We start from the raw sequence: 57,671 nt of genomic DNA on the forward strand, positions 1-57,671 counted from the left end.
GCCCGCCAGGTACTTGAACACCAATACGGACTATGCAGAGCATTGCGCGATCGCGAAGTGAACTATTTTGACTTCTGGCTTCAGGCGCAACGCCGGGAGGTTAAAGTCAAAATGCTCAGGGAGCTTTCGGAAATTGCTTTCAATAACTGTATTAAACCGCAGTCCGACGCCTATACCCTTATGGTTGTGCGCCTTGCGGCCATTAGCAAAGATAAAAGCAGGCTGGAGGAGTGGCTTGATCTCTATCCTGAAGAGAATCGTGATGATTTTACGCAAACCGCGATACCGGAATATGTTTTCGAGCAGCAGCTTCAGCGGCTTAGTCAGTCACCCACCTTTCATTTTCCCTTTAATGCGGTGGACGCATCTAACGCCATTATTTATGACAACGAAAAAAAATTAATGGAAGCCCTCAGTGAAACTGTCATAAGAGAGCCTTATATCCAGGGACTTATCCCGCCCCCGTAGTGGCTGCTGCCCTCACAGCCATAACCCCCCATGTAAAATTCCTGTTAACCCGTTATCATAGCGTTTTTGCCCGGCCGGGTTTGTCAGGAGTTTTTATGAAATACATTGGAGCGCACGTCAGCGCGGCGGGCGGTGTCGCAAATGCCGCGATGCGCGCGGCGGAAATCGGGGCCACGGCCTTTGCTCTGTTCACCAAAAATCAGCGTCAGTGGCGCGCCGCACCACTGACCAGCGACACTATTGATGACTTTAAAGCCGCCTGCGAAAAATACGGCTACACCTCAGCGCAGATCCTGCCGCACGACAGCTACCTGATCAATCTGGGGCATCCGGTGAGTGAAGCGCTGGAAAAATCCCGCGAGGCGTTTCTTGATGAAGTGACCCGCTGCCAGCAGCTCGGCCTGAGCCTGCTGAACTTTCACCCCGGCAGTCATCTGATGCAGATCCCGGAAGAGGAATGCCTGGCGCGCATCGCCGAGTCGATCAATATCGTGCTGGATAAAACCGAAGGCGTCACCGCGGTGATCGAAAACACCGCCGGTCAGGGCAGTAATCTGGGCTTTAAGTTTGAACATCTGGCGGCGATCATCGACGGCGTGGAAGATAAATCCCGCGTCGGCGTCTGTATTGATACCTGCCATGCCTTTGCCGCCGGTTACGATCTGCGAAGCTTTGCAGAGTGTGAAAAAACCTTCGCAGAATTTGAACGCATTGTCGGCTTTAAGTATCTGCGCGGCATGCATCTGAACGATGCGAAAAGCGCGTTTGCCAGCCGCGTTGACCGCCACCACAGCCTTGGCGAAGGCAATATCGGTCATGATGCGTTTCGCTGGATCATGCAGGATGCGCGCTTCGACGGCATCCCGATGGTGCTGGAAACCGTCAACCCTGATATCTGGGCAGAGGAGATCGCCTGGCTGAAAGCGCAGCAGTATAGCGAAGTGACCGCATAAAAAAAGGACAGCCTGGGCTGTCCTTTTTGCATACCTCATCAGGGCGATGCAGGCCGGGTAAGCTTTGCGCCACCCGGCAACTCGTCCTCAGGCGACTTTCTCAGCCACCACCGTTTCCGGACGTTTCAGGAAGGCGTAAGCCAGACCAGCCAGCAGGGTACCGGCAATAATCGCCAGCAGATAACCCACTACCGGTGTGATTGCGCCCGGGATCAGCAGTACGAACAGACCGCCGTGCGGCGCCATCAGCTTCGCGCCAACCGCCATCGAGATAGCGCCGGTCACCGCGCCGCCCACGATACAGCATGGGATCACACGCATCGGATCACGGGCCGCGAACGGGATCGCGCCTTCAGAGATAAAGCACAGACCGAGCACCAGCGCGGCTTTGCCCCCTTCCTGCTGACCTTTGTCGAACTTTTTACGGGCAATCAGGGTGGCCACACCCATCGCCAGCGGCGGCACCATACCGGCGGCCATAATGGCAGCCATAGGCGCGTAAGTCTGGGTACTCAGCAGGCCCACGCCAAAGGCGTATGCCGCTTTGTTCACCGGACCGCCCATATCGGTACACATCATACCGCCGAGGATAGCGCCCAGCAGAACCGCGTTAGCGGTGCCCATGGTTTGCAGCCAGTGGGTCAGACCCGTCAGGATGCCCGCGACCGGTTTGCCGATCAGGTAGATCATCGCCAGGCCAACCACCAGGCTTGAGAACAGCGGAATGATCAGGATCGGTTTCAGCGCTTCCATGCTCGGCGGCAGCTTCAGTTTCTGGCTGATGGCTTTCGCCACGTAACCGGCAATAAAGCCTGCGATGATACCGCCAATAAAGCCGGAGCCGGTGCTTACCGCCAGCATACCGCCAATCAGACCCGGCGTCAGGCCCGGACGGTCAGCGATGGAGAACGCAATATAACCTGCCAGTACCGGCACCATCAGCGCGAAGGCTGAACCACCACCGATTTGCATCAGCGCAGCGGCAAGGGTATCCGGCGTTTTGAAGGCTTCTATACCAAACGCAAAGGAGAGCGCGATACACAGACCGCCCGCCACTACCATCGGCAGCATGTAGGACACACCGGTCAGCAGGTGACGATAAGCACCGCCGCCCTCTTTCTTCCCTTCGCTTGCCGCCTGCGGTTTACCCGACGGTTGATACGGCTTCGCTTCCGCCTGAGCTTTATCCAGCTCCTGCGCGGTTTTCTTCAGCGCCAGACCGGTCGAGGTGCGGTACATCGGCTTACCAGCGAATTTCGCCAGATCCACTTCGATGTCGGCCGCCACGATCACCAGATCCGCTTCCGCCACTTCTTCCGGGGTGATGGCATTGCCCGCGCCCACAGAGCCGCGGGTTTCCACTTTCACCCACCAGCCGCGTTTTTTGGCTTCGGTTTCTATGGCTTCCGCCGCCATAAAGGTGTGCGCCACGCCCGTCGGACAGGCGGTAACCGCCACTACGCGCTTCACGCCGCCGGTTGCAGCGGGTGCAGCCTCGGCCACTGGCGCGCTGTACGGCGCGGCGTGGTTTTTGGCTTCACTTAAAAACAGCTCCGGGTGGGCCACGGCGCGATTGATATCGCCCAGCCACACTTTTTTGCCGTTCAGCGCGCTGTCGTCCGGCACGCGGGTTCCTAATACAATCGCCAGTTCTGCATCATGCGGATTATCGATGATTTCGACATTGGCTTTTTGCGCCGCCACTCCCAACAAGGTTTTCGCCATGTAAGCGCGGGCCTGGCCGAGACTGGAGTCAATTATCAGCAGCGTTTTCATTATGCTCTCCTGCTGTTAGTTAAAGGGTTTTAAGTCAACGCGCGCCATCATCGCGGCCAACTGGGTACGGTCGGTAATGCCGACGTTGCTCTGGCTGACAGCCAGGGCGGCGACGGCGGTAGCAAGACGTAATGTATGCTCACTGGATTCACGCATCAGCAGGCCATAAATCAGGCCGCCAACCATTGAATCCCCTGCGCCAACGGTGCTGACCACTTCCATTGACGGCGGTTTGGCGATCCATTCGCCAGAGGCGTTAACCCACAACGCCCCTTCAGCGCCCAGAGAAATCACCACATGGGCGATGCCCTGCTCACGAAGTGCATGCGCCGCTTCGATAACATCTTTCAGTTCCGGTAATTTACGACCGGCCCAGATTTCCAGCTCGCGGCGGTTTGGTTTAACCAGCCATGGCGCGGCTTTAAGACCGGCCACCAGCGCTTCGCGGCTGCTGTCAAAAATGATGCACGGACACTGGCTGCGCAGGCGCGTCATCCAGTCGGTGAAGGCTTCCGGGCTGACGCCAGCGGGCAGGCTGCCGCTCACGCAAACCATGTCGAACTGGCCCAGCCAGCTCAGGGAATCCGCAACGAAACGCTCCCAGTCTGCCGGGGTAACATCAAAGCCGGAGAAATTAAAGTCGGTCACTTCGCCGTCTTTTTCGGTCAGCTTGACGTTGATACGCGTACGGCCCTGCACCACCTGAAAACGGTTGGCGATACCTAATTCGCTGAACAACTGCTGAAAGCCGTCCTGGTTATCTTTACCGAGGAAGCCGCCAACGGTGACATCGATGCCGAGGTCTTTCAGCACTTTAGCCACGTTGATGCCTTTACCTGCCGCATGCAGACCGGTAGTCCGCACCAGGTTGACTTCGCCGCGCTCCACTTCCGGGGTGTAGCCCACCAGATCGTAAGCCGGGTTAAGGGTGATAGTCGCAACACGTCTGCTCATTATGCGCCCTCCCCAAGACCAGCCGCGATGGCGTCGCCAATCGCTTTCAGCGCCTGTTCAGCATCTTCGCCCTGTGCGGTAAAGCGCAGGCGATGGCCTTTTTTCACGCCCAGCGCCACCACTTTCATCAGGCTGCGGCCGTTGGCAGGTTTGCCGCTGCCGTCGAGGTTGGTGACGGTCACATCGCAGTTAAACTGCTTGATGGTGTTGACCAGCATGGTGCCCGGACGGGCATGCAGGCCGTGTTCGTTACGCACCACGAACTCCGCGCTCAGCACGTCTTCCGCCATCGCGTCGTCGCTGGTCAGCAGTGCCAGCAGCGTGGCGGCATCCGCCGTCAGCAGACGGTCAGCTTTATTGTTCAGCAGCAGATCCGTCAGACGGTTGAGCACGGCGACCGGCTGGTCGTCGGTCATCGCCACGCTGATCAACAACTGGGCGTTTTCACCGTCAACGGTAAAGGCGCTGGCGGCGCGGCTTACGGCAATAGCGCTGCCGAGGTTGCCTTCGGCGCTGTCGTTCAGCCACACGCCCTGGCCCAGGTTCAGCGGTTTTTCATTAATGGCGCGGGTCACGAAAGCGGTGTCAACGGCACCCGCTTCTTTCAGACGTCCGGCGTTTACGGCCTGGAGCGTCACAATATCGCTGGCAGTAATGTCGAGCGTCAGCAAATCGTTATCCAGCTTCAGCGCTTCACTCTGTTTTTCACCCATCAGCAGGGCGCGCAGCTCTTCCGCCGTGGTGGCAGACTGCAACTGCGCCGCTACCGCATCGTCGCTTAACACGTGCGTCAGCTGACGCAGCAGGCCGAGGTGTTCGTCAGAACTGGCGGCGATGCCAATAGCGACGTAAGCCACCTGCCCTTCGCCCCACAGCACGCCCTGCGGGAACTGATAAACCTGAACGCCTGTTTTCAGCACCTGATCGCGGGTATCGGTCGTGCCGTGCGGAATGGCGATGCCATTGCCGAGGAAGGTGGAGGTTTGCTGCTCGCGGGCGAGCATACCGTTAACATAGCCATCAGCCACGTTGCCAGCCTGCACCAGGGCAGCGGCGATCTGACGGATAGCGTCTTCTTTACTGGTGGCCTGCTGGCCGGGATGAATATCCTGAACGGATAACTGGAACATAGATTTCCACTCCTGCTGAAGTTGAATCGTTTCAGCCTTCTGGTGAATTAACGCGCCATCCGGTAACGGGGAAGTTAAAGGATAGCGCTGAAACGTTTCAAGAAGTCTTGCTCTTTATCCGTCAGCACGCAAGAAATCTCGTCTTTCCGCTTAAAGAATTTAGATGTACAGCACATTTTTGCTGCGGCGCTGGTTTTTTTGCTGATGCTGCTGACGCCGCCGCTGCGTCTGTTTCAGCAACTTCAGCCGTAATGAGAATTATTTTGAAATGCTATTTTGATTTTTTGTGGCACTTTTTCGTTAGCGTCTGTCTATTTTCTGAGTAGCGGCGTAAACTCCGCGTCTTCTTCAGAACGCAGAACCGAAAAGATGCACATTACCCCCGCAGCCGCCTCTCCCAAACCGTTTGACGTCACCTCCACGGCGTTTTTGATTGTGGCCTTTCTCACCGGCATTGCCGGTGCCCTGCAGACGCCGACGCTGAGCTTATTTCTGACTAACGAAGTGCATGCCCGCCCGGCGATGGTCGGCTTTTTCTTCACCGGCAGCGCGGTGATCGGCATTCTGGTCAGCCAGTTTCTTGCCGGGCGTTCGGATCGCAAAGGCGACCGTAAAAACCTCATCGTCTTCTGCTGTCTGTTCGGCGTGCTGGCCTGTACGCTCTTTGCCTTTAACCGTAACTATTTCATTCTGTTGTTTATCGGCGTCTTCCTGAGCAGCTTTGGCTCAACCGCAAACCCGCAGATGTTCGCCCTTGCCCGTGAACATGCGGATCGCACCGGCCGCGAAGCGGTGATGTTCAGCTCGATCCTGCGCGCGCAGGTGTCGCTGGCCTGGGTGATCGGACCGCCGCTGGCCTATGCGCTGGCAATGGGATTCGGCTTTACGATGATGTATCTGAGCGCGGCTATTGCCTTTGTGGTGTGCGGGATCATGGTGTGGTTTTTTCTGCCAACCATGCGCAAAGAGCCGGTGCTGGCGACCGGCGTGCTGGAAGCGCCGCGCACCAACAGACGCGATGCGCTGCTGCTGTTTGTCATCTGTACCCTGATGTGGGGCACCAACAGCCTGTATATCATCAATATGCCGCTGTTTATCATTAATGAGCTGCATCTGCCGGAAAAGCTGGCGGGTGTGATGATGGGTACCGCCGCCGGGCTTGAGATCCCGACCATGCTGATTGCGGGTTACTACGCTAAACGCTTCGGCAAGCGCTTTCTGATGCGCATCGCGGTGGTCGCCGGGCTGATTTTTTACGCCGGGATGCTGACCGTGCACACGCCGGTATTACTGCTTGCTTTACAGCTGCTGAACGCCGTATACATCGGTATTCTTGCCGGTATCGGCATGCTCTATTTTCAGGATCTGATGCCAGGCCAGGCGGGGGCTGCCACCACGCTTTATACTAATACCACCCGCGTCGGCTGGATCATCGCCGGGTCGCTGGCGGGCGTGGTGGCGGAGTTCTGGAGCTATCACGCGGTATTCTGGTTTGCGCTGGTGATGATCGTCGTCACCATGGCATGCCTGGCGCGCATAAAAGATGTTTAAGGCGCGGTCTGTCTTTCCAGATCGATAAGGTAAACCATCGCCTGGGCGCGCATGCTGCCGCACATCTCGCGGGAGGGTTGCAGTCCGGCGCAGACTTTCGGGCGCAGCGGCGAGCGGAACAGCTTACAGCGCTGCTGCTCGTCAAGCTGAACGCAGGGGGTATTGGCGGGTTTGCCGTCCGGCATACCGGGGATCGGGCTGCTGATGGATGGCGCGGTACAACAGGCTCCGCAATCGCTGCGACACTCCATAAACGGCTCTCTTTTGGCGGGGGTGATCGGGGTTGTCATCCCACGTTTGCGCACGCTATCACTTTTTGTGGTGAACATGCAAAACATGCTGATTCCCCTTGCCTGAAACGCCCCTCGCGAGTAATTTGTCGCGATATTTTTACCCTTTTCCCAAACAGGATTAATAATGCCAAGAGCGAATGAAATTAAAAAAGGTATGGTGCTGAATTACAACGGCAAACTGCTGATTGTGAAAAATATCGATATTCAGTCACCGAGCGCCCGTGGCGCAGCGACGCTGTATAAAATGCGTTTTTCTGACGTCCGTACCGGGATGAAAGTTGAAGAGCGTTTTAAAGGCGACGACATCGTGGATACCGTGACGCTGACCCGTCGTTTCGTTGACTTCTCTTATGTCGACGGCAACGAATACGTGTTTATGGATAAAGAAGATTACACGCCGTATATCTTCACCAAAGAGCAGATCGAAGACGAACTGCAATTTATTCCTGAAGGCGGTATGCCGGACATGCAGGTGTTAACCTGGGATGGTCAGCTGCTGGCGCTGGAGCTGCCGCAGACGGTGGATCTGGAAATTGTGGAAACGGCACCGGGCATTAAAGGCGCTTCAGCCAGCTCCCGTACCAAGCCTGCCACCCTGAGCACCGGTCTGGTGATCCAGGTACCGGAATACCTGACCACGGGCGAGAAGATCCGCATTCATATCGAAGAAAGCCGTTATATGGGCCGAGCGGATTAAGGCACATTTTCGCCCGGCGGCGCAAGCTTGCCGGGCCTACATGTAGGCCGGGTTAGCGCAGCGCCACCCGGCAATTGTTTTACCATTTTACCGTTCTAAAGCAGTTCCGGGAACAGCGTATGTTTCAGCGCCAGTTCCACGCCGCGTACTTCCGCCATCCCTTTCAGACGACCAATTGCCGAATAGCCAGGGTTGGTTTTCTTACGCAGATCGTCCAGCATCTGGTGCCCGTGATCGGGACGGAACGGGATCGGTCGTAAATCTCCGGCCTTCTTACGACGCAGTTCTTCAGTGAGGATCGCTTTCACCACCGCCACCATATCAACGTCGCCCTGTAGATGCGCGGCTTCGTGGAAGGTTTTCGGGTTCGCCTCGCGGCAGGTGGAACGCAGATGCGTAAAGTGAATACGGTCGCCAAAGGTTTCCACCATCTTCACCAGATCGTTATCTGCCCGCACGCCGTAAGAGCCGGTGCACATGGTGAAGCCGTTGTGAATGCTGTCGACGCACATTTTCAGCCACTGCATATCTTCAATGGTGGAAACAATACGCGGCAGGCCAAGGATCGGGCGCGGCGGATCGTCCGGGTGAACGGCCAGACGCACGCCCACTTCTTCCGCCACCGGCACAATGGCTTTCAGGAACACGGCCATGTTTTCACGCAGCTGTTCTTTATTAATGCCATCGTACTCCGCCAGGCGCGCGCGGAACTGATCCAGCGTATAGCCCTCTTCCGCCCCCGGCAGACCGGCAATGATATTACGCGTCAGCTTTTCAATTTCCGCGTCGCTGGCGGCGTTAAAGAATTCCAGCGCCTGACGCTGCTCTTCTTCGGTGTAGTCTGCCTGCGCCCCTTCGCGTTTCAGGATATGCAGCTCGAAAGCGGCAAAGGCAATCTGATCAAAACGCAGGGCTTTGGAGCCGTCCGGCAGCGTGTATTCCAGGTCGGTACGCGTCCAGTCGAGGATCGGCATAAAGTTGTAGCAGACGGTATCGATGCCGCAGGCCGCCAGATTACGGATACTCTGCTGATAATTGGCAATCCAGGTTTTGTATTCGCCGCTGTGGGTTTTGATGTCTTCGTGTACCGGAATACTTTCCACTACCGACCAGGTAAGGCCTTTTTCAGCCAGCTGCGCCTGGCGCTGTTTGATTTCTTCCACCGGCCATACCTGACCGTTAGGAATATGATGCAGTGCGGTGACCACGCCGGTTGCGCCCGCCTGACGGACGTCATCAAGAGATACCGGATCGTTCGGTCCATACCAACGCCAGGTTTGTTCCATCGCCTAACCCTCTAAAAGTTGTTATACCAATACAGTCAAAGCCAATGACGACTACCATACATGTTTATTTCCGGCGATCAAACCCCACCGTATCCCAGATTGATCCAGCTCACATTCCCCGTAAAATTAAGGCATACCAATTCAATTTGCTGTCATATAACTTTACACTGCATCTTGTTAATTATTAGTTAATCAGGTGTTTATTAATGAAGACAATCGCCTCGCAAACGCTGCCGGAAAACGTCCGCTTACCGCAGTATGATCGCTCCCTGCTGCGCTCGCGCATCGTGCATTTCGGTTTTGGCGCTTTTCATCGCGCGCATCAGGCGCTGTTAACGGACCGGGTGCTGAACGCCCGGGGCGGCGATTGGGGGATCTGCGAAATCAGCCTGTTCAGCGGCGACCGGTTAATGACGCAATTGCGTGAGCAGGAGCACCTGTTCACCGTGCTGGAAAAAGGCGCGACGGGCAACGAGGCGATTATCGTCGGCGCGGTTCACGAATGCCTGAACGCCAAACTGGACTCCCTGCCCGCCATCATCGAAAAATTCTGCGAGCCGCAGGTGGCGATTGTGTCGCTGACCATCACGGAAAAAGGTTACTGCATCGATCCGGCGACCGGCAAACTGGATCTTAACCAGCCGCGTATCGTGCACGATCTGCAAAACCCCACCGAGCCGCACTCTGCGCCGGGGATTCTGGTGGAAGCGCTCGCCCGCCGTCGCGATCGCGGCCTTGCGCCTTTTACCGTGCTCTCCTGCGACAATATTCCCGATAACGGCCATGTGGTGAAAAACGCCGTGCTCGGTATGGCGCAGCAGCGCTCCGCTGAGCTGGCGCAGTGGATCAACGACAAAGTGAGCTTCCCCGGCACCATGGTCGATCGCATCGTACCGGCGGCAACGGATGAATCGCTGGCGGAAATTACCCGCACGCTGGGGGTGGAAGATCCCTGCGCCATCAGCTGTGAGCCTTTTATTCAATGGGTAGTCGAAGATAACTTTGTTGCCGGACGCCCGGCATGGGAAGTGGCTGGCGTGCAACTGGTGCAGGATGTGCTGCCGTGGGAGCAAATGAAGCTGCGTATGCTGAACGGCAGCCACTCTTTCCTTGCCTATCTGGGCTATCTGGCGGGTTTTGCCCATATCAGCGACTGCATGCAGGATACGCATTTTCGCCGCGCCGCCCGCCGTCTGATGCTGGAAGAGCAGGCACCGACGCTGCGCATCACCGATGTGGATCTCACCGCTTACGCCGACAGCCTGATCGACCGTTTTGCCAACCCGGCGCTGCAACACCGGACCTGGCAGATCGCCATGGACGGCAGCCAGAAATTGCCGCAGCGTATGCTGGACGGGATCCGCGTGCATCTGCAACGCGGTACGCCCTGGCCGCTGCTGGCGCTGGGCGTCGCTGGCTGGATGCGCTATGTCAGCGGCGTTGACGATGCCGGGCAGGCGATTGATATTCGCGATCCGCTGGTGGAAAAATTCCGCGCCATCGTCGAAACCAGCGAGCCGGACGATCGCGTACCCGCCCTGCTGACGCTGACGGAAATCTTCGGCAGCGACCTGCCGGCCGATCCGGCGTTCGTCAATGCGATCCAGGCGGCCTGGCAACAGATTGCTGATAAAGGCGCGCATCAGGCGGTGATTGACACGCTCGCTCATTAACAATTCCAGCCATTAAAGCGGACAGAGAAGCCATCTGTCCGCCCTTTCACTTCTCTTTTCCTTCTTTTTTCGCCAGGATTAGCATTATTGTTACTTAATAACAGTTAACAGATCTAATCATGGAGCTTATATGACCAGGACCAACCTGATCACCGGTTTTCTGGGTAGCGGTAAAACCACCTCTATTTTGCATCTGCTGGCGCAGAAGGATCCCACCGAAAAATGGGCCGTGCTGGTGAATGAATTTGGTGAGGTCGGCATTGACGGCGCATTGCTGGCGGACAGCGGCGCGCTGTTAAAAGAGATCCCCGGCGGCTGTATGTGCTGCGTGAATGGTTTGCCAATGCAGGTGGGGCTGAATACCCTGCTGCGCCAGGGCAAGCCGGACCGTTTACTGATTGAGCCTACCGGCCTGGGCCATCCGAAGCAGATCCTCGATATGCTCACCGCCCCGGTTTATGAGCCGTGGATCGAATTACAGGCCACCCTCTGCCTGCTCGATCCACGTCAGCTACTGGATGAAAAGGCTGTAAACAATGAGAACTTCCGCGACCAGCTGGCGGCGGCAGATATTATCATCGCCAACAAAGCGGATCGCCGCACGCCGGAAAGCGAGCAGGCGCTGGCGCAGTGGTGGCAGCAGTACGGCGGCGATCGGGAGTTATTCACCGCCACCCAGGGAAATATCGACCCCGCCCTGCTGGATCGCCCGCGCCGCAATCAGCGTGAGCTGCCCGAAAGCGCCGCGCATCAGCACAGCCATGGCGATAAAAAAGGCCTTGCCGCGCTGAGTCTGCCGTCCCACCAGCGCTGGCGTCGCAGCCTCAACAGTGGGCAGGGCCATCAGGCCTGCGGCTGGATCTTTGATGCTGAAACCCGTTTCGACACCATTGGCCTGCTGGAGTGGGCGCGGCTGGCGCCGGTGGATCGCGTTAAAGGCGTGATGCGCATTCCCGAAGGGCTGGTGCGTATTAATCGTCAGGGACAGGATTTGCGTATCGAAACGCAAAATGTATCGCCGCCGGACAGCCGTATTGAGCTGATCACCGCTGATGAAGCGGACTGGAATGCACTTCAGTCAACTTTGTTGAAGCTTCGTTTAGCCGACGAGAATTAACGTTAGGGTTGATACCTTAGTTTCTGATGAATACATGAAAACGCGACTTCCCCTGATTTTACTGTTAAATGCCGCCGGTCTGGCGCTGTTTTTATCCTGGTTCCTGCCGGTAAACCATGGCATGTGGTTTACCCTCGACTCGGCTATTTTTCATTTCTTTAATGAAAAGCTGACAGAAAGCCGTGCCTTTCTGTGGCTGGTCGCTTTCACCAACAACCGCGCCTTTGATGCCTGCTCCCTGCTGGCGATGGGCGCGCTGATGGTGAGCTTCTGGCGTAACGCCGATGCGGCGGGCCGTCGCCGCGTGGTGATGATAGGCCTGATGATGCTGTTCACCGCCGTGGTGATCAACCAGCTGGCGCAGGCGCTGTACCCGATAAAACGCGCCAGCCCGTCGTTATTCTTTGAGCATGTCAACCGCGTCAGCGATTTGCTGAGCGTTATTCCTACTAAAGATGCCTCGAAAGACAGCTTCCCCGGGGATCACGGCATGATGCTGCTTATTTTTTCAGCAGTCATGTGGCGTTATTTTGGTAAAGGCGCCTTTGCCATTGCCCTGCTTATTGTGGTGGTTTTCGCGTTCCCGCGGGTAATGATAGGCGCGCACTGGTTTACTGATATTGTCGTCGGCTCCCTTTCTGCCGTGCTCATTGGCTTACCCTGGTTTTTGTTGACACCCCTTAGCGATAAAATCGTTTCACTGTTTGACTATTATTTGCCTTATAAAAATAAACAACTTTTAAACAAATAAATAACTTCTTTTTACCGCCATTGCAGGGATCGACAAGGATCCCTGCAAAATAAAGTTGGCCCTTCCTCCTTTCCGTCATACGCCTGTCACAAAATTTCTCCAGCTAAATGAGCGGCATGCATGGTTTTTAAGCTAAATTGCTTGCTTTTTGTACAAAGATTTATTTTCACTTTCGGTATCATAATTTCTTATAAAAAAACACATAAAAAGTCTCGCATTGCCTGGGGTGATAAGGTAATCTCGACTGCGTTTCGCCTCACAGACATAAAATATTCCCGCTGTGAATAAATTTGTGCGTTAAACCACAGATTTGACCTGGAGGAATTGTGTCGTAGTGCGCAGGTAATTAATCTCGTCACGTTTGGCATTTATATAGCGATATTTATCGTTAAGGACTTCAAGGGAAAATAAACAACATGGTCAAATCTCAACCGTTTTTGAGATATCTCGGGCGGGCGATCCCCGCGTTAGCAGTAGCGGTACTGCTTTCAGCTTGTTCAACTAATACCGCAAAGAATATGCACCCTGAGACGCATGTTGTGGGCACCGAAGATGCCTCGTCACTGCAAGCCTCTCAGGATGAATTTGAGACGATGGTTCGTAATCTGGATGTTAAATCCCGCCTTATGGATCAATACGCAAGCTGGAAAGGCGTTCGTTACCGTCTTGGCGGCGATACCAAAAAAGGTATTGATTGCTCCGGTTTCGTACAGCGTACTTTCCGCGAACAGTTTGGTTTAGAACTGCCGCGTTCAACCTATGAACAGCAGGAAATGGGCAAATCCGTTTCACGCACCAGCTTACGCACCGGCGATCTGGTCCTGTTCAGAGCCGGTTCTACCGGACGTCACGTTGGTATTTATATTGGCAACAACCAGTTTGTCCATGCCTCTACCAGCAGCGGTGTCGTGATTTCAAGTATGGATGAGCCATACTGGAAAAAACGTTATAACGAAGCGCGTCGCGTTTTAGTCCGCAGTTAACGTATCGCCTGTTGGTTTCCCTTGACTGACATGACGACATAAAAAAGAAGCGCTGCTCCGGCAGTGCTTTTTTTTTGCCTGCTGACGGCTGAAGTCTTTCCAGGCTATAGTCTGACAATTCAAAGCGATCCTCTGTCTTATCTGGATACCGTACCCCTATGCCGATCCGCTTAACGCATGCCAGCCGCAAAATTCTGATCATCAGTATTCTGACAGGCATTCTGACGGGCATCGTGGCAGGAGGCCTGCAATTTAGTATTGCGCAACACCATCGTGAAATTCAGTTAGATCGTTTATTCAGCGATATTAAAGCTAACGTTGAACATTATTTTAGCGATCTGCATACCACCAGCGATTTACTGCAACCGTTAGCCTTAAGCCCCTGTGAAAAAGTCAGCAGCGAATTAACATCGCGGGCGGCATTCAGCGTGAACGTGCGGGCGTTTTTACTGGTACGTAACCATAATGCGTTTTGCTCCTCCGCCACCGGCGCGATGGATGTGCCGCTGACCGATCTGATACCGGGTATTGATGTCAGCAAAAAGCTCGATATGGTGATCCTGCCCGGCACGCCGATGATGCCCGATACTCCCGCAATCGGCATCTGGTATCAAAGCCCGCTGCGGGATGAACACGGGGTTTTCGTCTCCGTTAACGTTAATCTCGCCCCTTCGTTGATCAACGCTTCCCTGCGGGATAATTATCAGGGCGTTGCGCTGGCGACAGGCGATAACGCTATCTCCACCTTTTCCGCCCGGCTGATTTCCCCGGGGGATGTCTCTGCGCAGTCGGTACGTCATGCGGCCATCGACAGCCTGCCGCTCACCCTCTGGCTGTATGCCGAACGCTGGACGCCGCAGGACATTCAGCTGGCGCTGCTGCCCGCGCTGATGGCGGGTCTGCTGGCGGGTTTACTCTGCGCCCTGTTGCTGCACCGGCGTCTGCGGCCTGGCAGAGAGATTTTGCAGGCCATTAAAAACGATCAATTTTATGTGGTGTATCAACCGGTGGTGGATGCGGGCACGCTGCGCGTCAGCGGCGCGGAAGTGCTGCTGCGCTGGAAGCATCCGACGAAGGGTGAGATCTCCCCGAATACCTTTATTCCCCTCGCTGAAGCGCAAAAACTGATGGTACCGCTGACGCAGCACCTGTTTCGGCTGATCGCCCGTGACGCCGCTGCTTTACAAAGCGTGCTCCCCGTGGGCGGCAAGCTCGGCATCAATATCGCCACCGGCCATCTGCATGCCGCCAGCTTTATTGAAGATCTTGATCGTCTGAATGCCGCCCTGCCCGTGCAGCATTTCAGCATCGTACTGGAAATTACCGAGCGTCATATGCTTAAGCATGGCGAAGCGGCGGCGCTGTTTAAGGCCCTGCATCAGAAAGGCTATGAAATTGCCATTGATGATTTCGGCACCGGCCACAGCGCGCTGATTTATCTGGAGCGTTTTACCCTGGATTACCTGAAAATCGATCGCGCCTTTGTGAGCGTCATTGATATGGAAACCGCCGCCTCGCCGGTGCTGGACACCGTGCTGCTGCTGGCGAAACGGCTGAACATGCAGACCGTTGCGGAAGGCGTGGAAACCGCTGACCAGGCCAGATGGCTGCGCGCCCGTGGGGTGAACTTTTTGCAGGGCTACTGGTTTTGCCGCCCGATGACGCTGTCCCAGCTGCAAAACTGGCAGCCACCGCCTTTTTCTGTTCAGCTTCAGGGGTGAAGCATTTACCATCCACCAGCCTGTACCTTATTATTCACCGGTCTTAGCGCTGGTAAAAGGAAGCCGCCCGATGATGTCTCTGCGCGTAATAATGATGCTGTTCGCCCTGGTGAGCCTGACCGCTCAGGCACAGACCATAAAAGAGAGCTACGCCTTTTCGGTGATTGGCGAGCCGAAATACGCCGCGGATTTCAGCCATTTTGATTACGTCAATCCGGCAGCGCCGAAGGGCGGCAACATTACGCTTGCGGTGATCGGCACCTTTGATAACTTCAACCGCTACGCCCTGCGCGGTAATGCCGCGGTGCGCACCGAGGCGCTGTATGACACCTTATTCACCACTTCGGACGATGAGCCGGGCAGTTACTATCCGCTGATCGCGGAAATGGCGCGCTATGCGGATGACTTTTCCTGGGCGGAGATCGCCATTAATCCAAAGGCCACCTTTCAGGACGGCACGCCCGTCAAAGCCAGCGACGTGGCCTTTTCCTTTCATAAATTCATGACCGAAGGCGTGCCGCAGTTCCGGCTGATTTACAAGGGCACCACGGTCAAAGCCATCGCGCCGCTCACCGTACGCATTGCGCTGGCCAAACCCGGTAAAGAAGATCTGCTGAGCCTGTTCAGCCTGCCGGTGATGCCGGAGAAATTCTGGAAAAACCATAAGCTCAGCGATCCGCTGTCCGTGCCGCCATTAGGCGGCGGGCCGTACCGCATCAGCCAGTGGCGTATGGGGCAGTATATCGCCTACACCCGCGTGCGGGATTACTGGGCGGCGGATCTGCCGGTCAATCGCGGACGCTGGAATTTCGATAATATTCGCTACGACTACTATCTGGACGATAACGTGGCTTTCGAAGCCTTCAAGGCCGGGGCGTTTGATTTCCGTCAGGAAGGGGATGCCAAAAACTGGGCGACGCGCTATACCGGCAAAAATTTCGCCAACCACTTTATTATTAAAGACGAGCAGAAAAACGAATCGGCGCAGGATACGCGCTGGCTGGCGTTTAATAACCAGCGTCCGCTGTTTCAGGATCGCCGGGTTCGGCAAGCGCTCACCCTTGCCTTCGATTTTGAATGGATGAACAAAGCGCTGTTCTATAGCGCCTATTCACGAACCAACAGCTATTTCCAGAATACGGAATACGCCGCCCGTGGCTACCCGGATGCCGCCGAACTGACGCTGCTGGCGCCGATGAAAGCAGGGCTGCCGCCGGAGGTGTTTACCTCCATCTACCAGCCGCCCGTCTCGCAGGGCAACGGCTTTGACCGTAATAATCTGCTGAAAGCCGGTCAACTGCTGGATGCGGCGGGCTGGGTGCTGAAGGGCAAACAGCGTGTGAATGCGAAAACCGGAAAACCCTTCAGCTTTGAGCTGCTGCTGCCCGCCGGGAGCAACAATCTCTGGGTGATGCCCTTCCAGCATAATCTGGCGCGGCTTGGCGTAACGCTCAACGTACGCCAGGTGGATAACTCCCAGCTCACCAACCGCCTGCGCAGCCGTGATTTTGACATGATGCCGCGCACCTTACAGGCACGGCCATGGCCGGATACCGATCTGCAAATTTCCTGGGGCTCGGCCTACCTGAATTCCACCTATAACACGCCGGGCGTCACCAGCCCGATCATCGATGCGCTGCTTGAAAAAATCATTGCCGCGCAGGGCGATAAAGAAAAGTTGCTGCCGCTGGGCCGGGCGCTGGATCGGGTGCTGACGTGGAATTATTACATGCTGCCGATGTGGTTTATGGCGTCCGATCGCCTCGCTTACTGGGATAAATTTTCCATGCCCGCGCAGCGCCCGGTCTATTCCATCGGGTTTGATACCTGGTGGTACGACGTCAACAAAGCGGCGAAACTGCCCGCTGCCAGACGTTAAGGAGAGGCAATGGGCGCTTATTTACTTCGTCGTTTACTGCTGCTGATCCCCACCCTGTGGGCGATCATCACCATTAACTTTTTCATCGTGCAGATCGCCCCCGGCGGCCCGGTGGATCAGGCGATTGCCGCTATTGAGTTTGGTCAGAAAGGGGCGATGCCCGGCGGCGGCGATGGCGGTATGGGCGCGTCCCATGCGCGCACCGGCGTGGGCAATATCGGCGAGGGCAACTATCGCGGCGGCCGTGGCCTGGATCCCGAAGTGATCGAAGAGATCACCAAACGCTACGGCTTCGACAAACCGCTGCATGAGCGCTATTTCACTATGCTGTGGAATTACCTGCGCTTTGATTTTGGCGACAGCCTGTTCCGCAGCGCCTCCGTGCTACAGCTCATCAAAGAGAGTATGCCGGTGTCGGTGACGCTCGGGCTGTGGGGCACGCTGATTATCTATCTGGTGTCCATCCCGCTCGGCATCCGCAAAGCGGTGCACAACGGCAGCCGCTTCGATACCTGGAGCAGCGCCTTTATTATCATCGGCTATGCGATCCCGGCCTTCCTGTTTGCCGTGCTGCTGATCGTGCTGTTTGCCGGCGGCAGCTATTACGATCTTTTCCCGCTGCGCGGGCTGGTGAGCGCCAATTTTGACACCCTGCCCTGGTATCAGAAAATCACCGATTACCTGTGGCACATCACGCTGCCGGTACTGGCGACGGTGATCGGCGGCTTTGCCGCCTTAACCATGCTGACCAAAAATTCCTTTCTTGATGAGATCCGTAAGCAGTATGTCGTCACCGCCCGCGCCAAAGGGGTGAGCGAGCGCAATATTCTGCATAAACACGTCTTTCGTAATGCGATGCTGCTGGTGATCGCCGGTTTCCCGGCCACCTTTATCAGCATGTTTTTTACCGGCTCGCTGCTGATTGAAGTGATGTTTTCGCTGAACGGTCTGGGGCTGCTCGGCTACGAAGCCACCGTCTCGCGGGATTATCCGGTGATGTTCGGCACGCTCTATATTTTCACCCTGATTGGCCTGCTGCTGAATATCCTCAGCGATATCAGCTATACGCTGGTGGATCCACGTATCGATTTTGAGGGTCGCTGATGCGTCAATTAAGCCTCGTTAACCAGGCCCGCTGGGCACGCTTTCGCCATAATCGTCGCGGCTACTGGTCCTTGTGGATTTTCCTTGTGCTGTTTTCCCTCAGCCTGTGCGCGGAGCTTATTGCCAACGATAAGCCGCTGTTGGTGCGCTACGAAGGCCAGTGGTACGCCCCGGTGCTGAAGGATTACAGCGAAACGGTATTTGGCGGACAGTTCGCCACCCCGGCGGATTACCAGGATCCGTGGTTGCAAAAGCAGCTGGACGACCACGCCTGGGTATTATGGGCACCGGTACGCTTCGGCGCGCGCAGCATTAATTTCGCCACCGACACGCCTTTCCCGTCGCCGCCGTCCGCACAGAACTGGCTGGGTACGGACGCCAACGGCAGCGACGTACTGGCGCGCATTCTCTACGGCACGCGCATTTCCGTGCTCTTTGGCCTGATGCTGACGCTCTGCTCCAGCGTGATCGGCGTGATGGTCGGGGCGATCCAGGGCTATTACGGCGGCCGTATCGATCTCTTTGGCCAGCGCGTGATCGAGGTGTGGGCAGGAATGCCGACGCTGTTCTTGATCATTCTGCTCTCCAGCGTCATTCAGCCGGGCTTCTGGTGGCTGCTGGCGGTGACGGTGCTGTTCGGCTGGATGAGTCTGGTGGGCGTGGTGCGGGCAGAGTTTTTACGCACCCGTAATTTTGATTATATCCGCGCGGCGCAGGCGCTGGGGGTCAACGATCGCAGCATTATCCTGCGCCATATGCTGCCCAACGCCATGGTCGCCGTGCTGACCTTTATCCCCTTTATTCTGTGCAGCTCCATCACCACCCTCACCTCGCTGGATTTTCTCGGCTTCGGCCTGCCGCTCGGCTCGCCGTCGCTGGGAGAGTTGCTGTTACAGGGCAAAAATAATCTTCAGGCCCCCTGGCTGGGCATCGCGGGCTTTTTATCGGTGGCGGTGCTGCTGTCGCTGTTGATTTTCATCGGCGAAGCGGTGCGCGACGCCTTCGATCCGAACAAGGCGGTGTAAGATGAGCGCTCCCCTGCTGGCGATAAATTCCCTGTCGGTGGCCTTCCGCCATCAGCAACAGCTGCGCACCGTAGTCAGCGATCTGTCGCTGACTATCCATGCCGGTGAAACCCTGGCGCTGGTGGGCGAATCCGGCTCCGGCAAAAGCGTCACCGCGCTGTCGGTATTGCGGCTGCTGCCCGCGCCGCCGGTGGAATATCCTGCGGGCGATATTCTGTTTAAAGGCGAATCGCTGCTGCATGCCAGTGAAAAAACTCTGCGCTCCGTGCGCGGCAATAAAATCGCGATGATTTTCCAGGAGCCGATGGTCTCCCTTAACCCGCTGCATACGCTGGAAAAACAGCTGTATGAAGTGCTGTCCCTGCATCGCGGGATGCGGCGTGAGGCGGCGCGCAGCGAAATGCTCGACTGTCTGGATCGTGTCGGCATCCGCAATGCCCGTACCCGGCTGAATGATTTCCCCCATCAGCTTTCCGGCGGCGAGCGGCAGCGGGTGATGATCGCCATGGCGCTGCTGACGCGCCCGGAACTGCTGATCGCCGATGAGCCGACCACCGCGCTGGACGTTTCCGTGCAGGCGCAGATCCTGCAACTGCTGCGTGAACTGCGTGATGAGCTGAACATGGGGCTGCTGTTCATCACCCATAACCTGAGCATTGTGAAAAAGCTGGCGGACAGCGTGGCGGTGATGCAAAACGGCCGCTGCGTGGAGCAGAACCGCGCAGCAGAACTGTTCGCCCGCCCGCAGCATCCTTATACGCAGCGGCTTCTGGACAGCGAACCGGCTGGCGATCCGGTGCCGCTCACCCCTGCCCTGCCGCCGCTGTTGCAGGTCAAAAATCTGAACGTCGCCTTTCCGGTACGCAGCGGCCTTTTCCGCCGCGTGACCGGGAAAAAACCGGTGGTCAACAACTTAAGCTTCAGCCTGCGGCCCGGCGAAACGCTTGGGCTGGTGGGCGAGTCCGGATCGGGAAAAAGCACCACCGGGCTGGCGCTGCTGCGGCTGATTGCCAGCGAAGGGCAAATTGAATTCGATCATCATCCGTTGCACCGCTGGGATCGCCGTCAAATGTTGCCGGTGCGTCACCGGATGCAGGTGGTGTTCCAGGATCCGAACTCCTCGCTGAACCCGCGGCTGGATGTGCAGCAGATCATCGAAGAAGGGTTACGGGTACATCAGCCTGCCCTGTCGCGGGCGGAGCGGGAAGAACAGGTGAAAGCGGTGATGGTGGAAGTGGGTCTTGATCCCGATACCCGCCATCGCTATCCGGCGGAGTTTTCCGGCGGCCAGCGCCAGCGTATCGCCATTGCCCGGGCGCTGATCTTAAAGCCTGAGCTTATCGTGCTGGATGAGCCGACGTCATCGCTGGATCGCACCGTGCAGGCGCAGATCCTCGCGCTGTTAAAATCCTTACAGGAAAAACACCGCCTGGCGTACATCTTTATCAGTCACGATCTGCGCGTGGTGCGCGCGCTCTGCCATCAGGTGGTGGTATTACGGCAGGGCGAGGTGGTGGAACAGGGAGAGTGCGCACAGGTGTTCAGCCAGCCGCAGCAGGCTTACACGCGCCAGCTGCTGTCGCTGAGCTAACTCAGAAAGGATTGTTGTTCGAGAACGGTTCGGCGATGGCGACGCCAAAGTTTTTCAGGCGGCAGGTGGCCGCAAACTCGTCCTGACGATTAACAAACAGGCAGGGCTCGCCTTCGCATTCCAGCACCGAGCAGTCCACTTCGATATCGTTTAACGCCTGGCTGAGCTTATGCATCACCGGCCACGCGCTATCGCCATCCGGGCTTAACAGTTTCAACGCGACCAGACAATTTTCGCCGCTCTGTCCATTGTGCGGAATCGGTTCAACCTGCGAACCTGCGCTTCCCGCCAGCCAGCGATAATTCTGCGGCAACCGGTGCACGATAGAGAGGTTTAATGTATTCACGTTATTTCCCTGAAAGCAAAATCTTCACAATTAATTTACATCTGTAACTACACAGGCTATATGTACCCGTTTATGAGATCTAACTCAACCTTTTTAACTACAACGGTGTGACTTTTTACACAAATACATTTTACATAAAAGAAACAAATCGGGGAAATACGATCGCGGGATCCGTTGATATGCATCAACGAAGGGGGCAGTTTTTGCCCCCTGGAAAGGATTAGACGGCGCGCTTTTTCGAGCGACTGGCGTAGAAATAGAAGAGTACAGAGCTGGCCGCGCAGAAGGCGATAGACCAGATCATCGGCCAGGCGCTGTTAAAGGTCGCCAGCGACAGTAATGCGCCGACAATAGCGCCGATGCCGAAACGGAAAGTGCCCGCCAGCGACGAGGCCGTGCCCGCCATATGCGGAAATTCATCCAGGATCACCGCCATAGCGTTTGAGGCCACCAGCGACACGCAGCCGATAAAGGCCGCCACGCCCACCACCAGCGCCCAGAATCCTACGTCCAGCGCCGCGCACACCACCATCCATATCGCCATCGCCAGTTGAATGTACAGCCCGGCGCGGAACATATTGATCGCCCCGACCCGGCGCACAAAACGTCCGTTAATGATGGTCATAATGAACAGGAAGACGATGTTCAGCGCGAAGTAATAGCCGAAATCCTGCGGCGAAACATGGTTGATCTCGATGTAGACAAAAGGCCCGGCGCTGAGGAAGGAGAACATGCCGGCGAAGCTGAAGCCGCTCGCCAGCATATAGCTCAGCACCCGCTTGTGGCGGAACAGCGTAGCGAAATTCCCGAGCGTGGTGCGAACGCGGAATTTTTGTCGCCGCTCCACCGGCAGCGTCTCTTTAATGAAAAAGAAGATCATCAGCGAGGCCAGCAGCGCGGCAATGGCGAGGATCCAGAAAATCGCATGCCAGCTCATCCACACCAGCACCGCCCCGCCGATCATCGGCGCCAGCAGCGGCGCGATGGTGGTCACCAGCATCACAAAGGACATCATCCGCGAGAACTCCTCTTTCGGATAAATATCCCGCATCAGGGCGTTGATCACCACGCTGGCAGCGGCCGCCGCCAGCCCGTGGAAGAAGCGCATGGTGATCAGCTGCTCAATGCTCTGCGCCAGCGCGCAGGCGACGGCGGCGGCAGCAAAAATCAGTGTCCCGCCGAGGATCACCGGCTTGCGCCCGATGCTGTCGGCCATCGGGCCATACAGCAACTGCCCCAGCGCAAAACCCAGAATATAGGTGCTGAGCGTCATCTGCGCGCTGCCTGCCGGCACGGCGAACTGCTCGGCGATCACCGGCAGCGCGGGCAGATACATGTCGATGGAGAGCGGCATCAGCATGGCCAGCAGGCCAAGGATAAAGACGATACTCAGAGATGAGTTTTGCCTGGCGGTCACTCAGGACTCCTGGGAAAGTTCAGAAGGCATGCCAATGCTGGCAATCTCTTCGTCTGTTAACGGGCGGTATTCACCGGGGGCTAAATCATCGTCAAGGGCGATGGCGCCAATACGTTCCCGGTGCAGACCGACAACATGGTTACCCACGGCGGCAAACATGCGTTTCACCTGATGGTAGCGCCCTTCGCTGATGGTCAGGCGCACCTCGGTCGGAGTAATCACTTCCAGCACCGCCGGTTTGGTGAGATCCTTTTCGTTATGCAACTGGACACCCTTCGCAAACTGTTCGGCAGTGTCATCGCTGACCGGGGATTCGAGGGTCACCAGATAGGTTTTTTCGCAGTGGTGGCGCGGTGAAGTGATGCGGTGCGACCACTGACCGTCGTCGGTCATCAGCACCAGACCGGTGGTATCAATATCCAGACGCCCGGCGGCATGGAGTTTGTGCGCCACCGGCTCGTCGAGGAAATAGAGCACCGTCGGATGATCGGGATCTTCGGTAGAACAGACGTAACCCTGCGGTTTATTAAGCATAAAATAGCGCGGGCCATTCTGCTGCGCCAGCGGGTTGCCGTCGAACGCCACTTCATGTTCGGGCAGCAGTTTAAACGCCGCTTGTCGTACAATTTCGCCGTCAATAGTAATACGGTTGGCGCGGATCTCACGCCCGGCAATAGCACGGCTTACGCCAAGCTGCTGAGCGATAAACTTATCAAGTCGCATGAAATTTAATTTGCCTGTAAAGGGTGCCGGAGTCGGGCTAACTGCCCGAAAAAAAGAAGCAATGTTGCATGGCTAAGTATAACGGGCTGCGCGTATCGCTCAAGGGAAAAAAACCGTGGCATACTATTAGTCTGCTGATGAAAATTAAAGAGACCATGACTTTTACACTCCGCCCCTACCAACGTGAAGCTGTCGACGCCACCCTCGCCCACTTTCGCCATCATCGTCACCCGGCGGTGATCGTCCTGCCCACCGGGGCCGGTAAAAGCCTGGTGATCGCCGAACTTGCCAGGGTGGCGCGCGGACGTGTGCTGGTACTGGCTCACGTCAAGGAGCTGGTGGCGCAGAACCACGCGAAATATCTGGCGTTAGGCCTTGAGGCAGACATTTACGCCGCCGGGCTGAAACGCAAAGAGAGCCACGGCAAAGTGGTGTTCGGCAGCGTGCAGTCGGTAGCGCGTAATCTCGACCATTTTCAGGGGGAGTTTTCGCTGCTGATTGTTGATGAATGCCACCGCATCAGTGATGACGACGACAGCCAGTACCAGCAGATCCTCACGCATCTTACGAAAGTGAATCCGCAACTGCGCCTGCTGGGGCTGACCGCCACGCCCTTTCGGCTGGGTAAAGGCTGGATCTATCAGTTTCATTATCACGGCATGGTGCGCGGCGATGAAAAAGCGCTATTCCGCGACTGCATTTATGAGCTACCGCTGCGCTATATGATCAAGCATGGCTACCTGACGCCGCCGGAGCGGCTGGATATGCCGGTAGTACAGTATGATTTCAGCCGCTTACAGGTGCAGCGCAATGGCCTGTTCAGCGAGGCGGATCTCAATGGCGAGCTGAAAAAGCAGCAGCGCATTACGCCGCACATCATCAGCCAGATTGAGGAGTTCGCCGCCACCCGTAAAGGGGTGATGATTTTTGCCGCCACCGTTGAGCACGCCCGGGAGATCACCGGCCTGCTGCCGGCGAATGAGGCGGCGCTGATCACCGGTGAAACGCCGGGCAGCGAGCGCGATGCCCTGATTGAGGCGTTCAAAGCGCAGCAGTTTCGTTATCTGGTGAACGTTTCGGTACTGACCACCGGCTTTGACGCGCCGCATGTCGATTTGATCGCCATTCTGCGCCCGACCGAATCCGTCAGCCTGTATCAGCAGATCGTGGGCCGCGGCCTGCGGCTCGCCCCCGGTAAAACCGACTGCCTGATCCTGGATTACGCCGGTAACCCGCACGATCTCTTCGCGCCCGAAGTGGGCGCGCCAAAAGGTAAAAGTGATAACGTGCCGGTGCAGGTCTTCTGCCCGGACTGCGGTTTTGCCAATACTTTCTGGGGAAAAACCACCGCCGACGGCACCTTGATCGAGCATTTTGGCCGCCGTTGCCAGGGCTGGTTTGAAGACGATGAGGGTCATCGCGCCCAGTGCGACTACCGCTTCCGCTTTAAAAACTGCCCGCAGTGCAACGCAGAAAATGATATTGCCGCCCGCCGCTGCCGCGAGTGCGACACGGTGCTGGTGGATCCTGACGATATGCTGAAAGCCGCGCTGAAGCTGAAAGACGCGCTGGTGCTGCGCTGCAGCGGCATGGACTTACAGCATGGCGCGGATGAGAAAGGCCAGTGGCTGAAAATTACTTATTACGATGAGGACGGCGCGGACGTCAGCGAGCGCTTCCGTCTGCAAACGCCTGCCCAGCGCACGGCTTTCGAACAGCTTTTTATTCGGCCCCACACCCGCACGCCGGGCGTGCCGCTGCGCTGGATAGTCGCGGCGGATATCGTCGCGTCCCGCGCGCTGCTCAGGCACCCGGATTTTGTCGTCGCGCGCAAAAAAGGCCAGTTCTGGCAGGTGCGCGAAAAGGTTTTCGATTACGAAGGACGCTTCCGGCGCGCCAATGAATTGCGCGGCTAGCGGCGCTTTTCGTTGAAGTCACATACGTTCGGGTATAGAATACCGCCCGCTTTACAACCGTAAAGCCGATCATCTGCCTGTTGCTGGGTCGCCTGTAACAGGATTAATTAGAGAGATTCAAATGTTTACTATTGAAGCACAAGCACGTAAAGAGCAGGGTAAGGGTGCGAGCCGCCGCCTGCGTACCGCTAACAAGTTCCCGGCAATCATCTACGGTGGCGCTGAAGCACCGATTGCTATCGAACTGGACCACGACAAAGTGATGAACATGCAGGCCAAAGAAGGTTTCTATGGCGAAGTTCTGACCCTGGTTGTTGACGGTAAAGAAGTAAAAGTTAAAGTTCAGGCTGTACAGCGTCACGCGTTCAAGCCGAAACTGACTCACATCGACTTCGTTCGCGCGTAATCGCCAACAGGTTGAATAAAAAACCCCGCTCCGGCGGGGTTTTTTTATGGCTGTTATTTGCCACCGCTCAGACGGCGCTGCAACTGGTCGCGCAGATTGGGCGGCGTGCCTTTGATGGTCAGCGTGTCGGTGGCCGGATCCCAGAAAATGCGTTCGCCGAGCAGCATGGCGTCGAAATTAATGGTCAAACCGCCGCCGCTGCCCGCGTATTTGGTCAGCTGACGCAGCGTACTGCGATCCGCCGGGAAGCTCTCTTCCAGCTCGTAGCCTTTATCCGCGGTAAAGTCCTGGAAGCTGACCTCGCTGACGCCTGCCAGCTCTTTCGACAGGGATCCCAGCTCGATCTCCTCCCCGGCCTGCAACTGTTCATTGCAGTAGCTGTATACCTGCTGACGCACACTCTGGCGTTCCGCTTTATCCAGATCCGCTTCAGCGGTAAAGTCGTCCACCGCCTGTAACAGCCCTCGGTTCTGCGCTTTGGCATTCAGACCTTCGCTGGCGCCGAGGAAATCCATAAAGAAATCGGCCACTTTGCGCCCCACCCGCCCTTTCAGGAACGTCAGGTAGCGGGTCGATTCCGGCCTGGTTTCCCATTCGGTTAAATCTATGCGCGCCACGATGTCGGCATGGTTGATGTCGAGATAGTGCGTGGAGCTGATATCCAGCTCCTCATTCACCCGCATGCTGCTTAAATTATTCAGCACGGCAATGAGAAGATACTCTACCGCCAGATAGCGATAATGGCAGAACAGCACTATCCCGCTGTCAGCGAAGGGGTATTTTGACAGCTCATCCCGCAGACGGCCGGTTGCCGCACGGCTGAAAGCGAGAAAATCTTCGTCACCCTTGCGTTGCAGGCGCAGCGTTTGCGCCAGTTCGCTCTCTTCATTAAACAGGCCATAGGCTTTATTTTTGGCGCTGTAGACCCGGTGCAGCTCGGCCACCATGTCGTTGACGGTAGCCGTCGGTTCCAGCAATGAATCGCGTAACACCAGCTCAAGGGTTTGCTCATCGCGCTTGATAAGCTGGTGCAGGGCAATCTGGTTGATGTCCAGACTCATGATAAACTCTCCTTTTAGACCGGGCGGTATTCAACCACCGCCAGCACATCTGTGCAATAGCGGATAAAAATGCAGAAAAAAAGCTGTTGCTACGGTAATATGTTGCCCTTTCATGAACAAACTGATTCCGAATTTATGCCACAGATATCCCGTTATAGTGATGAACACGTTGAACAACTGCTGAGTGAACTGGCAAACGTGCTGGAAAAACATAAGACGCCAACCGATCTTTCCCTGATGGTGCTGGGAAACATGGTGACCAATCTTATCAACACCAGCGTTGCGCCTGCCCAGCGTCAGGCTATCGCCCGCTCTTTTGCAGAGGCGTTGCAGTCGTCCGTTAACGACGATAACGCGCACTAAGGAACACGACGATATTTTATGGTGACTCATCGTCAGCGCTACCGTGAAAAAGTCTCCCAGATGGTCAGCTGGGGGCACTGGTTTGCCTTGTTCAACATTTTGTTGTCCATGGTTTTCGGCAGCCGCTATCTTTTTGTCGCCGACTGGCCGACCACGCTTGCCGGGCGGTTTTACTCCTACCTGAGCGTTGTCGGGCATTTCAGCTTTCTGGTGTTCGCCACCTATCTGCTGATCCTCTTTCCCCTGACCTTTGTCATTATGTCGCAGCGGCTGATGCGGCTGTTGTCCGCTATTCTGGCCACCGCCGGCATGACGCTGCTGCTGATCGACAGCGAAGTCTTTACCCGCTTCCACCTGCATTTGAATCCCATCGTCTGGGAGCTGGTGATCAACCCCGATCAAAACGAGATGGCCCGCGACTGGCAGCTGATGTTTATCAGCGTCCCGGTCATATTGCTGATCGAGATGCTGTTCGCCACCTGGAGCTGGCAGAAACTGCGCAGCCTGACGCGTCGTCGCCATTACGCCAGACCCGTCGCCGCCTTCTTCTTTGTGGCCTTTATCGCCACGCACGTGATGTACATCTGGGCGGATGCGAACTTCTATCGCCCGATCACCATGCAGCGCGCTAACCTGCCCCTCTCCTATCCGATGACGGCCCGCCGTTTTCTGGAAAAACACGGGCTGCTGGATGCGCAGGAGTATCAGCGTCGTCTGGTGGAACAGGGCAATCCGGAAGCGGTGTCGGTACAGTATCCGTTAAGCGATCTGCATTACCGCAGCATGGGCGCGGGGCAGAACGTCCTGTTGATCACCGTCGATGGCCTCAACTATTCGCGTTATGAGAAACAGATGCCTGCGCTGGCGAGCTTCGCCCAGCAGAACGTGACCTTTACGCAGCATATGAGTACCGGCAACGGCACCGACAACGGTATCTTTGGCCTGTTCTATGGTATTTCGCCCGCCTATATGGACGGCGTGCTGTCGTCGCGTACGCCTGCGGCGCTGATCACCGCGCTGAATCAGCAGGGTTATCAGCTTGGCCTGTTCTCCTCCGATGGCTTCAGCAGCGCGCTGTATCGCCAGGCCCTGTTGTCGGACTTCTCGCTGCCGCCTGCGAAATCGCAGTCGGACAAACAGACCGCCGATCAATGGATCGACTGGCTTGGCCGCTATGCCGCCGAAGACAACCGCTGGTTCTCCTGGGTGGCGCTCAACGGCACCACGCTGGATGAGACGCAGCAGCAGGGCTTTGCCCGCCGCTACGCCCGCGCCGCCGGTGATGTGGATGCGCAGATTGCGCGCGTGCTTAACGCCCTGCGTGATGCCGGTAAGCTGGACAATACGGTGGTGATTATTACCGCCGGACACGGCCAGCCGGTGGATAAAGCCGAGCAGACTTTTGACTGGTCGCGCACGAATCTGCACGTGCCGCTGGTGATCCACTGGCCAGGTACGCCTGCGCAGCGCATCAACCTGCTGACCGATCATAAAGATGTAATGACCACGCTGATGCAGCGGCTGTTGCAGGTGACCACGCCAGCGAACGAGTACTCGCAGGGTCAGGATCTGTTTAACGCCAATCGTCGCCATAACTGGGTGACGGCAGCGGATGCCACCACGCTGGCGGTCACCACGTCCAGTATGACGCTGGTACTGGATCATAACGGCACTTATGAAACCTATAACCTGCGCGGCGAGAAAATCCGCGATCAGAAACCGCAGCTCAGTTTGTTGTTGCAGGTGCTGACGGATGAAAAAAGGTTTATCGCTAACTGATTGATTAATTATAAATCAGTCAGCGTTACCCGGCTTGCAATCAGCCGCAAAACGGGTACTATTATCGCCACAGTTCGGCACGTAGCGCAGCCTGGTAGCGCACCGTCATGGGGTGTCGGGGGTCGGAGGTTCAAATCCTCTCGTGCCGACCAAAAATCCCGGAAAAACCAACCTTCGTGGTTGGTTTTTTTATATCAGCATTGTAGTTCATTCAGCCTCTTCCCTTATCTTTTCCCCTCATTAAAGTTTTCTATCCACAGCAGTGCTGAATGTATATATACCCTTCGGCCTGCGATTGAGACCGCTCTTTCACTCACGACATGTTATTTGCACAATAATAACCTGATAGTTACAAAGACAATGTTGCGACAATGATAATAAAACTGGCATCTGCCAGGCTGCGCGGCTACTATTTTGCGCTTTGCTAAACCGCATGGATGCCTGTTTGCCCGCACTGTATGCGGCGCGCCTTATCTGCGAAACCCTATGCCTGATCCAATGTCATCTGTAACGGCCAGCCACGATGGTCGTGTAAGTACTGTTCTTCGCTCTCCTTCGCTGCTGATGCGCGAAACCCTGGCCGGGGTGATCACGGCCCTTGCGCTGATCCCGGAAGTGATTTCGTTTTCAGTGATCGCCGGTGTGGATCCCAAAGTCAGCCTGATCGCCTCCGTGGTGCTGTGCCTGTCGATGTCGCTGCTCGGCGGACGTCCGGCGATGGTTACCGCGGCGGCAGGTTCCGTGGCGCTGGTGATCGGCCCGATGGTGCATCAGCATGGTGTGGAGTACATCCTGCCAGCGGTGCTGCTGGCCGGGCTTATCCAGATCCTCTTTGGCCTCGCGGGCATGGCGCGTCTGATGCGCTTTATTCCGCACAGCGTAATGACCGGCTTTGTTAACGCCCTCGGCATCCTGATTTTCTTCGCCCAGGTGCCGCACTTCTGGAGCCGGGAACCGCTGATCCTCGGGCTGTTCGGCCTGACGCTGCTGATCGTGCTGTGGTTGCCGCGCTGGGTGAAAAGTATCCCCTCCCCGCTGGTGGCCATTGTGCTGCTGACGCTGTTTACCGTGACCAGCGGCCAGATCTTGCCGACCGTCGGCGATGAAGGCCCGATGCAGGGTGGTCTGCCGGGCTTCACGCAGTGGCTGGTGCCGTTCAATCTGCACACGCTGAGTATCATCTGGCCGTGCGCGCTGAGTATCGCCTTTGTCGGTCTGATGGAATCCCTGCTCACCGCCAAACTGGTGGACGATCTCACCGATACGCGCTCCAGCAAGCGCCGTGAAAGCGCCGGTCTGGGCATCGCCAATATCCTTGCCGGACTGTACGGCGGTATCGCGGGCTGCGCGATGATCGGCCAGACCATCGTCAATGTGGAAATGGGCAAAGGTCGTAGCCGTATCTCCACGGTGGCGGCGGGTCTGGTATTGCTGCTGTTAGTCACCGCTCTCAGCGAAGTAATGGCAAAAATTCCCATGGCGGTGCTGGCGGGCATTATGGTGATTGTGGCGGTGAAAACCTTCAGCTGGCACAGCATCCGTCCGGCAGAGCTGAAACAGGCACCGGTAGCGGAAACCCTGGTGATGCTGGTGACGGTGGCGGCCACCGTCAGCACCGGTAATCTGGCGATTGGCGTGGCTGCCGGCGTGGCGCTGATGTTTGTGCTGCCAGGCCGCCGCCAGCGCGCCGCAGACGCTAAAGCAAAAACAGCGTCGCCAGACCCAGAAAAATAAAGAAGCCGCCGGTATCCGTCAGGGCGGTGATCATCACGCTGGAGCCGACCGCCGGGTCGCGCCCCAGCCTGACCATAATCATCGGGATCAACACCCCCATCAGGGCGGCCACCAGCAGATTCAGCACCATAGCGAGGGTCATCACCCCGCCAAGGGCCATATCACCGTACAGCCACCAGGTGATGCCGCCCATGATGCCGCCCCACACCAGGCCGTTAATCAGCGCCACCCCCATCTCACGAAAAATCAGAAAGCGGAAGTTGCCAGGGTGGATCTTTTGCAGCGCCAGCGCGCGCACGATCATGGTGATGGTCTGATTGCCGGTGTTACCGCCGATGCCAGCGACAATAGGCATCAGCGAGGCCAGCGCCACCAGCTGTGAAATGGTGTGCTCAAAGCCGTCGATCACCCTGGAGGCGATAAACGCAGTGCAGAGATTTATCGCCAGCCACGCCCAGCGGGTACGCACCGCTTTGCCCACCGGCGCGAAGACATCCTCTTCGGCGCTCAGACCGCCCATCAGACGCATATCGTTATCGGTTTCCTGATACACCACGTTCACGATCTCATCGATGGTCAGACGGCCCATCAGCGTGCCGGTGGTGTCCACCACCGCGGCGCTGAGCAGGTTGTCACGCTCAAAGGTACGGGCGGCATTTTCGGCGTCGTCTTCCGGCGAGAAGATCACCGGATCGCTTTCCATCACTTCACTGACCTTCACCGATCCGGTATTGAGCAGGATGGTCTGCAACGGCAGCTCGCCCAGCAGCACGTTGTCCCGCCCGGTGACAAAGAGTTTGTCGGTGTTTTCCGGCATTTTGTCGAGGCGACGTAAAAAGCGCTGCACGGTGGCCAGCGTCACATCCGGGCGCACGGTGATAACGGCGAACTCCATGTTCGCGCCGACGCTGGTCTTCGGGTAGTGCATGACCTGATGCACACGCGCGCGCTCCCCCGCCGGTAGCGAGGCGACCAGCCGTCCGGTCAGGTTACGCGGCAGGCGCTGAACAAGATAAATCTGCTCGTCGATGTCGAGGGTTTTCAGGGCATCGAGCAGCGCTTTGTCGCTCATGCCCTCAATAAGGTCGTCCCAGACGTTTTCCGAGGCTTCCAGCAGCACTTCGCCGCGTTTGGTGTGGTCGATCAGCTGCCAGACCGCGTGACGGGCATCGGCGGGCAGCGCCTCCAGCGCATCCGCCAGATCCGGCGGCGGCAAATGCGCTACCAGCGCGCCCACTTCCGCCATATCTTCCGCCAGCGTGCCGACGTCATACTGTTCGGCGAGCGTCAGCTTGTTGAGTAAGGTGGAGGTGATCGCTTTATCGGTGGTGAGCAGCCAGATCAGGCGCGCTCGTTCTTCATCGCGCAACCGGGCGCTGTTGTTTGGTATGACTGACATAGGACATCCCTGCATTCGTGATCATGATGACAGGGTAAAGCATAGCGGCAGGTAAGATAAATAAATGGAATGAATAAAAAAACCCGGCGCAACGAGCCGGGCTTTTTCGATCAGGCGGTACGGGATACCGCATCGCGTGACGCGGCATCGCGCTCTGCGCCGGTCAGCTCTGACAATTTGCCGTCCCGCATCTCCAGCAGACGATCGGCGTGAATAAAGTAGTGATCGTCATGGCTGATGGCGAAAATGGTTTTACCCATTTCTTTCATCAATGGCAGCAGCACCTGATAGAACTCGCGGCGGAAATGCGGATCCTGATCGGCGGCCCACTCATCCAGCAGGATGATGTCACGATCTTCCGCCAGCGCCAGCAGCAGGGCCACGCGCTTCTTCTGCCCTTTCGAAAGCTTGAGATTGAGGATTTTGCCGTCCTTCAGCTCCAGCTTGTGGGACATTTTCAGCTGATTAAGCCATTTGTCCACCAGCGCCGGATCGGCAGAGTTGCCCTGCGGGCCAAGCAGTTGATCAAACAACCAGACATCGGTAAACACTGCCGAGAACAGCTGACGATAGTCTTCCGGTTTGTTTGCCGCCAGCGGCTTGCCGTCAATAAGGATCTCGCCGGACACCGGCTGGTACAGCCCGGTAAGCAGCATCGCCAGCGTCGATTTGCCGCTGCCGTTGCCGCCGATCAGAAACACCAGCTCGCCCCGGTGCAATGTCAGATTCAGCGGACCGACGGCAAAAGCGTTGTCCTGATAGGTAAAAGTGACATCGCGCATTTCAAGCGTCTGCCAGTCCTGCAACGACACCGGACGCGGGAATTCTTCTTTATAAGGCGCGAGATCAAACTGGTTCAGCTTGTTGAACGCCACCTGCGCGCTGAGCAGCGTCGGCAGCGCGCCGACCGCCGACAGCAGCGGCGTGCGCAGGAACAGCACGGTAAGGGAGAAGATCGCCGCGACGTTGGTATCCGCCCAGCCGAGGCTGTTCGCCATCCAGAACACCAGGCCAATCGCCCCCAGCATCATAATGTTTGACCAGTTCACCGCGCTCAGGTGGAAAGTGTCGGCGCGAATAATATGGTGGCGGTATTCCCGCGCATCCGGCAGATAGAGCTGGTTATAGATGTATTCGGCGCGTTCGCGGTTGAGGGTCAGTTCTTTACGCCCTTCCAGCACCGTCTGGTAATCGTTATGCAGTTTGTCTTCGGTTTCACGCAGCGTGGCGATATGTTTGTACACCCGCGCCACCAGCACAAATCCCACCCAAATGGTGATCGCCATCCATACCGCGGTGACCATCAGCATTTTACCGGACAGCCAGCCCATGTAAGCCGCGCAGCCGACGGTCAGAATAATGCCCTGCACCAGTTCCGGCAGACGGACAAAGGCGATGGTGATATTACGCACGTCGCTGGTCAGACCCGCCAGCAGAGAGGCGCTGCCGAGCTGCTCAATACGCTCGACGTGGGTGTCCAGAATACGCTTGATAAATTCACTGCGCAGACGGTAAACGAAATGGTGACCGAGGGTGGTCAGCGCCAGCTGGGAGCCGAGGGTGACCGCCATCAACAGGATCAACAGCCCGAGGAATTCCGGTAGCACGGAGAGCGAAATATCAACGTTTTCAATCAGCCGCTGGTTGATAAAGGCAATCAGCCCGATACCCAGCGCGGCGCTGGCAAGGCTTAACGCCAGTACGGCAATAAAAGGCCAGCGATATTGTCGCCAGACGAGAAGAAGAAGTGGCATAAAAGCGATCCGCACAGAGTAAAAACAGCGTGCAGTGTAAACGGCTCTTGTGCTGGATCAAGAATAATTGCTATTTATGTTCGCAATAACCCCGCCTGGCGGAACGTCAGGTTGTAGCGGTACTCGCCGGTGTCCGGATGCTGCCCGGCTTTCAGCGGCAGAATGCCATGATAAAAGAGACGCGATTCGCCGCCCCACACCACCACATCCCCCTGCTCCAGCATCACCCGGGCGACGGGATCGTTACGTTTCAGGCCGCCAAACTGAAAAACCGCGGGCAGCCCCAGCGAAACGGACACAATAGGCGCGCGCAGATCCGGCTCGTCTTTATCCTGATGCAACGAGAGTTTCGCGCCCGGCGCATAGCGGTTAATCAGACAGGCGTCAGGGGTAAAATCGGGATAGCCCGCCGCCTGCGCCGCGCGATCGCACAATGAACGGAACACCTCCGGCATCAATGGCCACGGACGCTGCGTGAGGGGATCTTCCGTCGCATACAGATAACCCCGCGCATTGGTCGCCCAGCCGAGGTTACCGCAGTTGGTCATCGCCACCGACATGGTGTAGCCGCCGGGGGTGATCATATGGCGAAACGGCGACTGCGCCGCTACCTGCGCGATGCCGTCCAGCAACGCCTGCGCCTCGCTGACGGCAAAACGGCGCAGGATCACCGCGCCCGGTGCGAGTGGCTCCTGCCAGGGTTCTTCATCGGCAAACAAATCCAGCATTACGGCTCCTCCTGTTCAGATTCACGGGCCAGCAATTGCGCTTTGCGCGCCAGTCCCCAGCGGTAGCCGGAGAGCGCGCCATTGACGCGCAACACGCGGTGACAGGGGATCACCACGGCCAGCGTATTGGCCGCACAGGCGCTGGCGACGGCACGCACGGCGCGGGGTTTGCCGATGGCTTGCGCCACCCGCTGATAGCTGACGGTCTCCCCGGCAGGGATCTGGCGTAGCGCGTTCCATACCTGCCGCTGAAAGGCGGTGCCGCGCACATCCAGCGGCAGCGCCAGGGTATGTCGCGGGTTATCCAGTACCGCAATCACCTGATGTACCCGTCGGGTGAAATCCTTATCGCCCGCTTCTCTGTGCGCACCGGGAAAGGCGCGCGCCAGTTCGGCAAGCAGTTGCTGGTCGTTGTCAGCCAGCAAAATGGCGCAGATACCGCGCTCGCTTTCCGCCACCAGGCAGCGCCCCAGCGTACAGCCTTCCAGCGCATAGCGAAGGGTGGTGTCCCTGCCGCCGCTGCGGTATTGCTGCGCCGTCATGCCAAGCGCCCGATCCGCGTGACGATAATAGCTGCTGCTATCCGGGAATCCGGCAGCCAGCACGGCGTCGGTCACCGTTGTGCCTGCGGCCAGATTCTGCCGCAGACGTTCAGCGCGATATGCCAGTTGCCAGGCTTTGGGCGTCATGCCGGTAGTGGCTTTAAAAAGGCGATGGAAATGATAAGGGCTCATCGCCACCTGCCGCGCCAGCGCGTCGAGGGTGACGGGGGGGGCCTGCTCCAGCAGGCGACAGGCCTGTTCGATTTTATCGAGGCGGTGCTGACCGGCGGCAGGAAGATCCGGCTGGCAGCGTTTGCAGGGACGAAAGCCCGCCGCCCTGGCGCTGTCGGCATCGGGGAAAAAACGCACGTTCTCCCGCAGCGCATGACGGGCGCGGCACGACGGGCGGCAGTAAATCCCGGTGGTGATCACCGCAAAAATAAAGTGACCATCAGCGTCGGGATTGCGATCCAGCACCGCCTGCCAGCGGTGCGCATCGTTTTGCAACAGTAGTTCAGACATGGCGGGCTCCTCCGTTAAGTGTAGCCTGAGGATGAGCCACACCGGCAGCCTTCGCACCCGCAATCTTGCGGTTTAATTTTTTTCGCTCACCAGGAAGGCCTGGAATTGCGGCGTCATCCAGGGAACAAATTTATCCCCCTCTTTGGTGATCATATACACCGCCAGCCCCTCGCGGCGCGCCACTTCTTTCGCCTGCTGCGGTCCGAGCACCATCAGCCCGGTATCCCAGCCGTCCGCCTCCAGCGCCGTTGGCGCGATCACCGTCACCGACACCAGATTGTGCGTTATCGGACTGCCGGTCTGCGGATCGATAACGTGGGAAAGCCGTTTGCCGTCCAGCTCATAGTAGTTGCGGTAGCTGCCGGAGGTGCTGATACCGTGGCCGTTAATATCGACAATGGCCTGCACCGCGTTTTCACGGTCGGTTGGCTTCTGGATCGCCACCCGCCAGGGCTTGCCGTCGCCGTTCATGCCGCGGCTGGCGAGCGCGCCGCCTACGGATACCAGATAGCGCGGGATACCCTCCTGCGCCATCAGATGCGCCAGATGATCGGCGGCGTAGCCTTCGCCGACGGTGGAGAGGTCAACAAACAGATCCGGCAGATCTTTTTGCAGATACTGTCGCCCGGCCTCCTGGGTGACCGTCAGATGTTGCAGACCGGTACGCGCTTTCGCCGCGTCGATTTGTTCCTGCGACGGGATGGTGACCGGCTGTTTGTCCGGGCCAAAGCCCCACAGATTGACCAGCGGGCCGACGGTAATATCCATCGCGCCCTCGGTTTTATAGCCGATGCGCAGTGAGGTGGTGACAATATCCGCCATCGCTTCGCTCACAGGCCAGGGAGTCAGGCTGGAGGAGGCGTTAAAGCGCATCAGGGCAGAGTCATTTTTCCAGGTCGACATCATCTGATCGTCAGCATCGAGCTGCGCCTGGATTTTTTGCCGGAGTTCGTCGGCGCGCGGTTTTTCCAGGTTCACAACGCTGACGCGCCATGAGGTGCCCATGGTTTTACCTTCCAGCACGGTGACCGCTGACGCCGCCGGTTGTGGGCTGGATACCGCGTCACAGCCCGCTAAAAAAACTGAAGCCGCGAGCATCGCGGCACGAAGAAAACGCAGATCCATGTCTTTTCCCCCCTTGCTGAATGCGCGCAAGGGTACACTAAAAGTCTAAGTTTGTGAGCAATAAAAAAAGGGGCCATGCGGCCCCTTCGCTAAGCGTCTCAGTTGATTAGAACTGGTAAACCACGCCCAGCGCAACGATATCATCCGTGCTGATGCCAGCCTGACGGGTGAAGGTGTTGTCGTCCAGCAGGTTGATTTTGTAATCAACGTAGGTGGAGAGGTTTTTGTTGAAGTAGTAAGTGGTGCCCACATCAACATATTTCAGCAGATCCTGGTCGCCGAAATCACGGCCGTTAGCGCTGCTGATGTCTTTCCCGCGGGATTGCAGGTACGCGATGGACGGACGCAGGCCGAAGTCGAACTGGTACTGTGCAACGGCTTCGAAGTTCTGTGCTTTATCCGCAAAGCCCCATGCGGCAGTACGGCCGGAACCGTTAGAGGTACCGAAACGGGTCGCGTTGTAAGTCTGGGAGAACTGCGCTGCCAGGTAAACGTTGTTGGCATCGTATTTCAGGCCGCCGCTGTAAACGTCAGCGCGGTCGCCGTTACCGTAAGCGTCTGCCACGTTCTGGTCAGAGGTACGTTTGGAGGAAGACATTGCGCCGCCCACGCTGAAGCCTTCGCCCAGATCGTAGGTCAGGGACATGCCGTAGCCGTCGCCGTTCTGTTTCAGGGTGCTGCGACCATTGTCGTTTTCACCGCTGGTGCTGCCGTTTTTGCCCTGGTACTGCACCGCAAAGTTCAGGCCATCAACCAGACCGAAGAAGTCGGTGTTACGGTAAGTCGCCACGCCGTTAGCACGGGACTGCATGAAGTTGTCCGCGCCGTAGGTATCGCCGCCGAATTCCGGCAGCACGTCGGTCCAGGAGGTCACATCGTAGATCACGCCGTAGTTACGACCGTAATCGATGGCACCGGCATCACCGAAACGCACACCGGCAAAGGCCAGACGGGTCCATGCCTGGTCGCTTGCGCCTTCGGCTTCGTCCGCCTGTACGTTGTATTCCCACTGGCCGAAACCGGTGATCTGGTCGTTAACCTGAGTTTCGCCCTTGAAGCCGAAACGTACGTAGGTTTTGTCGCCGTCGTCGCCATCGTTATCAGAGAAATAGTGCAGGCCGTCGACTTTACCGTACAGATCTAATTTGTTGCCGTCTTTGTTATAAATTTCAGCCGCATTTGCAGCGCCTGCTACGAGCAGAGCAGGCACCACCAGGGAAAGGACTTTGCGTTTCATGTTATTAACCCTCTGTAATATGCTTATTTTTATATGCCACTGCTTACTGATTAACCTGCTAACCAGTCGGCGAGTTCATTCTCCCTAAAAATACAGAATAATCCAACAACATTATGATACGAAAAATCTAAAGGTGTTTCTTTTTACCGCTTAGATGTTTCAATATGTAAATTGCACGGAACTTTTTTTAGCACTAATAGCTAAAAAATAGCGCACGGAAAATCAAAGATGATAATTAAATCAATATAATCAATAATTTGAAATGACAAACAATGATAGCACTGAATGATAAAACAAAATCATAACCTGCGACTAAAATAATCTGGCTATCATCATTAACTTTTATTTATTACCTTCATTCGGCTTCGAATGACTGTTTACCCCTATTACAACCGGATGCTCTGCATTCGGTTTTTTTTTGCCCCGCACCGCCCGGATAACAGAAAAAGCGGTACCGCAGGTAAATTATAATGACTATTAATTAATCACTTAGCCGCAGAGTGATATTAGCTGCCAATACTCCGTGAATTAATTTCTTGATTAAAAGTGCTATCCCTTTACTTTTCAGAGTTAATAACGGGAAAAATGGCGATTAATTGTACGTGCCTTGCCGATCCGCTGTGCCGCCTCCCTTTTTGTCCCCCCGCTGCGGCCTTTACCTGCAAGAGAGTCTGGAAATTCATTCATTAGGCTTTATACTGCCTGCTGTACACTGCCGTGTAACATAACAACTACAAGCCCGACGCAGGCGCGAGCGGCGCGGTAGTCTCCTGTCTTAGTCTTACGAAAGGCGCTAAATGGCTTTTTCTTCGCGTGTTGGCATAACGGGTTACACACACTAATGAGTCGATCTGACACCATGAACCCTGGAAAATTTTCCCTGATACCGGGCAGCATTACCCGTTTCTTTCTTCTGTTGATCATCGTTCTGCTGGTCACCATGGGTGTAATGGTGCAAAGCGCCGTCAATGCCTGGCTGAAGGATAAAAGCTATCAGGTGGTGGATATTACGCATGCCATGCATAAGCGCATCGATACCTGGCGCTACGCCACCTGGCAGATCTATGACAATATCGCCGCGGCGCCCGCCTCACCGGCGGATGGCCTGCAGGAAACCCGCTTAAAGCAGGATGTCTATTATCTGGAGAAGCCGCGCCGTAAGACGGAAGCGCTGATTTTCGGCTCCCATGACGGCTCGACGCTGGAGATGACCCAGCGCATCTCAACCTATCTGGATACGCTGTGGGGCGCGGAAACCGTGCCCTGGTCCATGTATTATCTCAACGGCCAGGATAACAGCATGATCCTGGTGTCGACGCTGCCGCTGAAAGATCTCTCCTCCGGCTTTAAAGAATCGTCCATTGGCAGCATTGTCGATGCCCGTCGCGCGGAGATGCTGCAACAGGCCAACGCCCTGGATGAGCGGGAAAGCTTCTCGCCGTTGCGCCGTCTGACCTGGCAGAATGGTTACTATTTCACGCTGCGCACTACGTTCAACCAGCCGGGACATCTGGCGACGGTGGTGGCTTTCGATCTGCCGATCAACGATTTGATCCCGCCGGGCATGGTGCTGGACAGCTTCCGTCTGGAGAGCGATGCCTCCCAGAGCGCCCTGCGCACCGCGGATAAAGAGATGGCGGACAGCGCGTCGGTGAATTTCAACAGCTCGCAGATTGAGATTTCCTCCTCACTCAACTCTACGGGCATGCGGCTGGTGTGGCAGGTGCCCTTTGGCACGCTGCTGCTGGACACGCTGCAAAACATCCTGCTGCCGCTGCTGTTAAACATCGGCCTGCTGGCGCTGGCGCTGTTTGGCTATACCACCTTCCGCCATCAGCCGGGCCGTCTGAGCGAAAACGCCGCCCTGCCCGGCGCGAATAACGAACTGCGCATGCTGCGGGCCATCAACGAAGAGATTGTGTCGGTGCTGCCGCTGGGGCTGCTGGTGCACGATCAGGAAGCTAACCGTACGGTGATCAGCAATAAAATCGCCGACCACCTGCTGCCGCATCTTAATTTGCAGAACATCACCAGCATGGCCGACCAGCATCAGGGCGTGATCCAGGCGACGGTCAACAACGAACTCTATGAGATCCGCCAGTTCCGCAGCCAGGTTTCGCCGCGCACGCAGATTTTTGTCATCCGCGATCAGGACAGAGAAGTGCTGGTGAATAAAAAGCTCAAGCAGGCGCAGCGTCTGTATGAGAAAAACCAGCAGGGCCGCACCGCCTTTATGCAGCATATTGGCGCGGCGCTGTCGCAGCCTGCGAAACAACTGGCGCAGGACGCGGCGGCGGTAGATAGCGAAAACGCGCAAAAGCTGGCAGCGCAGGCTGACCGGCTGGTACAGCTGGTGGATGAGATCCAGCTTGCCAATCTGCTGGAAAACGACGGCTGGAAAAGCGCCGCCAGCATGTTCTCGATTCAGGATCTGATCGACGAGGTGGTGCCCGCGGTGCTGCCGGTGGTGAAACGTAAAGGGTTGCAGTTGTTGATCAACAACCATCTGCCGGCCAATGAACAGCGCCACGGCGATCGCGACGCCCTGCTGCGCATTCTGACCATGCTTATCCAGTACGCGGTGACCACCACGCAGATTGGCAAAATCACGCTTGAAGTGGACGCCGATGAATCCGCAGGGGATCGCCTGACCTTCCGTATCCTCGATACCGGGGAAGGCGTGACGGCGAGCGAAGTGGATAATCTGCATTTCCCGTTCCTCAACGACACCCAGGAGGATCGCTATGGCAAAGCTAATGCCCTCACCTTCTGGCTGTGCGATCAGCTGGCGCGTAAACTTGGCGGCCATCTGAATATTAAAGCGCGTGAAAGTTTAGGAACGCGCTATTCTTTACACGTTAAAATGGATGCACGTCCGCAGGCAGACGATGAGGAAGAGAAATTACTGGATGATGTCGTCGCCATGATTGATATTACGTCCAGCGATATTCGTAATATCGTGGTGCGTCAGCTGGAAAACTGGGGCGCAAGCTGCATTACCCCGGACGAACGCCTGGCGAGTCAAGAATATGATCTCTTTTTAACGGATAATCCGTCTAATCTTACTGCCTCGGGCTTGCTTTTAAGCGATGATGAGCCCGGCTCGCGTAAAATCGGCCCAGGCCAGTTGCGCGTGAACTTTAATATGAGTAATGCAATGCAGGAAGCGATATTGCAACTCATTGAAGAGCAACTGGCACAGGAAGATGTTCCGGCGTCCCCGCTGGGGGGCAATGAAAATGCCGAACTCCATGCCAGCGGCTATTACGCACTGTTTGTGGATACAGTACCCGACGATGTTAAGAGGTTGTATACTGAATCCGCCGCACGCGATTTAGCGGCGCTGGCGCAGACGGCACACCGCCTGAAAGGCGTGTTTGCCATGCTTAACCTGGTACCCGGCAAACAGTTATGTGAAACGCTGGAACATTTAATTCATGAGAACGATGTTCCAGGCATAGAAAAATACATCAGCGACATTGACGATTATGTCAAAAGCTTGCTGTAAGCAAGGTAGCCTTATACATGAACAATATGAACGTAATTATTGCCGATGACCATCCGATCGTACTGTTCGGTATTCGCAAATCACTCGAACAAATCGAGTGGGTGAATGTAGTCGGTGAATTTGAAGATTCTACACAGCTGATCAATAACCTTCCCAAGCTTGATGCCCATGTACTGATTACCGATCTTTCCATGCCGGGCGACAAGTACGGTGACGGGATCACCCTGATTAAATATATCAAGCGCCACTTCCCTAACCTGTCAGTGATTGTGCTGACGATGAACAACAACCCTGCCATTTTAAGCGCCGTACTGGAGCTGGATATCGAAGGGATTGTATTAAAACAAGGCGCGCCAACCGATCTGCCGAAAGCGCTGGCCGCGTTGCAGAAAGGGAAGAAATTTACCCCGGAGAGCGTTTCCCGTCTGCTGGAGAAAATCAGCGCGGGCGGCTATGGCGACAAACGCCTGTCTCCGAAAGAGAGCGAAGTGCTGCGTCTGTTCGCAGAAGGTTTCCTGGTAACGGAAATCGCCAAGAAGCTGAACCGCAGTATCAAAACCATCAGTAGCCAGAAAAAGTCGGCGATGATGAAACTGGGCGTGGAAAATGACATTGCCCTGCTTAACTACCTCTCGTCCGTAACGCTGAGCGCGGCGGATACCAAAGAGTAACTGCCATACCGACGTTACCCCGCCCGGCGGGGTAACGCCTTTTCCTGCTTTATCCCCGCGCTTTTCTTACCCGCTCCGCATAGACCGCCAGCGTCTGCTGGATCACGTCCAGCGTTACCGGCTTCGACAGACAGCTGTCCATACCGGACTCCAGACAACGCTGCTTCTCTTCCGCCAGCGCGTTTGCCGTCACGCCCACCACCGGCAGCGTCAGCCCGAGCTGACGAATCCGCTGCGTCAGGCGATAGCCATCCATGTTCGGCATGTTCACATCGCTCAGAATGATGTCGATATGGTTTTTGCTCAGCACATTGAGCGCGTCGACGCCGTCGTTCGCCGTTTTGCACTGATAGCCCAGCGAACCGAGCTGATCCGCCAGCAGGCGACGGTTAATCGGATGGTCATCCACCACCAGGATCATCATGTCGTCATTGCTGGCGACCAGCGAATCCGGCAGTTGCAGCGCACGTGAGGCGTCGTTATTTTCCATGGTAATGCTGTAGATACGCGCCAGCAGCGCGATCAGCTCATGGGGTGAGGCAACACTGTGCACCCACTGTCCGGCCGCCCGCTCCTGCGGAATGCCGATATGGCGACGGCAGAAGGTAATGGTGGCGCGGCCCGGCCACGGCGTATCCAGATCGTCGTCGGTGATCAGGGTATCGTTGGCGTCCGGCGTTTGCCCTTCGTAACGCAGCACGCGGATGCCGTTCTGCGTCAGCAAGGAGTCAATAAAGGCGCTTAACGCCGCATTGCGCACCGCCAGCCAGCAGGTGGTTTTCTTCAGGCCGTCAACGTCCAGCGGCTGCGCTGGCTGCGCGGCATAAAGCGGAATACGCACCGAGAACTGACTGCCCATGCCCGGCTCGGTATCCACGGCAATATCGCCGTCCATCATGCTGATCAGCTTTTCGCAGATCGCCAGCCCCAGCCCTGTGCCCTGGAAATTACGCTGCACGCCGGTTCCCACCTGGAAGAAGGGATCGAAGAGTCGCACCACTTCTTTACCCGGAATACCCACCCCTGTGTCCCGCACGCGGATACAGAGATATTCCCCGGCGCGCTGCACATGCAGCACAATACAGCCGACATCGGTAAACTTGATGGCGTTGCTCAGCAGGTTGGAGATCACCTGTTGCAGACGCATCGGATCGCCCTGGAGCGCCACCGGCACGTCCGGCTCGATAAAGCAGTACAGGCCGAGCTGTTTACGCACCACCAGCGGCAGATAGTTGGCGGTGATATGGCTCATCAGCTCACGCGGCGAGAATTCACGCGGCTCGATTTTCAGCTGCTCCGATTCGATTTTGGAGAAGTCGAGAATATCGCTGATGATTTTCAGCAGCAGACTCGACGAGTTGTTCATCGCCGTCACCAGGCGATCCACCCCTTTCGGCAGCTCTTTGGTTTGCAGCAGATCGAGGTTGCCGATAATACCGTACAGCGGCGTACGCAGTTCGTGGCTGACGGTGGCAAGGAACATGGATTTCGACTGGCTGGCCTGCTCAGCCGCCTGCGCCATATCCTGCAACGACTCTTCCATCTTCACGCGCGCGCTGACGTCCACCAGCACGCAGATCGCCACGTTTTCGTTGCGATAGCGGGAGTGCACAAAGCTGATTTGCAGATTGGTATTGTTGCTGGTCAGCACATCCACAAAATTGACCTGCTGGCCGCAGATGATCTGCGTCAGCCGCTGCCTGTCCTCGTGGGTGAGCATATTGAGATAATTATGCGCCAGCTCGTTACTGAGGATATTGGTGCCGTCAATGGTGCGCAGAATACAGATCCCGACCGGTGCGGAGGCGACAATTTTGCGGTTGAACTGCTCATGCTCTTCCAGTCGCTGGGCATCGGCCTCGGCGGGAATAAAGATCCGCCGCTCGTACATGCGCGCCAGGGTGAACAACGCCACGCCCACCAGCACGTTGAGCAGTACCGCGTTGAGGATAAGGATGCGCACGCGCTCCAGCACCAGATCGACAGGCACGGAATAGACCACGCTCAGGGACGACGGCGGCAGGCTCTTTTTCAGCACCAGTTCGCGGAAGCCAGAGGAGTAGCCGAACCAGGTGCGCTCCTGTATCCACTCCGGATCGATTTCCAGGCCGTTTTCCGGCCCGGTCAGGGAAATCAGCTGATGCCCGTTTTCATCGAGAATGGTCACGCCCACCGGCAGATTGCCCGGCGTGTAAAAGTTATCCATGCGGATGGTCTGCTCTGATCCCAGCAGCGCCTGTAAACGGTTGCCCAGATAGACCGGCGTTAAGGCATAGAAATAGCCGATGCCCGGACGCGGCCCCTGACTCATCCAGAAGATATTATTGCCGCGCTCTTCCTGCGGGGCATTACGGTATTTGAGAATACGCTCGTGCAGGCTTTTCAGCGCCGTTTCACGCTCCAGCGGTACGTTGCGCAGGCCGAAGTCCGCCATACAGAGGGATTCGTTGCCAATGAGGAACACGCGATTAAGCTCGTAAGCGGCAGAAAAGTTATCGCGCCAGTAGCGCATAAACCACGCCAGCGATTCCAGCGAGCCGCGCCAGGTGTTGCCCATGGCCGAGCAGTCGGAATCCGCAAACAGCGGCGCAAACTCCGGCACATCATTGCGGGCGTTGGGTCCCCGGGACGTCATAATGCCGTTTTCAGCGGTGAGGCGATTTTCGGCAATGTACTTAAGCTCTTTCATCACGTCTGAGGTGCGCTGGACATAGCGTTGCGCCTGCTCAGAACTGAGATTAAGTTCTTTGCGAATGTCGGACTCTTTGTTCTGCAAAGCGTTAACGATATAAAACACCGAACACAGGGCAATCAACAGCCAGAGCAGCAGCGCCAGCGCCCGGAACAGGTATCGTGATACTTTGAGGGTGGTGCGGAAAGAAACAAGGTATTTCAAGGGGGCGAAGCTCCGCCGCAGAATGTAAAAAGAATGTGGATAAAGTAGCGGTAAAACGTCATACCCGCAACGCTAAAGAAAACGCCAATAAAAAGGGCCGGAAGCCCGGCCCTTTTATCGACAAAGCTGATTATTCTTCAGCGTCGTCTGCGACATCATCATCGGTGTCCGCTTCCGGTACGATCTCGTCGTCACCTTCCGCTACGCTGCCGTCGATGGCGTCCAGCTCTTCTTCATCCACCGGCTCAGCCACGCGTTGCAGCCCCACCACGTTCTCATCTTCCGCGGTACGGATGAGGATCACGCCCTGGGTGTTACGACCCACAATGCTGACTTCAGACACGCGGGTACGCACCAGCGTACCGGCATCGGTGATCATCATGATCTGATCGCTGTCGGCCACCTGCACCGCACCCACCACGGAGCCGTTACGCTCGGTGACTTTGATGGAGATAACGCCCTGGGTGCCACGGGATTTGGTCGGGTATTCCGTTTCCGCCGTACGTTTACCGTAGCCGTTCTGAGTGACGGTCAGGATCGCCCCTTCACCGCGCGGTACGATAAGCGACACGACTTTATCTTCGCCCGCCAGTTTGATCCCACGCACGCCCGTTGCGGTACGGCCCATGGCGCGCACCGCGTTCTCTTTAAAGCGCACCACTTTACCGGCGGCAGAGAACAGCATCACTTCATCAGAGCCAGAGGTCAGGTCAACGCCAATCAGCTCGTCGCCGTCGTTCAGGTTCACCGCGATAATACCGGCAGAGCGCGGACGGCTGAATTCGGTCAGCGCCGTTTTCTTCACGGTACCGCTGGCGGTGGCCATAAAGACGTTTACGCCCTCTTCGTACTCGCGTACCGGCAGAATTGCGGTGATACGTTCGTTCGCTTCCAGCGGCAGCAGGTTGACGATTGGACGTCCACGCGCGCCACGGCTCGCTTCCGGCAACTGGTACACTTTCATCCAGTACAGACGGCCACGGCTGGAGAAGCAGAGGATGGTGTCGTGGGTGTTGGCCACCAGCAGACGGTCGATAAAGTCTTCTTCTTTAATACGGGCGGCGGATTTGCCTTTACCGCCGCGACGCTGCGCTTCGTAATCCGTCAGCGGCTGATACTTCACGTAGCCCTGGTGAGACAGGGTGACCACCACGTCTTCCTGGCTGATCAGATCTTCGATGTTGATATCAGCGGTATTGGCGGTGATTTCGGTGCGACGCGCATCGCCAAACTGTTCACGAACCAGTTCCAGCTCTTCGCGGATCACTTCCATCAGACGATCGGCGCTGCCCAGAATGCGCAGCAGTTCGGCGATCTGCTCCAGCAGCTCTTTGTATTCGTCGAGCAGTTTTTCGTGCTCAAGGCCGGTCAGTTTCTGCAGACGCAGATCCAGAATCGCCTGTGCCTGCTGTTCAGTCAGATAGTACTGACCGTCACGCACGCCGAATTCCGGCTCCAGCCACTCAGGACGCGCAGCGTCATCGCCCGCACGTTCCAGCATGGCGGAGACGTTGCCCAGCTCCCATGAACGCGCCACCAGACCGGCTTTCGCTTCGGCCGGGGTCGGCGCGCGGCGGATCAGCTCGATAATCGGGTCGATGTTGGCCAGCGCAATAGCCAGCGCTTCGAGGATGTGCGCACGATCGCGGGCTTTACGCAGTTCAAAAATGGTACGACGGGTCACCACTTCACGGCGGTGGCGCACAAACGCAGAAAGAATATCTTTCAGGTTCATGATCTTCGGCTGACCATGGTGCAGTGCCACCATGTTGATACCGAAGGAGACCTGCATCTGAGTCTGCGAATAGAGGTTGTTCAGCACCACTTCGCCAACGGCATCGCGCTTGATCTCAATGACAATGCGCATCCCGTCTTTATCAGACTCGTCGCGCAGGCCGCTGATGCCTTCCAGACGTTTTTCTTTCACCAGTTCGGCGATTTTCTCAATCAGGCGCGCTTTGTTCACCTGATACGGAATTTCATGCACGATAATGGTTTCGCGACCGGTTTTGGCGTCGGCTTCCACTTCCGCGCGGGCGCGAATGTAGATTTTGCCGCGACCGGTACGATAGGCTTCTTCAATACCGCGGCGACCATTAATAATGGCGGCAGTCGGGAAGTCAGGCCCCGGGATGTGCTCCATCAGCCCTTCGACGCTGATATTTTCATCGTCGATATACGCCAGACAGCCGTTGATCACTTCCGTCAGGTTGTGCGGCGGAATGTTAGTCGCCATACCTACGGCGATACCGGAGGCCCCGTTTACCAGCAGGTTAGGGATTTTAGTGGGCATCACGTCCGGAATTTTTTCCGTGCCGTCATAGTTGTCCACAAAATCAACGGTTTCTTTTTCCAGATCGGCCATCAGTTCGTGGGCGATCTTCGACATACGGATTTCCGTATAACGCATCGCCGCAGCGGAGTCGCCGTCTACGGAACCGAAGTTACCCTGGCCGTCGACCAGCATGTAACGTAAGGAGAATGGCTGCGCCATACGAACGATAGTGTCATATACCGCGGTATCACCATGAGGATGGTATTTACCGATGACATCACCGACGACGCGGGCAGATTTTTTGTAGGCTTTATTCCAGTCATTGCCCAATACGTTCATGGCGTATAGTACGCGACGGTGAACCGGTTTTAAGCCATCGCGGACATCCGGCAGCGCACGGCCAACAATGACCGACATCGCATAGTCCAGATAGGAGCTCTTCAGCTCTTCCTCGATGTTAACCGGTGTAATTTCTCTCGCAAGGTCGCTCATGTAACCGCTATCCCTCTACTGTGTCCCGGATTCAAAGGTCGCAAATTATAACACAGCCCGCGCGTGAGAGGTAAACCAATCGGTTTATTCACGCCCGTGGCCTGATATACTTCACGGTCTTGATGATAAAGGAGTAAAAGCGCCCATGAATGTCGAAAAACCGTCGGTGGCTCATAACGTCGACCACGATGAAATTGCGAAATTTGAAGCGGTCGCGTCTCGCTGGTGGGATCTGGAAGGCGAGTTCAAACCATTGCACCGTATTAACCCGCTGCGCCTGGGCTATATTGCCGAACGCGCTGGCGGCCTGTTTGGTAAGCAGGTGCTGGACGTAGGCTGCGGTGGCGGCATTCTGGCGGAGAGCATGGCGCGCGAAGGCGCAACCGTGACCGGCCTGGATATGGGCTTTGAGCCGCTACAGGTGGCGCGCCTGCATGCCCTGGAATCCGGCGTCAACGTTGACTACGTGCAGCGGACAGTGGAAGAACACGCCGCCGCCCACCCGCAGCAATATGATGTAGTGACCTGCATGGAGATGCTGGAGCACGTGCCGGATCCACAGTCCGTGGTGAACGCCTGCGCAAAACTGGTGAAACCCGGCGGCCACGTCTTCTTCTCTACCCTTAACCGCAACGGCAAAGCCTGGCTGATGGCGGTGGTCGGTGCGGAATACGTACTGCGCATGGTGCCGAAAGGTACGCACGACGTGAAAAAATTCATCAAGCCGGCAGAGCTGCTGGGCTGGATCGATGACACCGTGCTGAAGGAGTGCCATATCACCGGCCTGCACTACAACCCGCTGACCGACAAATTCAAGCTCGCGCCAGGGGTTGACGTTAACTATATGCTGCATACAAAAGCACGAAACGACTAACGTCATGCGAAATTGTTATGAAGATTGCGTGACAGGACGTTACGCATTTTCTCCGGCCGATGAAGAAATCAGCACTCGATCAAATTTCTTATTTTTTTTGCAAATGATTGACTTTCCCTGGAGGCCTTACAGTTCGGGGACTTAGCGATTCTTACCTTTTCGCAACCTTAAATTAACGCCAAAATCAACTCTTGTACTCAAAAGAATCCCTACTAGAATACTCACCATATAGCGTTTCTCTTATCGCAAACCCCCTACATGTAGTATTTATCCACAGAGTTAGCCACAGCGCGGACTTGTGGATAAACGGGGGATATTTTTTCTATTTCACGGACAGGTAAATCCCACATGAATCAGAGTCTGCTGGTGACAAAGCGTGATGGTCGTACTGAGCGCATCAATCTGGATAAAATCCACCGCGTACTGGATTGGGCGGCAGAAGGGCTGAATAACGTCTCCATCTCTCAGGTTGAACTGCGTTCACACATTCAGTTTTATGACGGCATTAAAACCTCCGACATTCATGAAACCATCATCAAAGCCGCCGCCGATCTGATCTCCCGCGACGCGCCTGATTATCAGTATCTGGCCGCGCGCCTGGCGATTTTCCATCTGCGCAAAAAAGCCTACGGCCAGTTTGAGCCACCGACGCTGTTCAACCACGTGCTGAAAATGGTTGAGCTGGGCAAATATGACCACCATCTGCTGGAAGACTACAGCGAAGAAGAGTTCCGCCAGATGGACGCCTTTATCCAGCACGATCGCGATCTGACCTTCTCCTACGCGGCCGTGAAACAGCTGGAAGGCAAATACCTGGTGCAGAACCGCGTGACCGGCGAAATCTACGAGAGCGCGCAGTTCCTGTATATTCTGGTGGCCGCATGCCTGTTCTCGAACTACCCGCGTGAAACCCGTCTGGACTACGTGAAGCGTTTCTATGACGCCGTATCCACCTTTAAGATTTCACTGCCGACGCCGATCATGTCCGGCGTGCGCACCCCGACCCGTCAGTTCAGCTCCTGCGTACTGATCGAGTGCGGCGATAGCCTGGATTCCATCAACGCCACCTCCAGCGCCATCGTGAAATACGTGTCCCAGCGCGCCGGTATCGGCATCAACGCCGGTCGAATCCGTGCGCTGGGCAGCCCGATCCGTGGCGGCGAAGCCTTCCACACTGGCTGTATCCCGTTCTACAAACATTTCCAGACCGCGGTGAAGTCCTGCTCCCAGGGCGGCGTGCGCGGCGGTGCAGCCACCCTGTTCTACCCGATGTGGCATCTGGAAGTGGAAAGCCTGCTGGTGCTGAAAAACAACCGTGGCGTGGAAGGCAACCGCGTACGTCACATGGATTACGGCGTACAGATCAACAAACTGATGTACACCCGTCTGCTGAAAGGTGAAGACATCACCCTGTTCAGCCCGTCTGACGTGCCTGGCCTGTACGACGCCTTCTTCGCCGATCAGGACGAGTTCGAGCGTCTGTATACCCAGTACGAAAAAGACGACAGCATCCGCAAGCAGCGCGTGAAAGCGGTAGATCTGTTCTCGCTGATGATGCAGGAACGCGCCTCTACGGGCCGTATCTACATTCAGAACGTTGACCACTGCAACACCCACAGCCCGTTCGATCCGGCTATTGCCCCGGTGCGCCAGTCTAACCTGTGCCTGGAAATCGCCCTGCCGACCAAACCGCTGATGGACGTGAACGACGAAAACGGTGAAATCGCGCTGTGTACGCTGTCTGCGTTCAACCTCGGCGCTATCGATTCGCTGGACGAGCTGGAAGAGCTGGCGACCCTTGCGGTACGTGCTCTGGACGCCCTGCTGGACTATCAGGATTACCCGATCCCGGCTGCAAAACGTGGCGCAATGGGCCGCCGCACGCTGGGTATTGGCGTGATCAACTTCGCCTACTATTTAGCGAAACACGGCGTGCGTTACTCCGACGGTAGCGCCAACAACCTGACGCATAAAACCTTCGAAGCCATTCAGTACTTCCTGCTGAAAGCCTCTAACGAGCTGGCGAAAGAGCAAGGTGCGTGCCCGTGGTTCAACGAAACCACCTATGCGAAAGGTATTCTGCCGACCGATACCTACAAGAAAGATCTGGACGCGATTGTCACCAAAGAGCTGCATTACGACTGGGAAGCGCTGCGCGAATCCATTAAAACGCACGGTCTGCGTAACTCCACGCTCTCTGCGCTGATGCCGTCCGAGACCTCGTCGCAGATCTCCAACGCCACCAACGGTATTGAACCGCCGCGCGGCCACGTGAGCATCAAAGCGTCGAAAGACGGTATTCTGCGTCAGGTGGTGCCGGATTATGAGCACCTGAAAGACAGCTATGAACTGCTGTGGGATATGCCGAATAACGACGGTTATCTGCAACTGGTGGGCATCATGCAGAAGTTTATCGACCAGTCGATCTCTGCCAACACCAACTACGATCCGACGCGCTTCCCGTCAGGGAAAGTCCCGATGCAGCAGCTGTTGAAAGATCTGCTCACCGCCTACAAATTTGGCGTGAAGACGCTGTATTACCAGAACACCCGCGATGGCGCAGAAGATTCACAGGATGATCTGGTGCCGTCCATTCAGGATGATGGCTGCGAAAGCGGCGCGTGTAAGATTTAATAAATTGCCCGGCGGCGCAAAGCCTGCCGGGCCTGAGGTTAGGTTTTGTAGGCCGGGTAAGCTTTGCGCCACCCGGCGTATCATTGCAGGACAGGAAATACTCGCATGGCATACACCACCTTTTCACAGACGAAAAATAACCAGCTGCTGGAACCGATGTTTTTCGGCCAGCCGGTGAACGTTGCACGCTACGATCAGCAAAAATATGACATCTTCGAAAAGCTGATCGAGAAACAACTCTCTTTCTTCTGGCGTCCGGAAGAAGTTGACGTCTCCCGTGACCGTATCGACTTCCAGGCCCTGCCGGAACACGAAAAGCACATCTTTTTAAGCAACCTGAAATACCAGACGCTGCTGGATTCCATTCAGGGACGCAGCCCGAACGTGGCGCTGCTGCCGCTGATCTCTATTCCGGAACTGGAAACCTGGGTGGAAACCTGGGCGTTTTCAGAAACCATCCACTCCCGCTCTTATACTCATATCATTCGCAACATTGTGAACGATCCGGCGGTGGTGTTTGACGATATCGTGACCAACGAGCAGATCCTCAAACGCGCCGAAGGTATTTCTCACTACTACGACGATCTGATCGAGCTGACCAGCTACTGGCATCTGCTGGGTGAAGGCACGCATAACGTCAACGGCAAAACAGTGACCGTTAACCTGCGCGAGCTGAAAAAGAAACTGTACCTGTGCCTGATGAGCGTCAACGCGCTGGAAGCGATCCGCTTCTACGTCAGCTTCGCCTGCTCTTTCGCCTTCGCCGAGCGCGAACTGATGGAAGGCAACGCCAAAATCATCAAGCTGATCGCCCGTGATGAAGCCCTGCACCTGACCGGCACCCAGCATATGCTGAACCTGCTGCGCAGCGGCGTGGACGATCCCGAGATGGCTGAAATCGCCGAAGAGTGTAAGCAGGAGTGCTATGACCTGTTTGTACTGGCGGCGGAACAGGAAAAAGAGTGGGCAGCCTACCTGTTCCAGGGCGGCTCCATGATCGGCCTGAACAAAGACATTCTTTGCCAGTATGTGGATTACATCACCAACATCCGCATGCAGGCCGTGGGTCTTGATTTGCCGTTCCAGACCCGCTCGAACCCGATCCCGTGGATCAACGCCTGGCTGGTGTCCGACAACGTGCAGGTCGCGCCGCAGGAAGTGGAAGTCAGCTCTTATCTGGTCGGTCAGATTGATTCCGAAGTGAACACTGACGATCTGAGTGACTTCCAGCTCTGATGAGCCGCGTCATTCTGCGCATCACTGGCACAGAACTCCTGTGCCAGGATGAACATCCGTCGTTACTGGCGGCGCTGGAATCGCACCAGGTGGCGGTGGAATATCAGTGTCGTGAAGGCTATTGCGGCTCCTGCCGCACGCGGCTGGTGGCCGGTCAGGTTGACTGGCTGACCGAGCCGCTGGCCTTTATTTCCGCCGGTGAAATCCTTCCCTGCTGTTGCCGTGCGCGTGGCGATATTGAAATCGAGTTATAGCGCGTCAGATTTTCCGCAAATGAATTAATTTCCGGCGTTTATTATTTCAGCTCCCCAAACATCAGCAGCTACTGCAAATAATATAAAAAAACCCTGAACAGCACTGTTCAGGGTTAAATTCCTGGTTGACATCACTCACACAGGAATAACTAGCTCTCCTTTATTTCTTCCGGATGATGATGGAGTTCACTCACCCGATAATAAATAGGGGTAATATCGACATAATTGATGCAGTAACCGCTTCCGCGCACGCTGGTGATAAAATCTTCCGGCAGCCCTAACAGACTAAGACGACGGTTAAGATTCTTCAGAACCTGCCACAGACGCTGGGTGGACGGAACCAGATCGTTCTCCTCCCACACCACGCGCAGCAGTTCCTCTTTGGTCACGATGTTCTGGCGGCCATGCTGGAGTAAATAGATAAATAGCTGCAACATCGTATGATTAAATAATACTGAGCCGAACATAAAATATTTCTCAGTACTTCCCTGCGGAAGGCGGTAAAGTCTTCCGTTGTCAATTTCGAAGTGAACTTCTTTGCCTATCACATAGCCGTACAGCCGATATCCCATCGTGTCGTTGCTCATTTGTCCTGAAACTTTGCAAGGAATGCCTTTTTTATTCCTGTTCATAGGCCATACTGTCAATAAGGTCGATTATATGGCTATGGGAATTAGTTTCAACATACAGGGGGAAGGTTATTTTGGCACAGGCCATCGCACGTCGACAAAATATTTACACAACCTAAGTAAAATATTAAGCATCTATCCGCGCAAATTGAACTACAAAAAGTCCAGACACCCGCAAGATGATCGCTATCCGGATCATTAACTTTAAATATTAATTTATGCCTTTTTTGCAGGATAAAATGCTGGTCAGGAATATCGCGCAAAAAAATGCCCCTCCGGACGGAGAGGCATCAGACCAGGGTTAACCGCGTTTACGGGCTATTGCTTCGTGATGCTTTTTCTCACCGATCATAACCACCAGCAACAGCAGCACAGCGATGACGCTACCGCCAATCATCACCATAAAGCCGCCGTCCCAGCCGAAGAAATCGACGGTATAGCCGACAATGGCGCTGGCCGCCACCGAGCCGCCCAGATAACCAAACAGGCCGGTAAAGCCTGCCGCCGTGCCTGCCGCTTTTTTCGGTGCCAGCTCCAGCGCGTGCAGACCAATCAGCATTACCGGGCCGTAAATCAGGAAGCCGATGACGATCATGCAGATCATGTCCACCGTCGGGTTGCCCGGCGGGTTCAGCCAGTACACCACGGTGGCGATGGTCACCAGCGTCATAAAGAATACGCCGGTCGCGCCACGGTTGCCCCTGAACACTTTATCCGACATCCAGCCGCACAGCAGCGTGCCCGGAATACCGGCATATTCATACAGGAAGTAAGCCCATGACGACTTATCCAGCGCGAAGTGTTTCACCTCTTTCAGATAGGTCGGCGACCAGTCGAGAATGCCGTAGCGCAGCAGATAAACAAAAACGTTCGCAATGGCGATGTACCACAGCAATTTATTCGGCAGCACATACTGCATAAAGATCTGCTTCGCGGTCAGCTCTTCTTCGGTTTTTTCGCTGTAATCATCCGGATAGTCGTTCTTATATTCTTCAATAGGCGGTAATCCGCAGGACTGCGGGGTGTCGCGCATCAGGGCAAAGGCAATGAACGCCACGACGATAGCCGCGAACGCCGGCATATAGAGCGCCGCTTTCCAGTCGTTGAACCACGCCATGCCAAGCAGGAACAGCAAGGGCGGGATGCCGCCGCCGACGTTATGCGCGCAGTTCCACACCGACACGATACCGCCGCGCTCTTTCTGCGACCACCAGTGCACCATGGTGCGTCCGCACGGCGGCCAGCCCATCCCCTGGAACCAGCCGCATAAAAACAGCAGCACAAACATAATGGCAATGCTGGAGGTCGCCCAGGGCACAAAGCCCATAAACAGCATTACGGCGGCGGCCAGGATCAGCCCCGCCGGTAAGAAGACGCGCGGATTCGAGCGATCCGATACCGATCCCATGATGAATTTGGAAAAGCCGTAGGCAATGGAAATCCCTGACAGCGCAAAGCCCAGATCGCCGCGGGAAAAGCCCTGCTCCACCAGGAACGGCATCGCCAGCGCAAAGTTTTTCCGCACCAGGTAGTAAGCCGCGTAGCCGAAGAAAATGCCCATAAAAATCTGCCAGCGTAAACGCCGGTAATACGGATCGATCTGCTGCTCCGGTAACCGGGGTTGATGCGCGGCAGGTTTAAAGATGCTCAACATAAAGCCTCCGTGGCATGTGTTGTTTTGTAATGAGTGAAAACGAGCGTCACGCCGCCTCAAAAGCGTGCGACGAGTGAAGACTGGACGTTAACGCAGGAAAAGTCGCGTCGAATGTTACAGAAATATGACAAGGCGCTCAATTCACGCAACAAATGTTCTTTTACTTTCGTTTTATGCGCGAATATGCGCGCAATCAAACAAACCACACAAGGAATGTGGCTAAATGCGCAATAAGGGTCATTAAGATAAGAGGGAAGCGAAAATGCGCGACGTGACTGAGTACGACGTCATCATTATCGGCGGCGGCGCAACCGGGGCGGGGATCGCCCGCGACTGCGCGCTGCGCGGGCTGCGCGTGGTGCTGCTGGAACGCCACGACATCGCCACCGGCGCCACCGGGCGTAACCACGGCCTGCTGCACAGCGGCGCGCGCTATGCGGTAACGGATGAAGAATCGGCGCGGGAGTGTATCAGCGAAAACCAGATCCTGCGCCGGGTCGCCCGCCACTGTATTGAACCCACCGGCGGTCTGTTCATTACCCTGCCGGAAGACGATCTGGCCTGGCAGCAACAGTTTATCAGCGCCTGTACCCGTGCCGGGATCGCCGCACAGCCGCTGTCGGCAGAAGAGGCGCTGCGCATCGAACCCTGCGTGAACCCCGCGCTCATTGCCGCCGTGCAGGTGCCGGACGGCACCATCGATCCCTTTCGCCTGACCGCCGCCAATATGCTGGACGCCCGCGAGCACGGCGCGATTATCCTAACCGGCCATGAGGTGATCGGCCTGCTGCGGGATAAAGATCGGGTGAACGGCGTGCAGATCCGCCATCCCTCAACGCAGGCGGTGCAGTCCCTGTACGCGCCTGTGGTGGTAAACGCCGCCGGGATCTGGGGACAGCGCATTGCAGAGTATGCGGATCTGAGCATCCGCATGTTCCCGGCGAAAGGCGCGCTGCTTATTCTTGATCACCGCATCAACCAGCAGGTGATCAACCGCTGCCGCAAACCTGCCGACGCCGATATTCTGGTGCCCGGCGATACCATCTCCCTGATCGGCACCACTTCCACGCACATTGATTACCACGATATTGATAACACCCGCGTGACGCCGGAAGAGGTCGACATACTGCTGCGCGAGGGCGAAAAACTGGCGCCGATCATGGCGACCTCGCGCATTCTGCGTGCCTACGCAGGGGTACGCCCGCTGGTCGCCAGCGACGACGACCCCAGCGGGCGCAACGTCAGCCGCGGCATTGTGCTGATGGATCACGCCGAACGCGACGGTATGGAAGGCTTTATCACTATTACCGGCGGCAAGCTGATGACCTACCGGCTGATGGCGGAGTGGGCCACCGACGCCGTGTGCCGCAAACTCAATAATACGACACCCTGCCGCACCGCCAGCGAACCGCTGCCGGGCTCGCGGGAGTCTGCCGCTCAGACCCTGCAAAAAGTGATCTCCCTGTCAGCGCCGCTGCGCGGCTCGGCGGTGTGGCGGCATGGCGATCGCACCCCGGAATGGCTCGGCAACGCACGTCATACCCGCAGCCTGATCTGCGAATGCGAAGCCGTCACTGCCGGGGAAGTGGAGTACGCGGTGGATAATCTTAACGTCCGTTCCCTGCCCGATTTGCGGCGTCGCACCCGCGTCGGCATGGGCACCTGCCAGGGCGAACTCTGCGCCTGCCGGGCGGCCGGGTTACTGCATCGCCTCAACGTCACCAGCGACGCGCAATCCATCGCGCAATTGTCCGCATTTTTAAATGAGCGCTGGAAAGGCATCCGCCCCGTCGCCTGGGGCGATGCGCTGCGGGAAAGCGAGTTTACCCGCTGGGTATACCAGGGACTGTGTGGTCTGGAAAAGGAGACGACAGATGAAGTTTGATACGGTGATCGTCGGCGGCGGGCTGGCGGGTCTGCTGTGCGGCATCAGGCTAAGCCGCAGCGGGCAGCGCTGCGCCATTGTCAGCCGCGGACAGAGCGCGCTGAGTTTTTCCTCCGGCTCGCTGGATCTGCTCTCGTGCCTGCCGGACGGCACAGCGGTAAAGGATACCGCCGCCGGGCTGGCCGCGCTTGAAACCCTTGCCCCGGAACATCCCTACAGCCTGATCGGGGCCGGGCGCGTGTACCAGTACGCCCGCGAGGCGCAAAACCTGCTGGCAGAATGCGGGCTGAAATTTCAGGGTGATGCCAGCGCCCCGCACCGCCGCGTGACGCCGCTCGGTATGACGCGTCCGGCGTGGCTCAGCCCGCCGGAAGTGCCGCTGTCGCCGCGCAAAGGGGAGCATATCTGCGTGGTCGGCATCAGCGGCTTTGCCGATTTCCAGCCGCATCTGGCGGCCGCAACGCTGCGCAAACAGGGCCTGCGCGTCACGGCAACAGAAATCGATCTGCCCCTGCTCGATAAGCTGCGGGAAAACCCCAGCGAGTTCCGCGCCGTCACTATTGCCCGCCAGCTGGACCAGGATAGCCATTTCGCTGAACTTTGCGCCGCCCTGCGCCCGCTCAGCGAAACCCATGACGCCATCTGGTTTCCCGCCTGTT

45 protein-coding genes and 1 tRNA gene (1 of these 46 running past the window's edge) are annotated in these 57,671 nt (G+C 56.5%); 27 read left to right on the forward strand and 19 right to left on the reverse strand.

Going from position 1 to position 57,671, the window contains the following annotated elements; all coding sequences use genetic code 11:
* Together QRD42_RS17935 and nfo are read left to right on the forward strand one after the other, a co-directional pair.
* Positions 1 to 468: hypothetical protein (locus QRD42_RS17935; RefSeq protein WP_321987780.1), on the forward strand; the 468-nt coding region annotated here is incomplete at its 5' end.
* Positions 469 to 563: 95 nt separating this feature from the next.
* Positions 564 to 1,421: a deoxyribonuclease IV gene (nfo, locus tag QRD42_RS17940; RefSeq protein ID WP_318362859.1), complete on the forward strand. Its 858-nt coding sequence runs from the start codon at positions 564 to 566 to the stop codon at positions 1,419 to 1,421.
* Positions 1,422 to 1,508: 87 nt separating this feature from the next.
* Here nfo and fruA read toward each other — a convergent pair whose 3' ends face one another.
* Genes fruA through fruB form a run of 3 tightly spaced genes read right to left on the reverse strand, consistent with a single transcriptional unit; the run spans position 1,509 to position 5,281 of the window.
* Positions 1,509 to 3,197, reverse strand: coding sequence for a PTS fructose transporter subunit IIBC (gene fruA / locus QRD42_RS17945; RefSeq protein ID WP_072569142.1), 1,689 nt, complete (start codon positions 3,195 to 3,197; stop codon positions 1,509 to 1,511).
* Between the two features lie 15 nt (positions 3,198 to 3,212).
* The gene (fruK, locus tag QRD42_RS17950) at positions 3,213 to 4,151 is read right to left on the reverse strand and encodes a 1-phosphofructokinase (RefSeq protein WP_072569143.1); all 939 of its coding nucleotides are present in this window, start codon (positions 4,149 to 4,151) and stop codon (positions 3,213 to 3,215) included.
* The gene (fruB, locus tag QRD42_RS17955) at positions 4,151 to 5,281 is read right to left on the reverse strand and encodes a fused PTS fructose transporter subunit IIA/HPr protein (RefSeq protein ID WP_321987781.1); all 1,131 of its coding nucleotides are present in this window, start codon (positions 5,279 to 5,281) and stop codon (positions 4,151 to 4,153) included. Before fruB ends, fruK begins: the two co-directional genes overlap by 1 nt.
* 369 nt (positions 5,282 to 5,650) lie before the next feature.
* On the opposite strand from fruB, the gene setB reads away from it, so the two are divergent.
* Entirely contained in the window at positions 5,651 to 6,832 is a 1,182-nt protein-coding gene (setB, locus tag QRD42_RS17960) for a sugar efflux transporter SetB (RefSeq protein ID WP_072569145.1), read from the forward strand.
* Here the strand turns inward: setB and QRD42_RS17965 are convergent.
* Complete coding sequence (locus QRD42_RS17965; protein WP_321988789.1) at positions 6,829 to 7,083, reverse strand: YkgJ family cysteine cluster protein; 255 nt, start codon at positions 7,081 to 7,083, stop codon at positions 6,829 to 6,831. The genes setB and QRD42_RS17965 overlap by 4 nt on opposite strands.
* A 166-nt stretch (positions 7,084 to 7,249) precedes the next feature.
* Here QRD42_RS17965 and yeiP point away from each other — a divergent pair, with 166 nt between their 5' ends.
* Positions 7,250 to 7,822 (forward strand): elongation factor P-like protein YeiP, encoded by a 573-nt coding sequence (gene yeiP, locus QRD42_RS17970; protein ID WP_072569146.1) that lies wholly within the window; start codon positions 7,250 to 7,252, stop codon positions 7,820 to 7,822.
* A gap of 95 nt (positions 7,823 to 7,917) precedes the next feature.
* Here yeiP and uxuA read toward each other — a convergent pair whose 3' ends face one another.
* Positions 7,918 to 9,108, reverse strand: a complete 1,191-nt coding sequence (gene uxuA, locus QRD42_RS17975; RefSeq protein WP_321987782.1) for a mannonate dehydratase — start codon at positions 9,106 to 9,108, stop codon at positions 7,918 to 7,920.
* Positions 9,109 to 9,314: 206 nt separating this feature from the next.
* Between uxuA and QRD42_RS17980 the strand changes: the two genes are divergently transcribed.
* The 9 genes from QRD42_RS17980 to yejF all read left to right on the forward strand — a co-directional run bounded on the left by QRD42_RS17980 (position 9,315) and on the right by yejF (position 20,952).
* Positions 9,315 to 10,781 carry a mannitol dehydrogenase family protein gene (locus tag QRD42_RS17980; RefSeq protein WP_318362855.1) on the forward strand — a complete coding sequence of 489 codons (1,467 nt, stop codon included), beginning with the start codon at positions 9,315 to 9,317 and terminating at the stop codon, positions 10,779 to 10,781.
* A 130-nt stretch (positions 10,782 to 10,911) separates the two neighbouring features.
* On the forward strand, positions 10,912 to 11,898 hold the full coding sequence (locus QRD42_RS17985; protein WP_321987783.1) for a CobW family GTP-binding protein: 987 nt from the start codon (positions 10,912 to 10,914) through the stop codon (positions 11,896 to 11,898).
* A gap of 34 nt (positions 11,899 to 11,932) precedes the next feature.
* Positions 11,933 to 12,649: a phosphatase PAP2 family protein gene (locus tag QRD42_RS17990; RefSeq protein WP_321987784.1), complete on the forward strand. Its 717-nt coding sequence runs from the start codon at positions 11,933 to 11,935 to the stop codon at positions 12,647 to 12,649.
* Between the two features lie 416 nt (positions 12,650 to 13,065).
* Positions 13,066 to 13,632, forward strand: a complete 567-nt coding sequence (gene mepS, locus QRD42_RS17995) for a bifunctional murein DD-endopeptidase/murein LD-carboxypeptidase (RefSeq protein WP_072569151.1) — start codon at positions 13,066 to 13,068, stop codon at positions 13,630 to 13,632.
* Positions 13,633 to 13,790: 158 nt separating this feature from the next.
* Entirely contained in the window at positions 13,791 to 15,353 is a 1,563-nt protein-coding gene (locus QRD42_RS18000; RefSeq protein ID WP_321987785.1) for a cyclic di-GMP phosphodiesterase, read from the forward strand.
* Positions 15,354 to 15,426: 73 nt separating this feature from the next.
* Positions 15,427 to 17,232 carry an extracellular solute-binding protein gene (locus QRD42_RS18005; RefSeq protein WP_321988790.1) on the forward strand — a complete coding sequence of 602 codons (1,806 nt, stop codon included), beginning with the start codon at positions 15,427 to 15,429 and terminating at the stop codon, positions 17,230 to 17,232.
* A gap of 9 nt (positions 17,233 to 17,241) precedes the next feature.
* Entirely contained in the window at positions 17,242 to 18,336 is a 1,095-nt protein-coding gene (locus tag QRD42_RS18010) for a microcin C ABC transporter permease YejB (RefSeq protein WP_072569153.1), read from the forward strand.
* Positions 18,336 to 19,361 (forward strand): microcin C ABC transporter permease, encoded by a 1,026-nt coding sequence (locus QRD42_RS18015; RefSeq protein ID WP_321987786.1) that lies wholly within the window; start codon positions 18,336 to 18,338, stop codon positions 19,359 to 19,361. Before QRD42_RS18010 ends, QRD42_RS18015 begins: the two co-directional genes overlap by 1 nt.
* 1 nt (position 19,362) lies before the next feature.
* Positions 19,363 to 20,952, forward strand: a complete 1,590-nt coding sequence (gene yejF, locus QRD42_RS18020; RefSeq protein WP_321987787.1) for a microcin C ABC transporter ATP-binding protein YejF — start codon at positions 19,363 to 19,365, stop codon at positions 20,950 to 20,952.
* A 1-nt stretch (position 20,953) separates the two neighbouring features.
* Here the strand turns inward: yejF and QRD42_RS18025 are convergent, their stop codons facing one another.
* The 3 genes from QRD42_RS18025 to rsuA all read right to left on the reverse strand — a co-directional run bounded on the left by QRD42_RS18025 (position 20,954) and on the right by rsuA (position 23,438).
* Positions 20,954 to 21,298, reverse strand: a complete 345-nt coding sequence (locus tag QRD42_RS18025) for a YejG family protein (protein WP_318372984.1) — start codon at positions 21,296 to 21,298, stop codon at positions 20,954 to 20,956.
* A gap of 220 nt (positions 21,299 to 21,518) precedes the next feature.
* The gene (locus tag QRD42_RS18030; protein ID WP_318362848.1) at positions 21,519 to 22,715 is read right to left on the reverse strand and encodes a Bcr/CflA family multidrug efflux MFS transporter; all 1,197 of its coding nucleotides are present in this window, start codon (positions 22,713 to 22,715) and stop codon (positions 21,519 to 21,521) included.
* Entirely contained in the window at positions 22,716 to 23,438 is a 723-nt protein-coding gene (gene rsuA / locus QRD42_RS18035; RefSeq protein WP_318372986.1) for a 16S rRNA pseudouridine(516) synthase RsuA, read from the reverse strand.
* A 155-nt stretch (positions 23,439 to 23,593) separates the two neighbouring features.
* On the opposite strand from rsuA, the gene QRD42_RS18040 reads away from it, so the two are divergent.
* On the forward strand, positions 23,594 to 25,354 hold the full coding sequence (locus QRD42_RS18040) for a DEAD/DEAH box helicase (RefSeq protein WP_321988791.1): 1,761 nt from the start codon (positions 23,594 to 23,596) through the stop codon (positions 25,352 to 25,354).
* A 121-nt stretch (positions 25,355 to 25,475) separates the two neighbouring features.
* A complete protein-coding gene (rplY, locus tag QRD42_RS18045; RefSeq protein WP_072569159.1) occupies positions 25,476 to 25,760 on the forward strand; it encodes a 50S ribosomal protein L25 in 285 nt (94 codons plus the stop codon).
* 53 nt (positions 25,761 to 25,813) lie between these two features.
* Here the strand turns inward: rplY and yejK are convergent, their stop codons facing one another.
* A complete protein-coding gene (gene yejK, locus QRD42_RS18050; RefSeq protein ID WP_321987788.1) occupies positions 25,814 to 26,821 on the reverse strand; it encodes a nucleoid-associated protein YejK in 1,008 nt (335 codons plus the stop codon).
* A 135-nt stretch (positions 26,822 to 26,956) separates the two neighbouring features.
* Here yejK and QRD42_RS18055 point away from each other — a divergent pair, with 135 nt between their 5' ends.
* The 4 genes from QRD42_RS18055 (at position 26,957) to QRD42_RS18070 (ending at position 30,697) form a co-directional block, all read left to right on the forward strand.
* Positions 26,957 to 27,184: a YejL family protein gene (locus QRD42_RS18055; protein ID WP_072569491.1), complete on the forward strand. Its 228-nt coding sequence runs from the start codon at positions 26,957 to 26,959 to the stop codon at positions 27,182 to 27,184.
* A gap of 18 nt (positions 27,185 to 27,202) precedes the next feature.
* Positions 27,203 to 28,963: an LPS biosynthesis-modulating metalloenzyme YejM gene (yejM, locus tag QRD42_RS18060; protein ID WP_072569161.1), complete on the forward strand. Its 1,761-nt coding sequence runs from the start codon at positions 27,203 to 27,205 to the stop codon at positions 28,961 to 28,963.
* Positions 28,964 to 29,038: 75 nt separating this feature from the next.
* Positions 29,039 to 29,115, forward strand: a tRNA-Pro gene (locus QRD42_RS18065).
* A gap of 334 nt (positions 29,116 to 29,449) precedes the next feature.
* Positions 29,450 to 30,697, forward strand: coding sequence for a SulP family inorganic anion transporter (locus tag QRD42_RS18070; protein WP_072569162.1), 1,248 nt, complete (start codon positions 29,450 to 29,452; stop codon positions 30,695 to 30,697).
* Here QRD42_RS18070 and mgtE read toward each other — a convergent pair.
* The 6 genes from mgtE to QRD42_RS18100 form a co-directional block, all read right to left on the reverse strand.
* A complete protein-coding gene (gene mgtE / locus QRD42_RS18075; protein WP_072569163.1) occupies positions 30,660 to 32,096 on the reverse strand; it encodes a magnesium transporter in 1,437 nt (478 codons plus the stop codon). The two genes, QRD42_RS18070 and mgtE, sit on opposite strands and share 38 nt — an antisense overlap.
* A gap of 110 nt (positions 32,097 to 32,206) precedes the next feature.
* The gene (locus QRD42_RS18080; protein ID WP_321987789.1) at positions 32,207 to 33,850 is read right to left on the reverse strand and encodes a multidrug ABC transporter permease/ATP-binding protein; all 1,644 of its coding nucleotides are present in this window, start codon (positions 33,848 to 33,850) and stop codon (positions 32,207 to 32,209) included.
* A gap of 74 nt (positions 33,851 to 33,924) precedes the next feature.
* Positions 33,925 to 34,578, reverse strand: a complete 654-nt coding sequence (gene alkB / locus QRD42_RS18085; protein WP_072569165.1) for a DNA oxidative demethylase AlkB — start codon at positions 34,576 to 34,578, stop codon at positions 33,925 to 33,927.
* Positions 34,578 to 35,642 carry a bifunctional DNA-binding transcriptional regulator/O6-methylguanine-DNA methyltransferase Ada gene (ada, locus tag QRD42_RS18090; RefSeq protein ID WP_321987790.1) on the reverse strand — a complete coding sequence of 355 codons (1,065 nt, stop codon included), beginning with the start codon at positions 35,640 to 35,642 and terminating at the stop codon, positions 34,578 to 34,580. Before ada ends, alkB begins: the two co-directional genes overlap by 1 nt.
* A 72-nt stretch (positions 35,643 to 35,714) precedes the next feature.
* Positions 35,715 to 36,767, reverse strand: coding sequence for an FAD:protein FMN transferase ApbE (gene apbE, locus QRD42_RS18095; RefSeq protein ID WP_321987791.1), 1,053 nt, complete (start codon positions 36,765 to 36,767; stop codon positions 35,715 to 35,717).
* Between the two features lie 106 nt (positions 36,768 to 36,873).
* The gene (locus QRD42_RS18100) at positions 36,874 to 38,004 is read right to left on the reverse strand and encodes a porin OmpC (RefSeq protein ID WP_072569168.1); all 1,131 of its coding nucleotides are present in this window, start codon (positions 38,002 to 38,004) and stop codon (positions 36,874 to 36,876) included.
* An 841-nt stretch (positions 38,005 to 38,845) separates the two neighbouring features.
* Here QRD42_RS18100 and rcsD point away from each other — a divergent pair.
* On the forward strand, positions 38,846 to 41,512 hold the full coding sequence (gene rcsD / locus QRD42_RS18105) for a phosphotransferase RcsD (RefSeq protein ID WP_083580939.1): 2,667 nt from the start codon (positions 38,846 to 38,848) through the stop codon (positions 41,510 to 41,512).
* Positions 41,513 to 41,529: 17 nt separating this feature from the next.
* Positions 41,530 to 42,183 (forward strand): response regulator transcription factor RcsB, encoded by a 654-nt coding sequence (gene rcsB / locus QRD42_RS18110; RefSeq protein ID WP_072569170.1) that lies wholly within the window; start codon positions 41,530 to 41,532, stop codon positions 42,181 to 42,183.
* 49 nt (positions 42,184 to 42,232) lie between these two features.
* Here rcsB and rcsC read toward each other — a convergent pair whose 3' ends face one another.
* Complete coding sequence (gene rcsC, locus QRD42_RS18115; protein ID WP_318362837.1) at positions 42,233 to 45,079, reverse strand: two-component system sensor histidine kinase RcsC; 2,847 nt, start codon at positions 45,077 to 45,079, stop codon at positions 42,233 to 42,235.
* Positions 45,080 to 45,209: 130 nt separating this feature from the next.
* Positions 45,210 to 47,846, reverse strand: a complete 2,637-nt coding sequence (gene gyrA, locus QRD42_RS18120; RefSeq protein ID WP_072569172.1) for a DNA topoisomerase (ATP-hydrolyzing) subunit A — start codon at positions 47,844 to 47,846, stop codon at positions 45,210 to 45,212.
* Between the two features lie 145 nt (positions 47,847 to 47,991).
* Here gyrA and ubiG point away from each other — a divergent pair, with 145 nt between their 5' ends.
* The 4 genes from ubiG (at position 47,992) to yfaE (ending at position 52,844) form a co-directional block, all read left to right on the forward strand.
* A complete protein-coding gene (gene ubiG / locus QRD42_RS18125; RefSeq protein ID WP_318376963.1) occupies positions 47,992 to 48,720 on the forward strand; it encodes a bifunctional 2-polyprenyl-6-hydroxyphenol methylase/3-demethylubiquinol 3-O-methyltransferase UbiG in 729 nt (242 codons plus the stop codon).
* A gap of 348 nt (positions 48,721 to 49,068) precedes the next feature.
* Positions 49,069 to 51,354, forward strand: a complete 2,286-nt coding sequence (nrdA, locus tag QRD42_RS18130) for a class 1a ribonucleoside-diphosphate reductase subunit alpha (RefSeq protein WP_072569174.1) — start codon at positions 49,069 to 49,071, stop codon at positions 51,352 to 51,354.
* A 105-nt stretch (positions 51,355 to 51,459) separates the two neighbouring features.
* On the forward strand, positions 51,460 to 52,590 hold the full coding sequence (gene nrdB / locus QRD42_RS18135) for a class Ia ribonucleoside-diphosphate reductase subunit beta (RefSeq protein WP_072569175.1): 1,131 nt from the start codon (positions 51,460 to 51,462) through the stop codon (positions 52,588 to 52,590).
* On the forward strand, positions 52,590 to 52,844 hold the full coding sequence (yfaE, locus tag QRD42_RS18140) for a class I ribonucleotide reductase maintenance protein YfaE (RefSeq protein WP_072569176.1): 255 nt from the start codon (positions 52,590 to 52,592) through the stop codon (positions 52,842 to 52,844). Before nrdB ends, yfaE begins: the two co-directional genes overlap by 1 nt.
* 149 nt (positions 52,845 to 52,993) lie before the next feature.
* Here yfaE and QRD42_RS18145 read toward each other — a convergent pair whose 3' ends face one another.
* Entirely contained in the window at positions 52,994 to 53,311 is a 318-nt protein-coding gene (locus QRD42_RS18145; protein WP_234007197.1) for a winged helix-turn-helix domain-containing protein, read from the reverse strand.
* 463 nt (positions 53,312 to 53,774) lie between these two features.
* On the reverse strand, positions 53,775 to 55,127 hold the full coding sequence (gene glpT / locus QRD42_RS18150; protein ID WP_072569177.1) for a glycerol-3-phosphate transporter: 1,353 nt from the start codon (positions 55,125 to 55,127) through the stop codon (positions 53,775 to 53,777).
* A 262-nt stretch (positions 55,128 to 55,389) separates the two neighbouring features.
* Between glpT and glpA the strand changes: the two genes are divergently transcribed.
* Both glpA and glpB read left to right on the forward strand, forming a co-directional pair.
* Positions 55,390 to 57,012: an anaerobic glycerol-3-phosphate dehydrogenase subunit A gene (glpA, locus tag QRD42_RS18155; RefSeq protein WP_321987792.1), complete on the forward strand. Its 1,623-nt coding sequence runs from the start codon at positions 55,390 to 55,392 to the stop codon at positions 57,010 to 57,012.
* Positions 57,002 to 57,671, forward strand: partial view of a glycerol-3-phosphate dehydrogenase subunit GlpB gene (gene glpB / locus QRD42_RS18160; protein ID WP_321987793.1) — the 5' portion only. It continues 587 nt past the right edge of the window; 670 of the gene's 1,257 nt are visible here — the first part of the coding sequence; its start codon is at positions 57,002 to 57,004; the stop codon falls past the right edge of the window. Before glpA ends, glpB begins: the two co-directional genes overlap by 11 nt.

It is taken from the genome of Enterobacter sp. PGRG2 (assembly GCF_030291195.1).
In the GTDB taxonomy this organism is placed as follows: Bacteria; Pseudomonadota; Gammaproteobacteria; order Enterobacterales; family Enterobacteriaceae; genus Enterobacter_D.

Bases quoted from the DNA above. Each gene is read 5' to 3' on its own strand.
- QRD42_RS18005 (WP_321988790.1), top strand. From the start codon at position 15,427: ATGTCTCTGCGCGTAATAATGATGCTGTTCGCCCTGGTGAGCCTGACC.
- uxuA (WP_321987782.1), bottom strand. From the start codon at position 9,108: ATGGAACAAACCTGGCGTTGGTATGGACCGAACGATCCGGTATCTCTT.
- gyrA (WP_072569172.1), bottom strand. From the start codon at position 47,846: ATGAGCGACCTTGCGAGAGAAATTACACCGGTTAACATCGAGGAAGAG.
- mgtE (WP_072569163.1), bottom strand. From the start codon at position 32,096: ATGTCAGTCATACCAAACAACAGCGCCCGGTTGCGCGATGAAGAACGA.
- rsuA (WP_318372986.1), bottom strand. From the start codon at position 23,438: ATGCGACTTGATAAGTTTATCGCTCAGCAGCTTGGCGTAAGCCGTGCT.
- QRD42_RS18145 (WP_234007197.1), bottom strand. From the start codon at position 53,311: ATGTTCGGCTCAGTATTATTTAATCATACGATGTTGCAGCTATTTATC.
- mepS (WP_072569151.1), top strand. From the start codon at position 13,066: ATGGTCAAATCTCAACCGTTTTTGAGATATCTCGGGCGGGCGATCCCC.
- setB (WP_072569145.1), top strand. From the start codon at position 5,651: ATGCACATTACCCCCGCAGCCGCCTCTCCCAAACCGTTTGACGTCACC.
- fruB (WP_321987781.1), bottom strand. From the start codon at position 5,281: ATGTTCCAGTTATCCGTTCAGGATATTCATCCCGGCCAGCAGGCCACC.
- glpT (WP_072569177.1), bottom strand. From the start codon at position 55,127: ATGTTGAGCATCTTTAAACCTGCCGCGCATCAACCCCGGTTACCGGAG.
- yejF (WP_321987787.1), top strand. From the start codon at position 19,363: ATGAGCGCTCCCCTGCTGGCGATAAATTCCCTGTCGGTGGCCTTCCGC.
- fruA (WP_072569142.1), bottom strand. From the start codon at position 3,197: ATGAAAACGCTGCTGATAATTGACTCCAGTCTCGGCCAGGCCCGCGCT.
- nrdA (WP_072569174.1), top strand. From the start codon at position 49,069: ATGAATCAGAGTCTGCTGGTGACAAAGCGTGATGGTCGTACTGAGCGC.
- apbE (WP_321987791.1), bottom strand. From the start codon at position 36,767: ATGGATCTGCGTTTTCTTCGTGCCGCGATGCTCGCGGCTTCAGTTTTT.
- QRD42_RS18055 (WP_072569491.1), top strand. From the start codon at position 26,957: ATGCCACAGATATCCCGTTATAGTGATGAACACGTTGAACAACTGCTG.
- yejM (WP_072569161.1), top strand. From the start codon at position 27,203: ATGGTGACTCATCGTCAGCGCTACCGTGAAAAAGTCTCCCAGATGGTC.
- yfaE (WP_072569176.1), top strand. From the start codon at position 52,590: ATGAGCCGCGTCATTCTGCGCATCACTGGCACAGAACTCCTGTGCCAG.
- ada (WP_321987790.1), bottom strand. From the start codon at position 35,642: ATGTCTGAACTACTGTTGCAAAACGATGCGCACCGCTGGCAGGCGGTG.
- rcsB (WP_072569170.1), top strand. From the start codon at position 41,530: ATGAACAATATGAACGTAATTATTGCCGATGACCATCCGATCGTACTG.
- QRD42_RS17990 (WP_321987784.1), top strand. From the start codon at position 11,933: ATGAAAACGCGACTTCCCCTGATTTTACTGTTAAATGCCGCCGGTCTG.
- nfo (WP_318362859.1), top strand. From the start codon at position 564: ATGAAATACATTGGAGCGCACGTCAGCGCGGCGGGCGGTGTCGCAAAT.
- QRD42_RS17965 (WP_321988789.1), bottom strand. From the start codon at position 7,083: ATGGAGTGTCGCAGCGATTGCGGAGCCTGTTGTACCGCGCCATCCATC.
- QRD42_RS18010 (WP_072569153.1), top strand. From the start codon at position 17,242: ATGGGCGCTTATTTACTTCGTCGTTTACTGCTGCTGATCCCCACCCTG.
- QRD42_RS17980 (WP_318362855.1), top strand. From the start codon at position 9,315: ATGAAGACAATCGCCTCGCAAACGCTGCCGGAAAACGTCCGCTTACCG.
- QRD42_RS18070 (WP_072569162.1), top strand. From the start codon at position 29,450: ATGCCTGATCCAATGTCATCTGTAACGGCCAGCCACGATGGTCGTGTA.
- alkB (WP_072569165.1), bottom strand. From the start codon at position 34,578: ATGCTGGATTTGTTTGCCGATGAAGAACCCTGGCAGGAGCCACTCGCA.
- QRD42_RS17985 (WP_321987783.1), top strand. From the start codon at position 10,912: ATGACCAGGACCAACCTGATCACCGGTTTTCTGGGTAGCGGTAAAACC.
- yejK (WP_321987788.1), bottom strand. From the start codon at position 26,821: ATGAGTCTGGACATCAACCAGATTGCCCTGCACCAGCTTATCAAGCGC.
- QRD42_RS18080 (WP_321987789.1), bottom strand. From the start codon at position 33,850: ATGCCACTTCTTCTTCTCGTCTGGCGACAATATCGCTGGCCTTTTATT.
- nrdB (WP_072569175.1), top strand. From the start codon at position 51,460: ATGGCATACACCACCTTTTCACAGACGAAAAATAACCAGCTGCTGGAA.
- ubiG (WP_318376963.1), top strand. From the start codon at position 47,992: ATGAATGTCGAAAAACCGTCGGTGGCTCATAACGTCGACCACGATGAA.
- QRD42_RS18000 (WP_321987785.1), top strand. From the start codon at position 13,791: ATGCCGATCCGCTTAACGCATGCCAGCCGCAAAATTCTGATCATCAGT.
- QRD42_RS18015 (WP_321987786.1), top strand. From the start codon at position 18,336: ATGCGTCAATTAAGCCTCGTTAACCAGGCCCGCTGGGCACGCTTTCGC.
- QRD42_RS18100 (WP_072569168.1), bottom strand. From the start codon at position 38,004: ATGAAACGCAAAGTCCTTTCCCTGGTGGTGCCTGCTCTGCTCGTAGCA.
- QRD42_RS18040 (WP_321988791.1), top strand. From the start codon at position 23,594: ATGACTTTTACACTCCGCCCCTACCAACGTGAAGCTGTCGACGCCACC.
- rplY (WP_072569159.1), top strand. From the start codon at position 25,476: ATGTTTACTATTGAAGCACAAGCACGTAAAGAGCAGGGTAAGGGTGCG.
- glpA (WP_321987792.1), top strand. From the start codon at position 55,390: ATGCGCGACGTGACTGAGTACGACGTCATCATTATCGGCGGCGGCGCA.
- fruK (WP_072569143.1), bottom strand. From the start codon at position 4,151: ATGAGCAGACGTGTTGCGACTATCACCCTTAACCCGGCTTACGATCTG.
- rcsD (WP_083580939.1), top strand. From the start codon at position 38,846: ATGAGTCGATCTGACACCATGAACCCTGGAAAATTTTCCCTGATACCG.
- yeiP (WP_072569146.1), top strand. From the start codon at position 7,250: ATGCCAAGAGCGAATGAAATTAAAAAAGGTATGGTGCTGAATTACAAC.